This is a genomic window from Shewanella sp. YLB-07, from assembly GCF_009377275.1.
Genome location: NZ_VOQB01000008.1, coordinates 230,686 through 288,356, shown reverse-complemented (window position 1 = coordinate 288,356; position 57,671 = coordinate 230,686). Strand labels below are relative to the sequence as shown.

The window sequence follows — 57,671 nt, the reverse complement described above, 5'->3', positions numbered from 1 at the left end:
TTCACGCTCGGGTAATGGTGCGCATATCGGGGTGTTTTTTGAGTCTTCAGTATCAGCTAAAGATGCCAGGCTGTTAGGTTTTATCTTGCTCGATAAAGCAATGGAGTTTCATGCTGGTTTATCATTCGAGTCTTATGACCGACTGTTTCCTAATCAGGATCTTCTGCCCATAGGAGGGTTTGGAAACTTAATTGCACTTCCTTTGCAATACGCTCCTCGTCAGCAAGCTAATAGTGTATTTATTGACGAAAATTTATACCCTTACTCTGATCAGTGGAGTTACTTATCATCGGTTAAAAAGCTTGCGAAGCAACAATTAGACATTATTCTTAGTTATCAATCACAAGATGTGAAGCAAGATACAGAAAGAAAGCCTTGGGAGCTAAACTACGCCAGAGGCAATGAAGTCATGACAGGCTGCCCTGAAAAGTTAACTCTAGTTCTGGCCAATCGTTTATATCTTAGTATAAGTGCCTTACCGCAGGCGTTGTTGGCAAGGTTAAAGCGAATTGCTCGTTTTTCTAACCCAGTATTCTTTAAAACTCAGGCGTTACGTTTTTCAACCAATGGGATCCCGCGCTTTATTTGCTTGGCGGAGGTTGATAATGGCTACCTAGCTTTACCTCGTGGTTGCTTTGATGAAGTGTCCCGTTTGCTTCAAGACCATTTGATTGAAATCGAGTTGGAGGATAAGCGTAAGCAGGGGACTCGTTTAAAGGGGTTAATGTTCAAAGGTGAGTTGAGGAAAGATCAAAAGAAAGCTGTCGCGGTATTGGCAAAGCATGATACTGGTGTGTTACATGCGCCGACGGCATTTGGCAAAACAGTCGCAGCAATTGGCCTGATCCATCGGCGTAAAGTTAATACTCTGATTTTGGTTCATAGTCGCCAGTTATTGGATCAATGGAAAGAGCGTTTAACTGCATTTCTTGATGGTTGCGATGTGGGGTTAATAGGTGGTGGTAAACGAAAGCCTACAGGGCAAGTAGATATTGCCACTTATCAAAGCCTGATTAATCGAAAAGATAACAGTGTCGCTTCGCTGTTGTATGACTATGGCCAAGTTATCATTGATGAATGCCATCATATTTTTGCACCCAACTACGAAAGGTTGTTGAATGAAGTTCATGCAAAATACATCTTGGGGATCACTGCAACTCCGCATCGTCAGGATGGTCATCAACCGATAATGATTATTTTATCACTCATTGACAGCTTTTCTAATATGACGTAAATTTAAAGCATTAGCATATAATGAGTATAATAACATGCACAAAGCCGGTGTTATCTTTCTTACGTCCCTTGGGGAGTTAGTGCGCGCCCATCGTGCAGACTCTATGGATCAAACCGAACTAGGTTTGCGGGTCGGCTTGAGCCGCTCCACTATCTCAGCCATTGAAAAAGGGGTTGGGGTCAACTCAGCGTCATTAGTGAAGGTGCTCGATCACCTTGGTTTATTAGATCCCCTCCAACAGGCGGCAGATGAACGGTTATATCGTTTGAAGAAAACTAAGAGTCGGAAATCGCGAACAGTGAAACAGGCGTTGCCTAATGACTTCTAAGAGTGTTGGCGCTGAAAGAGTTTTTGTGTTTATTGATGGCTTAGAGGCTAAACCTGTGGTTTGTGGTGTTGCCGATCTTGATGAAACATCGCCTCACCCTATTGGTCGATTCAGATATGGTAAAAGTTATTTGGCTAGGCTAGATGCTTTTCCTTTAGATCCCGTTAACCTGCCTCTGATCGAAAAAGAATTTACCACCTCCAAGAATAAAGGCTTATTTCGCGTGTTGTCTGACGCTGGCGCCGATTCTTGGGGTAAAAAGGTGATTTTGTCTCTGCATAATACCAAACCCAAAAATCGATTTGAGTTTCTGTTGGCGGGTGCAGGGATGGGGGTTGGCTCATTGGTCTTCAGTATATCGAGTTCATCATCAAAGCCTAAAGTCAGCAACAATAATCTAGGCGATATTCCTATTCTGTTGAAGGCTAAAGACGCGATATTAGCTGACGACGATATCCCAGATGAAGCTAAAAAAGCCTTTGAATATGGTTCAAGTATGGGGGGAGCTAGACCTAAAACCATCGTAACGGATAAGGGAGTTTCATACCTTGCCAAGTTTAATCGCGCAGATGATCTGTTTAATGTCGTCAAGGTTGAGCACGCATCAATGAAGATGTTAGCTGAGCTTCCTTGTCGTGTCGCACCGACAAAAGTGATCGCGGGTGCGAGTGGTGATGTGTTACTCGTGGAGCGATTCGATTTAGAGGGTTTACGTCCCACCTGTCATTTTCTCAGTGCTAATTCAGTGTTCAATTTAGATAGGATTGATGAAGCGTCCAAGTCAGGTCAATACACGTATGGATACCTCGCCGAATTTATAATGAAATATGGTGGCGTGCCGCAGGATGCACATGATCTATTCTATCGAATGGTCTTTAATGTGTATCTGTCTAACACCGATGATCACGCTCGAAACCATGCATTACTTTACGCATTTAAGGAGCGGGAATGGCGTTTATCTCCAGCCTATGATGTATTACCGATAAACGACTCACAGCAGCACGGGATCGGTATAGGCAAAGAGGGTAGACAAGGAAGTGTCGATAATCTCTTATCTCAGGCGTCTCGATTCGGTTTGAGTCAGCCAAAGGCAACAAAGATAATCAATGAAGTGAAGGAGCTCACCCACGAATGGCCTAGGTATATGGTTGATAATGGTGTGGGGGATGGTGATATTAAGCGGTTAAAGCATATTATTCATCAGTTTGTGCAGTGACGACGTAGCAGGTGATTCAGTGAGTGGGGCAATGAAGTGAGCTATTGCTCCAGATAACTGGCGATCTTGGCTTTACACAAACGTTCAGTGAGTGCTTGCAGGTATTTAACCCGCTCACCGAGCCATTCGAGTTCCGCTTTGGTAATGCGGTAGCTGGGCCTTGCCTAAGCAGCTTAAAGCGGTTGCGCTCCTCTTCGGTGCCCATCGGGAATACGGTGAGAAATTCCGGTTCGATACTGGCCACGCGGCCACTGAGCTTTTTTAAATCATGAGTGTTAGGTTTATAGCAGGTAAACACCAATAACATGGCGCTGTAAAAATGCTCGGTGGCTTGATGTAACAGGAAGGCAGCTTTATTATTTTTTCCAATGTCTAAAACCATCTGGTGGATCAGGAAAAAATCAACAGCACTTGTCATCCAATACTCATAATCCTCTAGGGCTAAGTGATGCCGCTCCCTGGGCGTCAGCTCTTTTGCTTCATCGAGGGTGACGTTGCCGGTGTCATACAGCATCACGCCTTCACGCTTGATATCGATGTAAAAATACTGACTTTTGCGGATGCGTTTATTGATAAAGCCGAGGTGGTGACGGCACATTAGTGCATGGATGGCCTATTTGGGCAGGAGCGTAAGGGACATTTTCATTAGACTAGGATAATGGATATACGCAGTGTTGAGCAGGACACTATTGATGAAGGTGTTTTAAAAAGAGCCTAGTTCACCGGCTTAATTATCGCGAGCGGTAAGGAGGGGAAGAACATAAACGATCAGAAGTAGTCATACCAATACCCTTGCTGGCGCAGGCATGTGCATAGTCGGCCTTGCTGCGCATTGATTTCCTGAGCAAACAAGGTACCCTGCTTCTCTTCACTCTAGATCAAAGGCCAATGAGTATGAACCCATCACGTGTCGCAATCGCAATCGCGACCTCAGCCCTCGCGGTCTCTTTATACGCTGCTTGGGGGGGTCATAAAGAGCAAAATACTGTGACTGCTACTCATGTCGCGCCCCAGGAAGAAGACATGCTGTTGGCGCTTGAAGAAAAAGTTCGACGCCTTGAATTGCAACTCGGGGCGTTAACGTTAAGCGATAACAACAGCAACAATCAGTCAGCGGCGTCTTTTAAAGCCGCGGTATTAGCGGTTATTGCTCAAAAAGAGCAGCTAGAGCAGGATAAGTACCAGTCACAGGATCCTTTGTTTGCGTACCGAAATAAATTATCTGATGATTTCTATTGGAGAATAAAAACCGACCCTGAGTATGCGCTTCAATTTTTTGAAGAAGCTAAACAAAAAGTCATCAATGACAGCTTGTCAGCAGCAGAGCGCATCGCGGCTTATGAGCAACTGGAGATGACAGCGTTCACGGTAAACAGTCTAGACGATACGAGATATGACTATGAGACCGTCAATGCAATATTGACGATCGCCAACACTGAGTCAGACAGTAAAATCCGTTTAATGGCACTAGAGAAGGCGGCCAATTCATCCATTGTTGACAGCAGACTGAGCGAGCGCTTTTTTGACATGGCCCAAAGTGAACAGAACGATTACATGCGCAGTATAGCCACTTCTGGTTTGGTGTCTCAGTATTATCAGAGTCAATACCAGAGCGAGCCTTCGACGCAGCGTATTGCACAACACATAATGACACTTTATGATCAGACAAACGATCCGAAAATAAAAAGGTTTATTGATAGTGAGTTAGGGGGAGAGGAAGCATTGAACCAGGTACGTGACCAAGCGGAAAATGGGGTCAAAATACATCAGGCCACTCAATAAACATCGCATTGTTTTCAATGAGAGTAGACTCCCCTATAGCGTGACACTGACAAGCTCAACGCCAAGCGCATATCATTTCCGACCTAGATATGCTGAATGCAATTAGCGCGAGTATCCTTGTCTGTCAATGAACCGTCGCGCCTCAGAACCCACGGGCCTTTACACGCGCTTTCACCTAATGACGGTACTGCTCTCACCATGCGTAAAGCGCGTCATTTAACGTGACTTTTTCTCTTAACAACAATGGCACATTGGATGTTACTCTTCCTGGCACCAATCACCCCAGAAAGACGCTGAAATGAGCACAAAATTCTGACCATGCTGGTGGCAAACATCATCAGGTGAGTTAACCATTTGCGGATCCAGTCCAAGCTTTAAGCGGAGTTTACTGTCTGTTAACTCAACCAATTTCAATACATTTCCGTGCGGACTGCTATCTCTCTCTTCTTTGCTGTTAAACCGCTGATGTGCAGGTAAAGTTATCTGATCATAGGGACAACGGCATAGGGTAAGGCTCACATTTCATTTAGATAAAATGAAAGAAATTCAAGTCAATGTTCCTGGTTTTCGCCATGATTTTGCACTGGTAAAAGAAAATCGAGTCAATCAAAATATTGGCCTGGTAGATTGTTATCGTCATTTAGCGCCGATGGTGGATACTGATGTGTATATGAGCTGGTTAATGAAACAGATAACAACCCGTAAAATACCTGTCATTAAAAGGAAAGTAGCAGGACCGTTAGTTGCGCGAGAGTTTAAGTTAAAAAAGGAGTTTAGCGCAGATGTTATCGTCAACTGTACAGGCCTAGGAGCTACAAACTTGGCTAACGACCCGATGTATTCTCTTCGCGGCGCGGTGATAAATTTGGTCGATAATAGCAAAAAAATCCCAAAACTCATGCAGGCTCACTGTGTGTCTCATGATGATATTACAAGTGAAAATGAGATTGTATTTATAATACCTAGAGGAACAGAAAAAATTGTACTTGGCGCTATAGCAGAAAAAGATAGCATTGATACCGATATTCATTTAGAAAATTATGACCCAATAAAAGACATGTATCGGCGTTGTTGTGAGTTTCTCCCTGAGTTAACCAAGCTCAACATTAATGCCATCGACCCTATTAGAGTGGGCTTAAGGCCATTTAGACAAGACAATGTACGTCTTGATAGAGAAAAGGGGTCATCTATCGTCCATAGTGACGGCCACGGAGGTGCAGGGTTTACCTTTTCATGGGGTTGTGCAGAAGAAGTCACCTATATCGTTCTTGCAATGCTCTCATGAACATGACGCTAAGCCCTTATCATTGTAGGCACATGATTCGTGTGTAGCAGACATAGCGATGTTCACGCAACCATCGTTCCCTGACTAATTAATCACGAAGGTTGTTTTGAAGATGAAATTACAAATGATGATAACGATGTCAGACAATTCCAGAGGAAGCATGCTTATGGTGGGTTCCATGGCCGCTTTTGCCCTCGAAGACATGTTGATTAAATCTGCGGCCAGTACCGTGCCGATTGGGTTGATTTTAGCCATATTTGGCGTCGGGGGCACGCTCATTTTTATATTACTCACTTGGCGAAGCGGCGACGCTATTTTTCATCCTTTCATTTTATCTCCTCCAGTCTTAGTGCGTGCGAGCTGTGAAGTCGTCGGGCGACTAACCTTTGCGCTTGCAATCACCTTAACCTCATTATCGAGTGCATCAGCGATCCTTCAAGCCACACCGTTGGTCGTGGTGTTTGCTGCCGCCTTTATCTTTGGGGAGCATGTGTGCCCAAAGCGGTGGGTGGCCATCATCTGTGGTTTTGTTGGGGTATTACTGATCATTCGCCCAGGTTTTGACAGCTTTGAGCCTGCCTCTTTATTTGCGATGATAGCGACATTAGGGTTTGCCGGGCGTGATTTAGCGACCCGAGCGACCTCCCCGTTACTGACAAACATGCAACTGGGTATTTATGGCTTCTTTATATTAATCCCGACAGGGCTCATCATGTGGTGGTATAGCAAAGTGCCGGTGCAACTTAATTTAGCCGCGAGTGCACAAATTCTCGGGGCCATTATTTTTGGTGTGATCGCCTATTATGCCCTTACCGTGGCCATGCGAATAGGCGAAGTGTCTGTTGTCTCGCCGTTTCGTTACACGCGGTTATTGTTTGCAATACTGTTGGGCATGCTGGTTTTTGGTGAAACACTCGACATGATAACCGTAATAGGCAGCCTTATCATTATGTTAAGTGGTGGCTATATTCTGCTTCAACGTCGTGGTAAGCAAATAAAGGTCATCATTTCATAGAAGGGGTCTGATCCTGATATGATCAATCTAACATTGCCAATAGCAATTAAAACCAATATTGTCTGTATGCGGCAATATTCCTAATTTTCCGATCTATTCGACTTTACGATTAAACGAGTCTGTTAGTCAAAACTACTGTGGGCGCCCCGCAGCAGCACCATCGACAAAAGCGCTGGAGTAAATTGGCACACAGGTAAATTACTTTTCTTCCTTGACCCTTTCAATGCGTTCTACAATTATGTGACGCAACACACTTGTGATCCTGATGACACGTGGGAAGGGCAAATTTATCGCGTGTTGGCAGCTCTTTGGAAGGTGCTCAAAGTATTGTTTTCTGGGGGATCAGAACCAGAACACAGGCACTAGATGATGAATGGCAAGGCTTGTATATATCAGGTGACCCTGCCTATGGCTATGCGCAAGATCAAGAGCCTGACTCTCGTGGCCGGATCCGCAATGGCACGATGTTGAGAGTCTATGTACCAGGCACTGCGACAGCATACCTCTATGAAACGTCTCTGACGCTGTCGATGCTGTCGATGCTGTCAGTCACCTGATTGGCCACCCACTTCCCTTACAAATGGAAGCCATCACTGGCCCCGAAGAAGCAGACGGACGCCCGGAAACCATTCTCGGCTGGGAACTGGCTGAACAGGCTGTCGCCATTCCCTCTACGATAGCGACAGATCAGAGTAATATCGGCGGTGATCTCGACACATCGACTATTCCAGATGAGGAAAGTGAGATCAGTGCATTACCCGAGTATGTCACTAAACCCCATTACGACGAACTATAGGAGTCGTCGGATAAGCGATGCCTGAAAACAGGCACCGTTTATCCGATAAAAATCACTAAGACACCCAAAATTTTCGGATGAAGATCCTATTGGTCATCTTCCTTAGAACAAGAATGGGTATCTTGGTTATTGTTCTATTTCATTGTTCACCGCGATAAATGTAACAAGCGCCTTAATCCAACGTATCCCCCCGCTCAATAAACAGTGATGCAGGTAAATACTGCTACTGGAGAAGGTAACATCACATACGTTGATCTCATTAAATATGATTCTACGTTGTTATTTGAAACTGTTTCTCATGAATGATGGTTACTGAGAAATAATCAGGCCTGTAACCTACCGCTTGTCGTTGAACAAAACCAACCGACATCAGGACACGATTAACATTAACAGCGGATTGGTAGTAAGACACCTTACGTCGTGTTCGTGTTCCTATTTATACTCAGACAGCCATCGACAAAAAAGTACTACAAGAATTTCATATTACTGCACAGCAGTAACATTCGTCTTTAATCCCCGGCCGTCAATGTTGGCTAGATAACACCGTAAATATCAACAAAAAATAAGGATTATTATGTTAATTAAACATGTAACGTTTACCTACAGTTTATTGCTGCTGTTACTTAACACCAGCCCCCTTGCCGCTGAAAATTTGGTGCCTTCCACCGTTTATGCGCAAACGGATGCCGCGATTGGTGGCATCACATACACCACAAACCATCGGTTTATATTCAGCTACCACCCTTTCTACAAACCGTCGATAAAAGTAGGTGAGCGATTGGAAAATGGCGATATTTTGCCATTCCCTAACGCACAAATGCAGCGTTCTCACAATAAGGATGGCTCGTTAAAAAATCCAGCAAAGTACTTAAATTGGGTGCTAGGAATACGCGCAGATGGTCAAGGCAATGTATGGATACTAGACTCTGGACAAGCCTATCCACGTATAACACCTAAATTAATATCGTGGAATGCGATAAATAACACGTTAAATAAGATAATTTACTTGCCCGCTACAATAGTAATTTCGGAGTCACAGTTAAACGATTTAGCCATATCCAATAAATACCACAGTATTGTTATTGCCGATGAAGGTATAGCTGATGGGCCAAATGGTAATAAAGCGGCATTAATTGTAGTTAACACTCAAACCGGTGTTAGTCGCCGTGTATTACAAGGCCATGACAGCGTATTACCTGATTATTCAATGCCCATTATTATCGACGAAGGCACAAGCACGGAAAAGAAAATTGAGGTATTTATAGGTGCCGATGGAATTGTGCTTGATAACGCACAAAAGTGGCTTTACTTTGCACCGCTTAATAAGAAGTATGTATACCGAATTATGATGGCCGACATTACTAACGAGCAATTGACGAATGAGCAAATTGGTGAAAAAGTTGAACGTTATGCAACAAAGCCAAATAATGGTGGTTTGAGTATAGATGCGAACAACAATCTATATTTGACCATTGTGGGAGAACGACGAATAGGTGTTATCGATGCGAAAACGCGCCAATATCGTGACTACACCTATCATAAAGAGATGGTATGGCCTGATGGCGTCAGTATTGGGCCTGATGGCTATATGTACACAGGCGCAGCCCAGTTACCGCTTTCGGCCCCGTTTAATGATGGCAAAGCACAAAACACAGCCCCCTACTCTATTTTTAGGTTTAAGCCACTCGCAGAAGGTGTGATCGGTCGATAATGAAAGACCGCACAATAGCTTTAACGTGTGCGTTAGTATTGCAATATAGACATATCTCGATCTTCATCGAATCAATGACGGAATATAGTCAGGCACAATGAGGGTCAATAATGGTGGTGTAGCAATCATAGCGGCATAGCAACTTGCAGTAAGGCGAGCCCACAAGTGACATAAACAGGCTTCGTTGAAGCACAGAAATAACAACACGCTTAAGATAGATTGGCAGCGCAAAGCGGGATGACCAAGGAGAGGGGTCAATCGGGTTGTCAATGACGAAGCCGCGTTCATGACCGCGTCAATCAGCAGCAGAGCATGTGCCGGTGTCTATTCAAAAGAGGGGCTTTACATCCCTGTAAAGCCCCTGCTGTTTGCTCAGCCTTGTCGCACATTTATCGACGCCAACCTTGGCGCCAACGGCGTAAAGTGACAACACTCACGAGGCGTGTTGACCATCCAATCCAACATGGCATGCATGTCCCTTGAATGTTTACAGCTCATCCTTAAGTGGGTTAATGGCTTCCCGGCAATCTTGCTCAGCCATGAAAGTTCGATTGGAATGTTCAAAAAGCGGTTGCCAGTACTGGGCGTCATAGTCTTCGGCCAATTGGCTGTTCACCACAACATAGACGTACTCACTCAACGCCATGGGAACTTGACCATACACGTTATGTGATCCGATCAAAAATGCCTGTTTATCCACCATAATCGTTTTAGAATGGTTGGCAAAAGAGTCCGTCGTACCTGGGTAGGTCTCTTGGGTACCATCAATACGCAGATTGCCAAGTTTGATGTGGCGACAAAACAGCTCGATCCCTGCGGTGCTATTAGCCACTGTATTTTTTCGTACCCCTGCCGCCCATATGGCTCTTAGCATCTCACGATTTGAGGCATTGGATTTGGTATCGTGGGGGGCATTTTCGTTCGAGAGTATGATCTTCACCTCTCGACCCTGAACTGCTTTTAGCGCGATTTCAGCAAGCAGATCCGTATCCACGGCATCAGCAATGAGCGATTGGCTAATGATGGGATGCACCAGAGATTGTTGCGACAAATACACACTATGCTGAGCATGCTTAATCAGATCTAAAATGGCGATTTTGATTTGATTATCATACTGTCGACTGCCAACTTGACCAATGCCGATGACTCGATACGCTGCGTTGGTATCTGCTGATGGAAACACATAGTCAGTCGACATCGCAATATTGGTAGCTTGATGTTCAATATGCTGCTTATACCATTTCACGACATGAGTATTATTCGCCGCACTAAACTTGGTCGCATGATCTTTCCATAATTCATCTACGTAACGATGGGCGGCGACTGCGGAATCGCCGCTAATAGACACCGACGTATCAAACAATGGTTCACTATCAAAGTACTCCTGCCAGAGATTATGCCCGCCAACGATCGCTTTCCTGCCATCGACGGCGATAATTTTTGAGTGATTCCAGTTAAAATCTCGGGTTGTGCGTCCACCACCGACATAAACGGTCAGGTCAGTATCACCCTCCAGTTTTGCCGTCAGTTTACTCAACAGCCCTTCAAAATGCGTGTCCCATTGAGATTCCGCCACCCCTAACTGCCCGCCTGAGGCCTGTATCCTCCTCGACCACACGGTTCGAAGATAGTCGGGCATGCCCGTTAACAGGCCTGGCATCCCTAGATAAATCCGCACAAATGCTTTGGTATCATTATGACGGTTACCCGCATTAATCAACCGCACGTTCGCTTCGACATGACTCAGGGCTGTCGCTAACGTATTGACCCACTCACCGTCTTCAATATTGGCCAATGTAGTAATATCAATAAACGTGGTACCGTTACCCACGGCCGTCTGCACTTCAGTTTTGAACGCAGCGCCCATCTGATTCAATGCCGTTTCATTGTGTGAGGGCGTGGATAAGATGTTAATTTCATTATTGTTATCAACAGACCAGATTTTACCTTTCGCTGTTTGATCCAATGACGCGGTGATCCGATCGATCACGCACTCATCATTACAATCAGCCGGTATTGACGGAGCGGCGGTAGCCGGATCATTAACCGGAGTCACTGACCACTTGTTCAACCCACCGGTACCAAACGTGACGGCCGTTGCCGCTACAATGGCTTCAGGGCAACCGACACCTAACGTCCCGACACACGCAAGACCTGCCGAGCCATAGGATAAAATTCCTGTGGTAATAGTGGGCCAATAATTCTGTAGAAAGGAAAAAAAGCTGCGTCTGACGCGATGTCTGCTCAACGCAGAGTTATCAATCAGGACAATATAAGGTTCAAACAACTGTGTGCCGTAATGCCCAGACCAATGTAGCCGATCTTTGCCGCCGTCTTCCCAACGAATGTAACGCACCCCCGTGGGGTAATCAGTGACATAATCTCTAACCACGTCCCGATACGCTTTATTCAGATTAAAATCACAGGCAAAGTTATGGTGTTTGATCTGAGAATCGAGTGTTTTTAACGCCTGTTTATTTTGATCTAACAGGGTCACTTTGAGATAGTAATCCCCTGGACAGGACACGGCCCCATAACTGCCAGAAAAGAAGATGGGATAATGGCCGGAATCGAGTTGTTCAGGGGTATAACCTTGACTCAACAAATCAATGGTTTGTGCTCGAACGGACCAATCACTAGACGTTTCAAAATAGGTATCTCCATTAGCTTGTTGACTGACCTTGAATCCATCACCCCCATTTTTGACGATTTCCCATGATGCTAATAATTCCGGAGACTGCAGTAAATTTGGGGGGGCAATGCCCAAATAGGCTTGGCTAAGGCTCGCGCGATATTGTCCCTGTGAATCAGCTAAACTGCGATAAGAGTCTTTCCAACGAATGTAGCGTACGTTTTGGCCATAATGATGAAACTCATTGCGCATCTGGTAGTCCTCACCGACCACACTGGCGTCATTATCACCATAGTGACAAGTATCAAACCCACTGTCTTCTTGCTCACTACTCCAGGTCTCTACGACTTGCTTTTGCGCGTTAAGAAACTCAACACTAATCGTGTAACCTTCGCCACAATAAGTACCGTGAAACAATTCCGACATGATCACTGGTGGTTGTTGGTCGAGGGTGTATGCGGTAAAACCATGCTGAAGCAAGTCGACGGTTTGTTCTCGCCGTGTGGTTTGATATCTCTCCGTTAGCGCTGTCCCTCCTATGGGCACCACAGATGTTTCTTCTATCTGTGTCGATACAGACCAGTCACTACTTTCATCCGAAAGGATATTTTTGTAATAATCAGACGACGTAGCCGCATGAGCCAATGATGATAGCCCCATCCCGACGGCAAGTGAAAGGCAATAAATAATCTTGTAATTCCTATTGAACTTCAAATTAATATCCATATTCATTCCATTTTACTGTGTAATAAAAATTAGTATTTAAAACAATAATTACTGCGTTTACTGTTAAATTTAAATTGATGTTACTGTCATGCCATTGCTGATGTATTTCGTAGTGGTATCCCCCAGCGTTTAAATAGCCCATAGACAACCAACGTCATGGAAACGTATAAATATTGTCCCCCTACCCCGGATATTTTAATACCAGTATCCGTCGCGATTTTGTTAAGTATTAATCTATTAATGTAAATCACTTTAATGATTAATAAGGTTTAAATTGCCCTAAAGAACAGTCACAGCAAGGCTTCCGTTATTATTTACTCTGTATATTCTTTCGTTCACATTTAACTGATTATTCTCATTCACATGACGGTGTCTTCTCGGCCTGATGTTAGCGAAGTCATGACGCGCCACCACTTTAGCCACCCCTAATATATAACCTGACAGCTTTTGTGTATTAACCGGGCGCGGTTATCTGCGGCGTTTACCGATATAGTGATCAAACTATAGCCAAGACACCCATTCTTAATCTAAGGAAGATGGCCAGTGCCGACTACAGCCTGATAAGCTTAACCATGTATCAATCCGCCCTCTTACTACGCCAAACAATACTCAAATATTCTGTTATGAGTAAATATCGACTATTCCCTTGAAAATCAGGTATCAAAAATCCCAAACAAGGCTTTGGTTATGCTTGAATATAATAATTTGAAATGGGAATCACTGGGTCTTAATTAAGCGCTATCTAGCCATAGATGACAGTTGGCAGCACCTTACCGGCGCTTGCGCCCAAGATGTCACAATAGTCTATTAACTCTTGGGTGTTGCCCACGGGCCCTTTGAAAATTTTGGTAAATTCTGTGGTCAGTTTTCTAAAATAACCAAGACAAAATAACCAAGACACCCAGGATTGTCAGATGTGTCCCGTCCTGAAATAGGTTGACGGTTTTATCAGACCAGTAGCAAATGCTGCTGGTCTTTTTCATGCACTTGATTTTTTGGGATCATTCCCAAGCATAAATGCGGCCTCATTTCATTGTGATAATTTTAGCTTCGTTCAGCTCGAAAAATCATCAATAATTATGGGTGTCTTAGTTATTGTATATTCATAGAAGCTAATCCAAAATTCAACCTTAATGTATCTTCTGTTAAATGACACTGATTAATTTAAGCTTTACCAGCCGAATAAATTTATACAGTCTCTATTAAATATTCTCAGGTGTACGGTCATGTTTCCTATTAATCTTGTGCATTCATTAATGCTTAATCGGGTTGCACACTTGTTAATCAAGGGTAAATAATTAAGTAAGTATCTCGTTGTACACGAAAGGAATTAAGAGAGGCGTGGATAATAGTAACGTACTCGTTATAAGAATTAATATTCTTTAACTTTAAGATTAAAAGTGTATCATAGTGTTGTTGGTATAGATAAAAACGGATAAAGGAACATGTGATAATGAATTTTTGTGAAATAATACATAACGAATGGGTTTGCTTTTAATTTATCTCAATTAGTATCTTTTGGGATTTAATACAACGAACAACTTTGGTTCTGTAACAAACAGAGAATGAATGACTCTGTTGCAAAGATTGGTCCTAGCCCGAAAGCATTTTGGTGATCTGGCAGGTTATTAATAGTTTACCCGTGTATTGGTAATTAGACCCATCTCTCCTTCTATTCCTGGCGGTAAGGAACTTGAAAGTGCAGCCCTTTGATCGGATAACTAGGTCTTGAACTGTCCTAACTAAGATCTAAAGATATACACAAAATGCTAAATTTAGCTACACACTTCTCTACCGGCTTTCAGTCTGCTTGCTTTAACCACCGTATTTAGACGGTGGTTGTTTAGTTTAAGCCAAAACACGTGAAATTACATTCTAAACATATATGGATATAAAAATGAAAAAAATAAAAGAGCGCCTAAATATCAAGTCTGCACCTATGAGGAAAACATTACTTTCTGTAAGCATTATTGCTGGGGTTACCCTAAGTGGAACTGCACTCGGAGTTCAATTTGACCAATCAATTGGTAATACATTAGGTGATAAATTTGACCAATCAATTGATAGTGGAAAAAGCAGTGTAGATAGGGATACAACACTTTACTTTAATCCATACAATAATGAGTGGAAAGCTTCTTTCTTAAATGGCTATGCTGATTTACTTGATGCAATACCTTCTCCAAGAAGTATTGCAACTAATGTTATTAAAGATGGGTTAGCCAAAAAACACTTGCCGGCAGTAGATCCTACAAAAACTTATTACAATGTTTTCAATGCTGCTTCAAATAATTCCCACTCATTTAATGGTTGGCAGCATAACAGAACGCAATTGAAAAGTTCTTCCACTATGACTGAGGCTGCTCTACTAAATACCTTTAATCAATGGCAAGATGATTACCCTGGTGAAATGGATGCTTATACGGGTCTGTACACTGTTGGTAAGGATGCCGATATATATAATGAATTTAATGATGTTAATATACTGTCAACCTGGTTTTGGGATATTATTTACTATGATGACATTCAAGGTAAGTATGATAAGGCTTTGAATAAATTTTGGTCTGAAAATCATGATACGTTTGTTCATCTAACCCGTGAGGCATACAAGTTTTCTGCATATCAAATGGATCAAGAGGGTGATATAAACCGAGAACAATATGTTCTTATTATGGATGCAATAAATAATCAAGATAAAACAAAGGTTTATTGGTTTGACATATATGGTTATTATTCGAATGATATATTCGTTATCGAGTCTGCCAATGATGATAATAAAAATGTCATCCTTTATATACCTGGAAGTGAGCCCTCTTTCAAAGCATTTTCTAACGAAAATGAACTTAGGTTCTACATTAAAAATTTACTTTCAACGAAAGAACATAGGGATAGCCTTGCTAGACACTTCTCTCTCTACGACAGGCAAGATGGCTCAAGTTACTCCGGCGTAGACTCTGCTTTTAAGGGAATAGCTAACGCTTCTTGGAATGAGAGTTATATCATGTATAAGAAGCATTCTCGTATTGATGGTGATATTTTTGAACATGTAGCGGAGTCTACCAAGAATCGGCTATCCAGTGATGGTGATATCAAGATCAGATCTAACCGTGAAGCTGAAAATGACTATGTACTTAGGGTCGTTAATACTATTTTCAATATTTTTCCTATTATAGACTTCATTGTACCAGAGATTGGTCTTCCTGTAGGAATCGCTTTGAGTGCAACTCAGGCTGGAATTTCTATTGACAAGGCCATTAATGGAGATAGTACTGAAGAGCGAGATCAGGCTATAGTTGGATCTGTACTCGGAAGTGTTGCTCTCGCTGCCAGCACTATTATCCCTATTGCTAGTAAGTTTGCATCCAGTATTAGAGAAGCTGCTGATGAGTTAGTGCCCCCAGAGGGAACAATATTAAACACTCTACCTGATGGATTTAACAGTATTAAGGTAGGGGATAATATTCGAGTCGTTGAAAACCCTCTCACTAGAGAAGAACTTTCCATTGTTCGACTCAAGAATGAAGATAGGGTTGTTGCAATAAAGAAAACACCATTTAATTACTATAGTGAAATTGACTGGAGTACAGGAACAGAGATTTCAGGGACGAAAGTGTACCGTACATTAAATCCCGAGAGTAATGAATGGGAATGGATAACTAAAGGAGGATTGCGAGGCGGAGCTGCAAACCACCTTGTCGAAGAGATAGAAGTCGTTAGCTCTAATAGAATGATTCAAACAAGAACTCCTGGTATTAGTTTAGATGGAAATAAAATAACAGTAACATCTGATCATTCTGAGTACTTTCACGGCAGTAAGTCATCAAGTTTAATTTCTTTATCTGAAAGACGGAAAGTATTACCACTTTCAGATACTAGACTTCCAGAGGAAGCTTCTATAGAAAAAGCATCTGCTACAGACTTGGATAACTCGGGATACGCTTACGATTATTCTTTTGATTCATCCGCCAAAGGTAAGTTCAATTTAGAGTCATCTCAGCATGAAGCTGAGCTAGCAGAGTCACAGCTAAAAAATTACAATGTTGATGAATCTGTGATCCAAAGAATAAAGTCAGGTGATGATATAAGCATTTTTGGTTTAACGGGAGAAACACAGTTATCGGCTCAGAAACTTAGTGCTAACACTAAACTCATTGAACATTGGCAAGGATTATCCTCTACTGAAAAAGATCTTGTTAATCAAGATTTTCCTGTAATGTATGGTTTCTTCGTAAATGATGTAAATGACATTCAGAACATTAAATCAGTTACATCATCAATACCTGGTGAAGTTGAAGTTCAAGGTGGTATTAAAAGTAAGTGGATAAGTGTGATTTATACCACTCCGAGTAAAACCCAACTTGTGAAAGACTATTTATCAGATGCTGGACTATCTTCTATCGAAGTTCATGAATTTGATGATATTCATTATTCACTTAACCAATCATCAGCAGAAGCAGCAGAATACGGAGGATCTCTAGATGATATTAAGAAAATTGTTAACGATGAAAATGTAAGCCAAAGGGTTGACTCTTTACAATATATTGAGAAAGGAGATATCTTAGTAAGAACATCACGAATTAACGACGAATTAAAAATAAAGCTCGGCAGAGACACAAGAAATAAAGACTTAACTGCTCACAGCTCTTTCGTGTTTGTTACTGGTGTAGAAGAAGACTCATTTACTTTCCGTCGCATACAAATGGTTGAAGGAGGACCATATAATCAACTTATTACAGCCAATCCTGATTATAGTAATATGAGTCTTATTATCGACTCATCTGAGAATGAAACAACAGGCACATTTCTTCAGCATTCAGAGAATTATAAGATCAGAATTAAGAGCTCAGGTAAAGAAATTATCAGTGACAAATTGAATACTGCCAAACTTTTTAACCAGGCTATTCTAGATGAAGGGAAGTATTTGAAAAGTACACAGCAAGTATATGGTAGTGCAAGAGATGGAAAGTATAACTGCAATACATTTGTAAGTAATATCCTGCGTCGAATGACTGGAGAGTTATAGCTATTGGCTTTGCTGGGTAAAGATTAGTTGCTAGCATTTTTATATCTATGTTTAGCTAGTTTCGTTGAGAAACTTAAGTTCCAATCAAGAACGTTAGCTATAGAATGGTGGCATTTTTTCAAAAATAGCGGTTTTTAATGAACAGTTGGCACTCGTATTCCTGCCAAGAATTGAAATAGAAATCATTAGATTGTTAAATCGTTTTAAGCGGCTAGCGCTAGCCGCTTAAAACGAGTGAAACCTGGCATCTCCGTATCCGTCCGGCGAACTACACCTAGCTTAGTTTTATATTCCAAGGCAGCCTTTCAGCTTGAGTGACAACAGCTCAAGGCAGTGAATTAGATAATCGAAGCATATAACCAGACACCTATTCTTATTCTAAGGAAGATGGCCAGTGCCGACTACTGCCTGATAAGTTTAACCATGTATCAATCCGCCCTCTTGTTACGCCAAACAATACTCAAACATTCTGTCGTGAGTAAAATATCGACTATTCCCTTGAAAATCAGGTATCAAAAATCCCAAACAAGGGTTTGGTTATGCTTGAATATAATAATTTGAAATGAGTATCTCTGGGTGTTGGTTAAGCGCTATCTAGCCATCTATGACAGTTGGCTGCACCTTGCCGGCGCTCAAGATGTTCACAATAGGCTGTTAACTCTTGGGTGTTGCCCACGGGCCCTTTGAAAATCTTGGTAAACTCTGTGGTCAGTTTTCTTGCGGGATATTAAGTCTATTTAATATCTTGAAAATAATCAAGACACCCAGGATTGTCAGATGTGTCCCGTCCTGAAATAGGTTGACGGTTTTATCAGACCAGTAGCAAATGCGGCTGGTCTTTTTCATGCACTTGATTTGGGGTTTTCATTCCCAAGCTTAAGTGCGGCTTCATTTCATTGTGATAATTTTAGCTTAATTCAGCTCGAAAAACCATCAAGAATTATGGGTGTCTTAGTTATTTTAATCAACACTTTACCTGGCTTATTCAGCTTTGCGACAGAACCCAACTACATGATTAAGAATCTGTTTTTACCGCTTCGATTTCGATGGTCATTGACACTTCGTTGCCATTATCAGGTACCGCGGTAATTCCAAAGTCTTTTCTACTAAGTTGCGTAGTTGCTGAAAATCCCGCTTTAAGTCCAGCAGACTTGGATTGCTTGACCTTATTTAGAGTCGCATCCAGAACTACGATTTTGGTGACGCCCATCAACGTTAAGTCACCTGTAATCGCTAGTTTTCCATTGCCTTTATCTTCGACTTTTGTGCTCCGAAAATTGGCAGTAGGCAACCTACTATTTTCGAAAAATACGGCTAACGTCCTGTTGTTCCACACTTCGTCTCCGGCTATGTCAAGGCTAGTGATGTCAATAGATACATCGACACTTGAGTTTTCTAGGTTATCTGTATCGAGATAAATTTGTCCTTCAAATTTATTGAAAAATCCAATAGAGTGTGAAAAGCCCTGATGGTCAATTTGAAACATCAGCATATTATGAGGATCAGACTTTGTATCAAATGTGAAATTATCAGCAGCATGCGTAGGCACGCTGAGCATCAAAGAACTGCCAAGCGCAACCATGCCAAGACAGAAGTGAAGTTTTTTCATAGTTATTATATGAACGCATCCCCATTTTATAGGACATAATGCTAATTTTAACAACAGGCTAGGCGGTTTTATATTAGGTCCAAGACAGACTTAATCCTGTCGGTCATAATAGTTTCCGCTGCTTTGCACCTCATTTTCTTAGCGGATTAAAAATCCAGATAATTATTCAGGTTTAGCAAAACTCAGTCTGACCGTGTTTCATCACTATGTACCTATGCAAACTTTTTGCGAACATCCTTTTCAGTTTGTTAAAAGTTGAAACGACTCTTGGATTCAACACATAAGTGCATAACTTGAAATAAGTAGAAGAGATCAGCTGGCTATATGCTAATAACTTTTTCTCCAGCAAGAGATACGATGATGAAATCTTACAGCCAACTGACCAATGATGCCAGATCTCTGTCCTAAAATAAACGGGCTTTACACGTCTTTACTTGATATCCTCCTCGCTTCGCGCCCGACAAGTTGGGGAAGGAAGTGTGATTGATTTTTATGCTTACGCTGCCGTTTTCAACATTGCTTCACCGACATAGCGTTCCCTATTTTCTTGCCAGCTATTACTGGATATTGAAGCTCTCACCTGAAGCAGAAAGTGCGCCCTTTACGTGACCACCTCATATGTTGTTGCCGCTTACACCCCCGATTAATGATTTAACATATAATCAAGACACCCATTCTTATTCTAAGGAAGATGGCCAGTGCCGACTACTGCCTGATAAGTTTAACCATGTATCAATCCGCCCTCTTACTACGCCAAACAATACTCAAATACTTTGTCATGAGTAAAATATCGACTATTCCCCTTGAAAATCAGGTATCAAAAATCCCAAACAAGGGTTGGTTATGCTTGAATATAATAATTTGAAATGAGTATCTCTGGGTGTTAGTTAAGCGCTATCTAGCCATCGATGACAGTAAATAAAACCGGTCTTTACACTTGTCCTCGGCATTGGCTCTACGAGCGATAGGCTGGTTGAGTGCCCGCAACTCTTATGAAAGCGTTAGCAAGAGATATCCATCAGCCTTAAGCGGTACTCTTTTACTCGTTTATTGATAATGGTTTGTTGATAGGATTCAAGTGCTTCACCTTTAACAAAGTCGTGATTAAGGCTATTGCCTTTAAACAGCTTTTGCCATTGAGTGACAACTTCTATATCTGACCAATGTTTAGCTAATTCCACATCAATACGTAACACTAGATGTAAATGATTACTCCCATTTTTGTGAATCAAGAGGGCATAAGCACAGATATCAATGGCAAACACAGATGCCAGCTCCAGTAGTCGACTTTCAACCCAATCCCGTCTATCTCATAGGATTGACCAGTATAATGATCGACACCACACAAAAAAGCCTTTCTAACACAATGAGATACGCAGTGATAAAATAGGCTTATTATTAAATAAAAAGTACTAAACTGACTAACGCTTTTCTTGGTGTTGGCATAACAAACCCTCCTCAACAACTCTGACTTAAGCTTAGTCAAGGGATCTTCATCTGACAATCCTGGGTGTCTTCGTTATTTTGTTCCGTTTAAATGCCTTGCTAGCTGATAATCTCTGTAGTCATCTCATCTTAAAGTAAACAATAATTGACGTGAACACCGCTCCTGCGAACATTCCTGTGTATTTCCCACCAACAATACTAATTAGCTTTTCTAAAAATGCAGGCAGAGCAACTGAATCATTTGTTACTGCAATTAAATAATATCCAAAAGCCATTATCAAAGTTAGTGATAATATTGCTAAGATCAAACCAACAACTCCAGTTAAGTCTTCATTCATCATTATCATTGCCGGGACACAAAATAAAATGGGGGATAACAATCCAAAAATTAGATATGAAAAAAACACTAATCCACTGTAAGAATCAACAGCTATAAGGTTGTAAAAGCAATAGATCATTGTAGCTGTACCTGCTATAAACCCAAAAATATAAAGCGCTATAGCGATTTTATCGGATAAGCTATTTACTTTTTCCAATTTGGCCTCCTACTACTTTACTTGAATCACCTAGCAGCTTGCTACACAGACCGTTCAAGCAAGGTAACTTTACAAGGTTGATTCGCCCAGTGCAAAAAAGCGTTGTAAGGTTAGTCTAAATAGTGAGGTCAGCGGCACGTAGCTGCCACAGACCTCAACTGATTAGTACTCTTTACACATTCCAATCTGACGGATTTGCTGTATTGAAACGAGAAATGCGCTTGCTTGAGTCGCCTTTTAATTGATAATAACTGTCTTCGTAAATATTCCATCGACACAAATCAATAGGCGTTACTTCCGATGCATTTATACTATCTACAGCTCCTGACACTTCTAAAGCAGCAGAAACAAGCTCTGAGCAGAAGAATTTACTAAAATCTTCCTTATTATAGGTAGGCCCATGCATTCCGAACGGCAGGCTATCTAACGCATCAATAGCTGACTTTATAGCCTGAGGCATATCATATTCTTTTCTATCTTTAGCTTGGTTAAATAGAAAATTGAAATACTTGATTTTATCAAATCTTGACTCTCTAATGCCCTTTTTTAATGGTAACCACCAAACCTCACCTTCATAACTATTGAGTCTGTCACTAAATCTAGAGACATTGACTCCATTGAAACCATTCAATGAGGCTGATTCAATAATTTGATTAAAAACTCTCCCCGTATCATCATCTGGTATTTTTGTTTGCAGGATAGCTGCAGTATGAGAAATACTAGAAAAAGTGGCAAATTTAATTATTTCTGAAAAATGACCTTTACCACCAAATGCTATTACATCTCCTTGTTGCATTAGACCTCTAGCTTCTTGATAAGTTATTTGATTTACTGACATAATTACCTCTCTTTTTGTGTTTGCTTTAGATGTTCAATTGCCTGCGCCTCTAGAGCTCTTCGCCCCCGTCTTTGCGTGCTAACACCATCAACAGAAACAAACGCGGCAATTAACATCAGGTAAAGCCGATTGGTAGGAGGTACATTGAAAGTATCAACAGCTGTGTTCAGGGAAAGGAACAACCATAAGGCTATTAGGAGCAATGAAATGACAAGGCATACTCGTGTAATTATCTTCGAAATCAATTGAAAGACCTCCTTGTCACACTCGATCGGATACTTTGAAGTAGTCTCCAGAAGAGACATAACATCTATAGTACGAACCATTCAAGCAAGGTAACCTTACGAGTTTGACACGCCCATAAATCCTTCTACTTCAAGTGTGACAAGTTTAGTCTAAAAAACGTACAATCGGTTAAATAATACACAGCCAGGGTTACTATTCAAAAAACAGTACTATCGCGTAAACTAACCAAAATAGACAATTGGGAGATTGTGATGCGAGTAATTTGTCCGGATTGTGGTTCTGTAGCAATTATCGGTAAGACCAACCAACTAAGTCTAGCCCATGCCGATCTGTATTGCTCTTGCAGTAAACCTGAATGTGGCCACACCTTCGTGACCAATCTCAGTTTCAGTCACACGTTAAGCCCTAGCTCTCGAACGTCCAGCGCTATTGTGTCTGAACTGGTACGTGCCCTATCCCCGGTTCAACGTCAGCAGATTCAACAAGAACTGAAGCTTCTTTAAAATGAGAAAATTCAGGCTCCCAGTGCATTGCTAACACATCAACAGCAAAAACTTGAGCTAACTCAAGTATCCTAGACTCAACCCACTCACGCCGATGCTCGTATGACTTGCATGAGTATTTATCGACTCCCGTAAGCCACGCCATGCGAGTACATCTAGACTAGAAATGCAGTGATAGAAAGGGTTTCTCGTTAAATAAAAGGTTCTAAACTCACTAACGTACTTCTTGGTCTAGCCAACTATCTTGAAAGAAATCGGCCTCATTTCATTGTGATAATTTTAGCTTAGTTCAGCTCGAAAAATCATCAAGAATTATGGGTGTCTTAGTTATTAATTACGCTTATGTCTATGTTAAATAATGATGACAAACATTCGCCAGCCACTTTATGATGAACGGCGGCAATATCCTTCTTTTCAGAAAAGTGAAGAAACAGATCCTCGGCCACTCCGACATCAAAGACACCATGCGCTACGCCCACTTCGCACCCGATCACCTAAACGACGCCATCACCAAAAAACCAATAGCCGAGCTATTGGGTAAAAGTGAGATTACGAATTAAGGTGGTTACCAACGCTCAAAGCAGCATGCGGCGAAGCCATTCGACTGCCTTTTCTTGTTAGAAGGCGCTTCAACTCAGCCCCCATTTAATTTCGCCAGGTAATGTTATATATACTTTGTCGCTATACAGTTCGTCGGCTTTCAATTTTCTTAATGTCCACGTCCAAGTATGTAGGCTTTTTGGACGCGGGTTCGAGCCCCGCCGCCTCCACCAAATACTAAGAAAGGCCAACCCTAACGGGTTGGCCTTTTTTTATTGCTTAAATTCAGTCTGTTACGCACTACCCCTCCCCTAATTCAGCGTAAAACTCTTCCAAAATAACCATTTATTCATCGTTTCTCAATGGCGACAAATGACCAAATGGCGGCAAAGTGGCGACAGCCCACAGCTATGGCTTCAAAACGCATGAATCAATGTTACTCCAAATAACTGGCGATCTTGGCTTTACACAGACGTTCTGTCAGTGCTTGCAGATATTCCACTCTCTGACCTAACCATTCGAGTTCTTCGGGGGTGATCACATAGCTGGGTTTATAACGGGCATCGACATAGCCTTTTCGCAACAATTTAAAGCGCCAGCGCTCCTCTTCAGTGCCCATCGGGAATACGGTGAGAAACTCAGGCTCAATACCCGCGACTCAGCCGCCTAATTTTTTTAAATCATGGCTATTGGGTTTATAGCGGGTAAAGACTAGTAAGATGGCACTATAAAGGTGCTCTGTTGCTTGATGTAATAAGAAAGCGGCAATATTAAGAGAATCTCTTTCCAGCATAAGCCCATGGGCAATATAAAAATTATCAGCACTCTTCATCGAGTAATCAAAATCTTTCTGCGCCAAAAGATGTCGTTCCTGTGCCGTCAACTCTTTCGCTTCACCCAGGGTAAAGTTGCACATATCATACAACATAATGCCTTCACGCTTGATATTGATATAGAAGTACTGACTTTTGCTGATACGTCTATGGATGAAGGCAATGTCTTCGGCTATCACGCTAACGGGCGTCCGTGAGCATGTGCCAACAACCGCTGACTGAGGCGGTCATTCTGTTCGACCTGACTAGCTTGTTGACGAGTTTCCATCACCACAAGTAGGTCAAAGTCACTTTGGTAGCGAAACTGCAGCGTATCCTTATCGAGATCTTCGACCCAGTCACCACAAGCATAGCTGCCGAACAGAATGATCATCTGCGGTTCAACAAATTGACGAATGGTAGCCACGGCACATTTCAACTCATGGATTTTCAGCTCAGGCAGATGATCGAGGGAAGTTTTCATATTCATGTGGTTAATCGTAATGGATAGCGGCTGGGGGAAACAGGACACGAAAAATCTGGTAGCTAATTAAAAGTCCCTTGGTGATCACAAGGTAATGTAGGTTCGAGTTAACTAAGAAGTGGACAAAAATATGTTAGATCTAAAGCTCTAGAAATAGCTATTGGCATTATGGAAAGTATTGCAATCGGATATACGGTAACGCCTCATTAAGCGACGAAGGAGCATTTTTTGTTCCGCTTTTATGACTTGTTAGAGCGCACGAAATGACAAAACCTGCATTGGGCAGTAGTCTTCCTTGTCATTCGAATGTACTGTTTTACCATCGGTGACACCTTATTGCATGTATTACGAACGGAGGTCATGTACAGATATCGTCTATTCAAGTATAGTTGTTTTTTTTTGTAATGTGCTACATTTATACATAGTGGTCGAATCTAATGACAAATTTTTCTCATTTCGATCTATATGGAGGTCACATGCCAACTACTCTCACTGGTAAATCACAAACAAGAAAACCTAAATGGAAACTGTCTTCCTCTAAAACTGATCCGACACCTTCTGATCTTGAATTAATTATAAATTTGTCTGATGCCTGTAAGCCAGCACTTCAAGCAGAACTACACTCGGATAATATCGATGATAGAATCAATGATTTAAAGATTATCCTCTGTGCGAATCTAGACAGCTATGGCATTGAAAATGTTATAGAGACTCTAAATAAGGCTGCACTAAATAAATTTCTTGCAAGCAAGGATTTTGTGCGCGAAAACCATCTATCAGAAGCTCAGCTAGCAGTGGCTGCACATCTCAATAGAATCGAAACCAAAGAAAGAAATTACCCGCTAGTCATTCCAGCGAAAGCCACATTATTGCTTGGTCATGGGGAGAATGCTAATCCGTCACGGATAATTACTAGATTAAAAGACGACAGAGAGCTATTTGCTTTCTCTTTTGGACAGGCAAGATCTGTACGCATTCCTATCTTTCAAGTCGATCTAGAAAAAATGAAAGTTTGGCATATAATCCCGACTCTTAGCCGCATCCTTGCTGGTCTAAATGATTGGGGGGTTTACGATTGGTTCACTACCTATTCAGAAGACTTGGATGCTGCACCAGCCGATTGCCTTGATGACAAGGACAAATTTGATGATTTAATCATTTTAGCTGGTTTGTTTAAATCTAATAGTATCCAAGGAAACTTAAGGTTTACTGCGGATGACTAAACCACCAACTTATGAAGTCAAAAGTGGTAAACAACTACAACGAATTATCCGTAAAGAATACTTAGAGAATGGAGACCGAGCTTACGATGCACTCGACCCTAATCCTTTTAGTAACCTAGATTGGACATTTGAACTTTTCCCAAAAAGTCTAAATGGCATAACGGTCGAAGGAAGGTTTTCCCCATTTAGATCCTGTTCAGAGGTTATACCCGCTATATATCTCGCTGAAACAGCAAGAGCGGCATATTTCGAATCAGTTATTCGTCCTTATGGTGCTGATATAACAACACTTCAGTCGAACTCTATAGAAAGAATTGAAGTATCGACAGTTCAATTTTCAAATATGTTAAAATTTGCAGATCTCAGGAGCACTTTCCTCAAAGATGGCTCTAAGCCTTTTTGGAGATACACCTTTGATGAGTTATTTAACTCCACACAACTAAAATCAATCAAAGCATGTCGTAGCCTTGCCAAAGATATACACGGTGAATATCCAAATTTTGACGGTTTAGTTTGGGATTCTGTTCGGTTACCTAATGTATTGGTGTTTGTTTTATTTGGGCATAAACGTGATGGAATAATTGTCAGTTCGGAATCTTCAATGGAAAACACCCAGGATTGGAAGCCTGATCTGATTGAGCAAGTTAAATTTGGTAATGTAATAGTTTCGGATGAGCTGGCCAGTAAATTATAAGATTGGCCGACCCTGTAGCAGATTCTGTGTAACTACCTATTTTATATGTAGTCTGCTATTCGATCTTCAAATTCAATAATAAAACGATTGAGTGCTGGTTTCCAGTTTCTTATCGGCATGGTCCACTTCTTCGAAGCTTGAATGATCGCCAAGTAAACGACTTTCTTCGCTGAGTCATCATTTGGGAAGAGCTTACGATTCTTGATTGCTTTCCTAATCACACTGTTTAATGACTCGATAACATTGGTTGTATAGATGGCTTTCCGGATGTCTTGAGGGTAATTAAATAGCGTATTAAGATTAGTCCAGTGCCTGTGCCAGGATGCTGAGATACTAGGATATTTAGCGTCCCATTGCTCGCCAAAACATTCCAAATTAAGCAACGCTTCCTCTTCGGTCACTGACTGGTAAATCCTCTTTAAATCAGCTGTCACCGCCTTGTAATCTTTGTACGGCACAAACTTCATCGAGTTTCGAACCATATGGACGATGCAGAGCTGGATTTGAGTGTTTGCGAACACGGTATTTATGGCATCAGGAAAACCTTTTAGACCGTCAATGCAGGCGATAAGGATATCTTTGAGTCCACGATTTTGAAGCTCTGTCAGCACATTTAACCAAAACTTAGCGCCCTCGTTCTCAGCTATCCACATGCCAAGTAACTCTTTATGGCCTTCGAGGTTAACGCCAAGCGCGAGGAAAATAGCTTTGTTGATGACCTTACTGTTAACCACAATACAGTCAAGGTAAACGATAGGATACACGGGTTCTAGCGGACGAGATTGCCACTCGACGACACGCTCGAGGACTGAGTTAGTGACGCGAGAAATTAGCGTTGGTGATATCTCTGCGCCATACATCTCATCAAAGGTATCGACAATATCTCGTGTCGTCATTCCTTTCGCATAAAGATGTAAAATTTTGTCATCCATCGAGGTGAAGCGGCTTTGGTTCTTTTTAACAATCTCAGGCTCAAAGCTACCATTTCGGTCACGGGGAGTGTCTAACTCGAAGCATCCATCTTCGGTCTTTATTTGTTTGTGGGAGTAGCCATTGCGGTTATTACCAGCCGCGACCTTCTCGTTTTTTTGATAGCCTAAGTGATAATCGAGTTCAGCATTTAATGCGGCCTCAACAGTGACTTTGGTTAACTGCCTATGGTTCTTCGCCAAAAGATGCGAAAAATGAGCTTTATACGCATCGGTAATTTTATGATATTCGATAAAACCGATATATATCAATCTACTGCGAAATATTAAAAAGTGTTGTATAGATCTCGTAAACGAAGACGCATTCTTTCTCTGGCAGTATTTTTAGAATTATTTACATATTCACGAAAAATATTCGATTTACAACAATGACTTAGCGATGGTACCCTTGGAGTATAAATTGAGCAGCCTGAAACGTTATCGTGCTGCTATTGAGCAAGCTGTTATATTTTTCAGTTATGGGGTATTCTTGAAAGTCAAAAAGAAAAATATGTATAAATTTGAGCGTATGAATGATGATTACCCTCTATATGCAAGACTGCTAGCAAAACACATCTATGAAATTCCAGAATTGCCAGATTTCAATTCAGATAAAGGTATTTTCATAATGTCTGACTTTGGCGGTGAACATAAAGGGGCTGACTACTCAACTTATGCATTTCTAATACTTTCTGCTGACAAGCGTTTTGTGTTTGAGGAAAATGTAAAAGCACTTAGAGAAAAGTATTCCTTAGATAATCCTTTTAAAGAACTCAATTACAAAGATTTAAGATACGGTCCAATAAAACGAGCGTTATCTGAATATTTAGAACTGGTTGATAAATATATACATGGCGTATTAGTTACAGTTTCAATTGATCGAAATATAGAGACAGTCTTTGGTTTAAATAAACACGAATCACACAAACAAATAGTCGAGTACCTTTCGAAACATGGGTTTCATGGATGGAAAGGTAAGGAAGCAGAAAAACTTCTTAGGGTATTACATCCATTATGTATGTTCATAAGTATTCTTGGGCACTCTGGACAAAAAACGCTTTGGCTTTGTGACAACGACACCATTAATGAAAATGGTAAGGTTCGTTCATTTGATGATACCCAAAAAATATATGGTAATGTCTTAAAAATGTACTGTGACTATGAATTTGATATTATCGGTTTTGCAAAACCATTCAAAAATGATCCTTTAACAAGTGATCTTTTGAGTGTGACTGACTTCGCTGCAGGAACAATCCAAGATATTTTACAGTCACACATAAAACAAAAAGATTATCTCGGTACCGATACTAAAATAAAGTTAGTTAAATGGATGGCAAAAAAAAGCGATTTCCTTTCTAAAATTAATTTAGTCATTACCAAGCAAGAAGATGGTGATTGGGGTTGTGGGACTGTTGATCTAAGTACAAAAATATAACTAATAAGGATAGGCCGCGTAGCCGGGTTCTGTCGCATCTTCGAGAAACGAAGTGATCGCAGTTTCCTCCACGCACGGTTAAACCGCTAAAGAATAGAATTGTTCCCATAACGTCATCTTACCTGCACCTTCCATTTGACCTTTGCGAAGCATTTGCCATAACTCGACACCGGCTATTGTGGCTTCTGCCCCAGCCATCGATTTGAATCCAAGGGCGGTACGCATCTTCCACTCGGTGTTTTTCAAGATAGTTGGCACTCTTTACTTAAACTTTAAGCTACATTTCTTTCTTCAGTTTCGGGCTCTTTATCTGGGTTCAGCATCACCTCACCGATAGCATCACAGTTCCTGATACCATTAGGCCAGCGCTTGGGGTTTCTGACCCTAGCATCTTCCAGTACCCGCTTTCGTTTAGATAAAACCTTCTGATCTTGCATCTTATGACGCACGCCAGGAGACACAAAATTAAGCTTACTGTGCTTATGCTCATTGTTGTACCAACTGACAAATGTTTCCACCCACTCCCTTGCTTCTGTGAGGCTTTTAAATCCTGAACGAGGCCACTGTGGTCGATATTTTAACGTTCTAAATAACGATTCCGAGTAGGGATTATCGTTGCTTACACATGGTCTGCTTAGCGAAGCGGTAACACCTAGCTCTTCAAGCTTAGCTTTCATCGTCAGCGATTTCATTGGCGCACCATTATCGGAGTGCAGCACCAGCGGTTGCCTAAAGCACTGTTCGCGTAGCATATTGCGTTGCATTAACTCGGCAGCAAGCTCGCCACACTCTTGCTCGTGAACTTCATAACCAACAACTTTACGGCTATAAATATCTTCAAACATATACAGGTAATAGAACTGGCCTTTGGTGACCGAGGCTAAATAAGTGATGTCCCAAGACCAAACTTTATTCGGTGCATCTGCCACGTATGCCGCTGGTTTACTTCTCTTTGTTATGCTTTGGCTACGTCCACGACGGTTTAGCTGGGCATTAGCTTTTAGAACCCGATAAAAAGTTGATTCTGAAGCGATATAGATACCTTCATCGAGCAGTGTCGGTACTATTTGTGAGGACGGTAAGCTGGCAAATGCTGGCTCGTTGCACTTATCTAATACTTGCTGGCGCTCAACATTGCTAAGTTTATTGGCAGGCTCGGGCCTAGTCACCATTGGTCTTAAATCAGCTTGGACTTTTCCAGCATGATACCAACGGCGGTAGGTACGTTTACTCAGCATGGCTTCTTCACACGCCATATCTAATCGAGCTCCGCTAGTTTGCGCTTCAAGGATTAGGTTCACTAACCTAAGTCGCTCAACGAGTGGTGTTAACTCTCCTCGCTGTCGTCCTCCCACAGCGCGTTGAGCTTTTTTCTCAGCACCAATAATGCTGCAGTTTCTGCCAGCGCCTTCTCTTTATATTTAAGCTCTCGCTTTAACGATTTAATCTCTGCCTTATCAGCTTTAGCCTGTACTTTAACCGCTTTAGCTTGAGACTCAGTTGACTGAAACCCGCCTAAACAATCTAGCTTCCACTGCTGAACTTGCTCTCTAAATAATCCCTTTTCTCGGCAATATTGGCTAACTTCAGTTTCAGACATTGAAGCGGTTTCGATGATGACAGCAAGCTTAGCTTCAGCTGACCAGTCATCAGTTGTTAATGTTTTACCTGGCACGGGGCGACCTTCTTTTCTGGCTTTATCTCGCCAATGATACAGGGTTTGATAGGAAATCCCCTCGCTACGTGCAACTTCAGTGACCGTCATATTTTGTGGTGGCAATAACTTCTTTAAAACCGCTTCTTTACGTTCATATGAATATCGTGCCATTGAGCTCTCATTGACCGCCCCCTCTATTTAATTATTGGATGATTTTAAGGGGTGACAACAATCCTGACACAGGGGGCGTGTTACGTGTTACGTGTACAACTTTTCTTGAAAAAAGATCTCATCGAGTATGTTCATATCATCCGTAGCGGCGTTTTTATAATTCGTCTGACCACACATACTTTTGCTATCAAAAGCTTACTCATAGCTCTAGTCACACCAACATATAAAGCCTCAACAAGTAGTCAGCTTTAGTATCAAGCCCAAAGTGGTTTGATAGCCATGGGTCAACTACATAATATACCTCACGCTCTCTTCCCTTTGCACTGTGTATGGTGCAGATTTTAACTCCTCTCAGTGATGGCCTCAGCTCACCTTAGCTAGGTCACTACAGTTGCTCAGGTTAAACTCTCTAAGAACGTGACCAATATTAGTTGACCACAACAATGGCAGAACTTATAGTTCTGCCATATAACTTTATGGTGTTGTAATTTATATGAAAAATAACAGTTTACAAATAAATAAGAGTAAACCTCATAATAAAGAGCACTTGACTACCGAATTCGGCCGCATTTTATATTCTATACCTTACAAAAAGTTGGCGAAAGTAACAGTTTTAGTTTGGTTAACTTCAGTGCTCTACTTTTTGGTGACCACCCAAATTTCAACAAAACATGGCTTAGATCTTAATACACTTGGATGTAAGTTATCATCCGATGGCAAACCCATTTGTGACAGTATTGATATATTTTTATCTTCGTTATATTTTATGGGCGTAACTATAACTACTCTAGGCTATGGAGATATATTACCACTTGGGTTTGGCCGAATAATTTCTGTTTTAGTCGCTGTTTTTGGCTTGACCGTTATTGCAATTTTAATATCTAAGGTTTCATCTGAACGAGACTCAAGCACACTCCTTCTGCTTCACACTAGTGATGTAGAAAGAAGGATTTCAGGTTTTTCAAGCGATGTTTCAACATATATAAAAGATCTTAAATCTTTTTCATATGGAAAATACCTAAAGGAGTACGAACAATCCCTAAAAAATACTAGAGTAAAGTTAAAGTCAGAAGAATTATCTGTAAAATTAAAAGAATTCAGAACACTACTGCTGATATCATCAAAATATTTGGTTTTTCATATAAATCAGTCTTTATCCTCTGAAATAGGAACAAATACCGCAGTAGCTCAATTTATTAAACAATTATCAGAGGCTCAGGATGCTATCCTAGATCTTAAACCCTTCATCAAGCAGCATGAAAACATTGAAAGAGCCTGTCTAAAAATTTCAAGTGAAATATGTTCTATCGAAGGTATTTTATTACAAAAACCTAAAAATAATACTCCAGCACAACCATCATTAGAAAAGAGTAACCTCATTAAAAAACATGAAGATTTAGAGAAATGGTTAAGACTTACTTATACTGAATCATGGGTTTCTAAAGTAAAAAATGAACTTCCAAATACACCAAGAGCCCACTGGCCAAAACACCCCCATAAGCCAATAGCAACGAAACTTGGAATTTCAAATTCTATTGTAAGTAGCTGCATAAAAGAACTGATCAGAAGAAGAGAATACTAAGGTAATCCCCATTGATTTTTATTGATATTTACACTCTATCGTGAGAATATTCCCCGAGGTCTATAGCTCAGTTGGTAGAGCGTCATTTACTTATGTTAATGAAGGTCGTCGGTTCAAATCCGGCTAGGCAAAATGTATTTACCTCCAGAGTATCTTTTGCCAAGTCTGTTTCCTTTCAATTATTTCTAGATATATTCCCCCATAGAGGGCAAGAGCATGAGAGTGTGGATTACATACCGAGTGCTTAAGATGCACGCTGGACACCTATGCAGGACTGTTTTTTTTAGTAAAAACAGGCCAAACTCTGATTGAACATCACTCTGAATTAGTTCGAAAAACGTTCGCACTCTCACCCTGAAGCACTGCACTGGTAAGTACCTATTTTGTTGGACTGTCCGAGCTTAGGTGACATTTATCCATAAGACTCGAGGCAGTACAGACTGAGAATATTTCTGTCTTACTTACCAGAGGCTGTAACTATCTAAGAACTCTCACTTAAACCGATAAAAGAATGTCAGTAAGTAACTGTTCTAATAAACCTTGAGGCAAAGGTTAGTTACAGCAATGCCATGATAATTGTCGTTACCATTAAGTTACGATAACTTTATGAGAGACAGGCCCTCTAGCTTTAACAATACGTACAGCTAGTTCATGAATTTCTGAGTGGTCATCTTCTGGCTTAAAGAGAAACTCAAATACACGTTGCATTATTTTATATGCATCAAGCGTATCTTTCCGGCTCAAGTCATCTGCACCATGAGTACCTATATTCCCCAGCCATTTGATGGCCAATAACAGCACCTTAACTTCATCATCTTTTTCAGCTAGTTGCTTGATTCGGCTATCTAATGAGACAAATTTTTGTTTCTCATTCAACTTGGGAATTCCGACTTCTTCAAGTAAAACTTCTACACAGGCACGAATTCTATTACCGCAGGAGTCACTATCACAAAAAAATAGTGCGAATGATTTATCAAGCATTGCTGCAATATTTTGGGGGACATACTCGGGGATATTAAAAATTTTCAAATGAGGTTGGAAATATTTAGGCTCGCAATAAGTATGATATTCACCTTGAGTTTGCCCTCTTTCATCGTAGTATTGCTCAAGGTCTACACTACCATTACCAACCATCATAACGTGCTCTAAACATCTCCTATTATTACACTTAAGAGCACCTTGAACGGTGAAGCTAACCCATTCATGACTATATTCAGGATGATCATGCGAGTGTAACGTATCAGCTTGTTCTTCTAGCTTTAATGAACCAGAGACTTCTAATAAACCTTTTTGACATGTGGGACATTCCCATTGAGGTACATGCTTTACATTAAATGCTCTATTTGAAAACTCTTTCATGAGTGCCGTTCCAATTATATTTTAGTTAAGGTTAATAACGATTATCATAAAGTTTGAACTAGAAATTATCGAGCCACCCAGCATAAAAAGGAGGCTATTCACCACATACCGATACTGACATCATGAGCGTTAAATAGCCTATAAGCTATTAATTTATTTTAATTAAAATATCAATCTGGTTAGTTTTATGCAGCCATGTTAACTAGACACCCATAAGATTTTGACACTTGAACTTGGTTGGCACTTATTGCTGAGATCCAGTAATACATTCTCAAATTATTCAAAAACTGTACTAATGGCAAATTCTGTTCGCTAAAAAAGACTGAGTAATTTTACTAACAAGCTTTGGGTCAATAGCTTACTAGACCCTATTTGTATGGTATGCCGCAAAAGAGCCTGCACCTGAACCTCGTCGGCCTCCAGATTATGCGACCATCGGTTCAGATGCGGACATTCATTAACGTTGAATAGCTGTAAGAGTCATAAAATTGTATCAAATGTTCCGCGTCCCCTTGCAGCTCGGATAATGCGAACAGCCCCAGAATCGCCCGTTGCGCCCTGAACGCTTCCGCATTGAGAAACCGCAATGAGGACAGCTCGGAGGGCTAGTTTTGGCACTTGAGTGCAGCGATAGAGGTGCAGGTCTCTGTGGGGACGCCACCTTAAAGACCACCTTTGAAATTGGCACCGATACGCCCAACTCGCGCAAATCTGCCTCAGCTTGTGCACGAGCGGTAAGCGCATCCGTAAGTGTCTCATCCCTTTGTGCTTTAGCTGGCAGCGCATTAAGCTGAGATTTGGCGTTTCGCAGAGTGCCAAGCCCATTACGGATCGCGGACTCGAGTTTTAATTTCTGAACGCCGAACTGCTTCCGTAATGTCATTTCGTCGGCTACGTCCTGAGCGTTCGGCTTCAGATCATACTTAAATCTGGACTCACGCCTACGTTTCCATGACACCAGCTTACCAGTCATCACGTCGCCAAAACCAGGTACTCGCAGAACAGCAGACTGGCTCACATCGGCGGCGGTTTCGATACCGAAGGAAATGAGCGATGCTGTCTTTGCGGGGCCAATGCCAGAAATATTTGCTTGGCGTATAGAGAAACGGTCAAGGTAGGCCTGTCGCTGACGCGACTCCCGGTTAGATTTTATCACCCTCAATTCACGAGTGAGCTCATTATCATGTTTTTTATAGACCTCAATCGCAGCATCCAGATCACCATGTACTTTCAAAACCTCAGTGAGCCCGTTGCGTTGAATAAAGGCGTTCAATTCGCGCTGCACCCGGTCATCAGCATCCTCGAAGACTTTTAGGAAAAAGCGGGACTCAACCCTATTGTCTGAGAAGGTGACCCATCCCCAGATAGCCAAACAGCCCCATACTAGCCACAACTGAACGGCTAAGGTGAACCCTGCAACAGCGCCGCCCATCATCAGCGCCCCTTTGAGCATCTGCCCGCGCTTTCCGCTCCTAGCTTCGCAGAGCGCGCTACTAGCACCATGCTCCTCAGCCGTAGCGGATAGTAAGTCCCGGACCGTGGGGAAACGGAACGCTAGAATCTCGCGGATTGCCTGTTCCGTGCCACGCGTATCAGTTGGGATGTTCGGTTCAACGGCCGTCTGGTCCGGAAACATGTCAAAGCCGTTGCTGCCCATTTGCTTGCACCAGATACAGCTCTTGGCATTGGCTGGGTAAAAGTGAGTTTTTGCCTTGTTACAGCGGTTCAGTGTGCCTTCCAGACTTTGCAGGGCGTGTATCCAGTCGATTGCACCTGGTCGCTTGCTTGGCGTTAGCCCGAATGCGTTCTCGAATGCGACGGAGATTGAGTCCGGGAACATGCCGAGCCTCAATGCTCCAGGCGGCGGAGTAGTCTGTGTTGAGGCTTGGCGAGTGAGAGAAAAGGCAAAGCGGTTCTGGGCAATAGCATCGCCCATAGAAATGTCTGGCCCACTGTAGCGCCCAGCGTAGGGGTGACGGCCCATGAACAGAAGATGGAAGATCGCAACAGCCAACCCGAAGTTATCGTGCTCTATGGTTCGCTGAACGGATGCGAGGTTTTCCCCATGTAATTCGGGGGGCGTGAAATCAGGAACACCTACAACACAAGGGTAAGACTTGCCATTCAGATTGAACTGGAAACTATCAGCGTCAATTAAAGCAACTTTCCCGTCTTGCGCGATCAAAATACCAGAATGGTTCAGATCGCCAATAACACATCCCGCCTGGTGCACCTTCCCTACTGCGCGTGCGACATTCAACGCAGAATGGACAATGAATCGATAATCCGCCTTCGGAAAATGGCGTTGACGGGACTTCGGACTATATAGCTCGTGCAGTGGGCGATAGCCCAACACAAGCCGCATGACAAAGCCAAGGAAGTTGCCATGACGGTCTGTCACTACCTCACCGGGATAGGCAATAAGATTTGTCTGGACTGCAAGACATCCACCTACCACCGCGCGTACCTTCTCTTCACGCTTAGCACGCAACTCTCTGTTGTAGATTTTGACCGCCTGCCCGGAGCGCCCCTTGATGGCGTAAACTTCTCCTTCGCCCCCCTTACCGATCAACTCAGCTACTGAAAACCGATCTTTTCCAATTACTATTTCCTGCACTACTATTCCCCGGAAATAAGGATTATCGTCTTATCATCGTCGGTGCGTTCGCAAACCGATGGACTGGCAAGGAAGGTGGCTAACTTCCCAGAAAGCTCGACAAGGCGCCCCTCACCCGATGCAGCATCAACCGGACGAATCATCGGATCAAAAAATCGGGGATGCGCAGCATGTTCATGCTGTGACAACGCCAGATCACCTACACCGTCAGAGAATAAAGCGAATGCATTGTATATGGGCAAGAACCTAGTGATGTTCAGACGCGGTTGGGGCTCATCGGTGACAAAGTAGGTGCTGGACGCATACTCACCATTCTCAGGCCAGCAAATCACGTCCCATTCACGACCTTTCCTCCCGACAACAGCACTATCGCCAATGTGCAGCGTGACCACTTCATCTGGTGTAACAATAATTGCCGCCAATGTCGCAGCAAACTGCCGAGAAATGGTTTCACGACGCATTGCTATTGCCGAAATCTTGTTCCGAAGCTCATCAATCCAATTCACCAAGTCTTGATCGCTCGGCAACTCGGAATTTTTATGAAACCATTCACGCAATCTAACTGAAAGGAAACGACAGGTTAGCCATGCGCCATACGCGCCAAATCTGGCACTACCAGCACCATCCGACACAATTGCTATAATGCAACCATTGCCCAATTCCAAAATGACGTAGGCATCCTCTAGTCTACCGCCATTTTGAATGTGGGACGTTCCGATTACGGACGCCGACGCCCACCGCCAAGTCATGGTGTCACCCTGCTACCGCCCAACCATCTGGTGCGGTCGGATTTTCGAGAGGAATTGAATCACCTGGATTGGACTGCGATACGGCGCTAAGCGAATTAGATAACCATTGGAACAGCTCCTTAAAAGCCAGCCCTTTCAGTTTGAGTGGTTGACGGGTGGCGATTTGACCAAGCACCGCCATATCTGCTTGCTCCACACCAACGGCGTAAAACATGAATTCCTTTCGTGCCTCGCCTTGGTGAACGCGCAGTTTAGCCTCTTCCCAACGGTCAGTAGGGGCGCCATCGGTAATCAAGAACACCCATGGACGATAATATTTCACGCCATTATCTCGGTAACGGCCCTTCCGCTGACTGAGCAAATCTAGTCCGGCCACAATCGCCTCGCCCATCGGCGTTGCATTGTCAGCCACCAGCGTTTCGGGATAGAAGTGATCCACTGTAGCAAAGTCGGACTTGACTTCCACGGGCCCGAAAGTGACTACCGCGAGTTCCACGCGCTTTGCAGCCATAGGATCATTCATCAGTTCCTGACGCAAAGTCGCCAAACCTTCGTTCAACTCAGAGATCGGCGCACCACTCATTGAATAAGAGGTGTCCAGCAGCAAAATTACTGGGCAACGCTGTTCGGGATTTTCCGCGAATTCTGCATCGCTAAATGGTTGTTGATCTAATTCATCCATGTCTATACCTTAATTCATTAATCATCGGGGATACGCTCTGAGGCTATTACAGCTCCATAGTTTAGGCACATCATTAAGCATAAGAAGCTTCAAGCAACTGGCTGCTATACACATAATTTGCTCGCATACTCGGTACCGTAACTAACTCCCATGACAGGCAAGCTACCGTCCGCTACATCAGGATAATACCTATTATAATAATCAGTTTTTTTACATCATGCTGCACAAAATTTTTAATTTATTGATTTAAAGTGGTTAAATAAAGAAGTAATTTTAAATACCCTTCCTTATCCCCTTAATTGTTGACAGAGGCTTAGATGAAGCCGCCAGCAATGTAGTTAGCTTATTCTATAGCTTTGATGCGGATAGATACGGTATTACTTTCCTTTGCCATACAAGGCCACCTAATCCCTACAGTATCGTCTGTATTAATAATTTCAAACGGAACAACCCACAACCTATGTCTATCCCCCAACTTAAATGGACTCAATAATGGTTCATTAAAGTTATCTTGGCTTGGATAGATCAATACCACATCCTTTCCAGCATTGGTGTCTGCCAGATATTTTTTCGCATAGGCAAACAATTGATAAATATCTGATTGAGAGATATTCGAATTACTTAACTTGGTATCGAGAAGTTTCCATTTGGTATCGAGTACAATTTGATTACTCTTCCCTTGTTTAACTACCAAATCTGGTCGCAAGCTAAACTTATCTCGACCATCATAACTAGCTAGATACTCACCAGTAACTTGTGAACTAATGGTAAGCTCAGGGTGTGTCACCGCTAGCTGCTCTTTTAATACTTTAGCAACGTAGTCTTCAAACACCTTCTCCATAGGAAATAGCAAAGAAACTGCGTGTGAATCACCTTTCATGCTTTGTGGAGATAAGCCCTCTAATATCAGCTTGCACCACGCAAGTGGTACTTGATAGTAGCTCATCCCTCTATCGAGCTTCACTTTGGTAAAATCTGACTTGTAATCACTGCTTTGAGGGACTTCATTGAAGACAAACTCAAGTTCTTGGAGTAGTTTTTGATTGACGGCAGTGCGACTGATGGTTTTTACTTTTAATAGAGCCGAGTGAAGTAAACGATTAGCAGGGCGATCAAGGAGGAACTCATCATATTCACAGTAGAATTTGTGTTTGTTGATGTAATTACGCTTAACCTGCTTACCTACATTGAGCTTCCCCTTCAAGAAAGCTAGGTTATCTTCCCTGCGAACATAATCACTCCTCAAGCCCCGCTTCACTAGTACATTAACCGATTTTAAAAACTGGCTAATAAACACTTCCAACAGTGGCATTTTCTGGCTAGCAATATTCGCGCTTGAGGTTTGAATATGAGAAAAGCCTTTTAAGGCTCTCAACATAACTAATAATGATTTTCGGGCCTTTTCATAAGCACTTTCACTATTGTCTGCCCCCTCCCCTTTAAAACCCTTACCAACTTTAGGTAGTACTTCAATTTGGGTTCTATCCGGTGTAAATATCACCCCTGCGTAGTTTTGGACTTGCAGGACTTCCATATTACGGCGACGACGTAGCTGCAACAGCTTACTTTCACTCTCATCACTTAAACAAAGGGATTTTAGGTACTCATAAGCTTTATTTGAGACCACCTGAATATGCGAATAATCAGATGAGTCATAACCTGATCTGGCTGCATTGTCATCACTGACTAAACAATCAAATTCAAATAGGGTGATTTCTTTCTTAGCCCTCAACGACTTCGCCCTTCACGCTTTTAGCGGAATAAATACCAATATAGGCTTCGACTTTATCCCATATAGAATCTTTACAATCAAACGGCTTCATTTGATAAGTAGTTTTACAGTCCTCATAAAGCTCTAAGCCGTGCTCACCACCAAACAGCTCTGTATATGACTCCTTCTGAACCTCAAGAAGTCGTAGGCTCTCGTTATCACCTATTTTTAAACTATCACCAAGAACCAAGCGTATCTTGTTCCAGTCTTCGTAGAAGTACTCTTCAAGGAGAGGAATTATTTTATTCTTAAAAGCCTGTTTTAGATGGGTAAATGCAAGCTCGTGCTTACCAGCCTTTGCCGCATTGTAGGCTGGAAATAAGAATGCATGCCCGAGAGTGTGTTCACGGTCATATAACACTTCGATTCGTTTGTTTAGTGATTCAAGTAAGGATTGTAAATTGATCTGCTGTTCTTGCCATTTAATATGATACACGCTAAACAAATCTGCTCTGGGCATCATTTCGACGAAATCGAAACGACGGCGTAGTGCAGTATCCATCATCGCTAAAGAACGATCTGCAGTGTTCATCGTGCCGATAAGGTAAAGGTTATCGGGGACAGAAAATTTATCAGGAGCAGAGAGCTTATCGTCTGGACGAGATAATGAAAGCTGAAGCTCCAGCTCCTCATCAGCACCTTTTCGTTTTGATGGTTCAATCAGAGTAATTAATTCACCAAATATCTTAGATATGTTGCCTCGATTTATTTCGTCGATAATTAACACATAGTTTTGACGTTTTGTCGCTGGTTGCTGTTCAGTTGCCACCAGCCCCTTCAAGTAACGAACTAGCGGGTTGTAGTAAACACCAAGTCCGGAGGTGTATTCTCGCGAGCCTTCAAAGATATCCTTCAATGTTTTTATACTGAGGGTATGGTCTTTTTTGCCATTACTTTTCTCAAAGAAAATGCGTTTTGCGTTAAAGTCCACGACATGAAAAGACGTTTGAGACATTGTAATTTCAAGGCTGTCCTGTTCAGCTAACTGTTCTACGAAAGCTTGCCAACATAGCTCAAAGTTATGAACTTTTGATGCTGCCTTTTCAGTCGTGTGCTTAGCAGCTTCATCACATATTTGTCGGAAGATCCCTTTCTCTACATCGTAAGAGATTTCACCATCTTCCGAGTTTGCTTTTAATCCCTCTACAAACTCTTCATAGCCATAACTTTGATGGAAGGTCACAAATCGAATTCGACCTGCATCACTCAACGTTCTGTACATTTCAGTAAGTAATCGACGTTGTTCTTCATTCGCGCCCAACTTAGGTTCAATGCCAAGGTCAGCATACTCATCAGGCTCTGCTGCTTTTACCGCTGCTTCAATGGTATGGTAAGTTTTACCCGTTCCTGGTGGGCCGTAAAGAATTTGATTCAATGGCGACGTGATATTTTGGTGAGACACTAAATTTCCCATTGAATTTCCTTTAATAGAGGGCCCTGAACGAGCGAACAAATCATCTAAGCTCATGCCGTAATAGGGTTGCAATATGTTGCCTTCAAATAAAGCTAGCTCTGTCTTTTCCTGATACAACTCACCAATAGTATTGTTGTAGCTAGGCGACCAGCCTTTCTTCACCCCTGTGTATTTTTTTAACTTAGGCAGTTCATTAATGACTTCATACTTACGTAACTGCCACTCCAGCCCTAATGGGGAGCTATCATCGGGTACTATATGGTTTGTCACCCTTACCAGAGCTTTTACGTACCCACTTCGATAAAGGCTGACTATATCGCCAACCTGAACTTTATCAGAAAATATTTCCCCTTGGCTTTTTGCAGTATCTCGGTGAACTGTAATGTAATGGTTTTCATCAAGCCAACGTGAGTAGTCATCGGAGATTTCTCCTGTGCCATGTGAAACCTTCCAAATAGTAGGTAACCGACTTAGCGGATCTTTGTTCACCAACTTATAGCCCTCTTTTCTAAAATATTTGGCTGCATCTGAAGTGTGGCATTCTTTATGATGCACATTATGTATAAGGCTATAGAGGGTCTTAGCTGGGTACAGCTCCCCTTCAATCTCTACAAAATGTTTAAAATCTTTTTCGTAGTAGCCATCTTTGTTTAATTGAACAATAGCATCGCTAATAGTGCGAACTTCAGACTCCATGCCAACTATTTCCCTAATTATTCTTCTTATAATTCACAGCCTGCTCTAGCACGCCTTTGTACACGTCATCATTTGCGACTGGTGGAAACCCGTATTTGTGCAGCAGCAAAATCAAGTCCACTTTCAACTTGGCTTTAATGTCATCACGCCCTGCCCAGTCTGGGTATTGAGCTACATTGTCTACCGTGGTTTTCATCTCTTTGGCGAGTTCTAACAGCTTGTCATCATCGTAGGTGAAATCGTATTTCTTACGCATGTGCTTCAAGATATCAAGGAATGCCTTTTCTTCTAAGTTGATACCTAAGTCTTCAAATGATCCCATCTCTTTTGCAATATCAAAGATGATGTCAGTCATCTCTTGTGTGAAGGTATCGAACTCTTCGCCGTTCAACACGTCATCTTCACGGCGCTCGTTATATTGCTCCACCAGCGATTGGAAACGCTTTGAAAAGTTAATACCTTGCAGTTGGTTTACTTTTTTAAAATCGCTTATCGCCTTTTCTAGCAACTTTTGCAGTAGCTGAATCTTAGTGTTTGGTAACTTAATCTTATTGATACGTGCCAAGTAATCTTCATCAAAGATATCGATAGCTTCGGCTTGCTCATCACCAATGGTAAAAATCTCTTCTACGCCATCAGCTCGTAGTGCTTCAGCCACCAGCTCACGCACACGCTTATTCATTTGCGCCGTATCAGGGGCATCACCTTTGGTTAATTTGAAGATGATAGAACGAACGGCAATGTAGAAATGGATTTGGTCACGCTCTTGCTGTGATAACAGTTCACTACCACAACAGACATCATAGGCAGCTTTCAGGCGACTCACTAAGCCCATAAAACGGGTTTCGCCTTTCTTAGTTTGAAGAATGTATTCTGCTGACTGATTGAGGCATTCCAGTTGCTTGCACGGCTCTCCAGTGTAGTAACCTGATGTATCAAACTTATGGAACATCTGCCCAAGCAAATCAAGATGGTTCTTCACCTCAACGACTGATAACCGCACATCTTCAAAGTTAGTTTCATCAGTCTTTGAATACATTGCTAGCGCTTGGTTCATGCGTGATTTAATGCCAATGTAATCGACAACTAACCCTTTCGCTTTACCTTCAAACTTACGGTTAACACGAGAGATGGTTTGAATCAGATTGTGTTTTTGCAGTGGTTTATCGATATAGATGGTATCAAGCTCTGGCACATCAAACCCTGTTAACCACATATCCACTACTATGGCGACTTTAAAGTTAGACTTCGAATTCTTAAATTGCTTATCAAGCTCTTTACGATAATCTTTAGTGCCAATCAAATTGTATTGTTCAGCATCATCATCTTTACCACGAGTCATCACCATTTGCATCATAGCAAGTGGCTTTAGCTCTTCCTTTTCTTTTTCAGTCAGCTCAACCCCGTCAATGGCAAGCTTTTCCTCAAACCATTCTGGCTTTAATATTTTGACTTGCTTATAGAAATCAAACGCAATCTCACGACTGGCGCAGACAAACATTGCCTTGCCTTTAATAGTAGCTCCTTCCTTTACGCGCCCTTCGTAATGTTCAACAAAGTCTTTCGCTAAGGCTTCAAGACGGTCCGGGTCACCTAGAATGGCGTTCATATTGGCAGACGCTTTTTTGCTCTCTTCTATTTGATGTTCATTGGTGCCTGCTTCCGCGCAAGCTTGGTAGTATTTTTCTACCTCTTCGAGCTTGCTGCTATCAAGAATGACCTTAGCCGCTCGCCCTTCATATACAATACGAACCGTGATTTCATCATTGACTGATTCAGTCATGGTGTAGCTATCCACTGCGTCACCAAACACATCAAGGGTCGCGTCAATTGGTGTCCCCGTAAAACCGACGTAGGTGGCATTAGGTAGTGAGTCATGCAAGTATTTAGCAAAGCCATAAGTCTCTTTCACGTCAACCGCTACGCCATCTTGGTATTTGATGACCACTTTCTTATCAAGGTTGACCTGTGAGCGGTGGGCTTCGTCTGAGATACAAATAATGTTGGTTCGCTCTGAGAGCAGTTCGATATCTTCGGTGAACTTATGAATAGTTGTTAGGAATACACCACCACTTTTGATGCCTTGCAGCTTGTCTCTTAGGTCTTGGCGACTCGTCACTGGCACCACCATCTCATCACCAATGTAATCAGAGGCATTACAGAATTGCTTGGAAAGCTGGTCATCTAGGTCGTTACGGTCGGTAATAAGCACAATGGTTGGGCTTTCAAAATCGATGCTTTTCATCAAAAGGCGCGATAGGAACTGCATGGTAAAACTCTTACCACAACCTGTAGCCCCGAAATAGGTTCCGCCCTTACCACTACCGTGTGGCTTACGCTCTTTGTCGATGTTGTAGTAAAGCTTACGTGCGGCGTAGTACTGAGGGTAACGGCAACTTATTTTGATCTCTTTCTTAGAGATATCAGGAAAGAAAACAAAGTTCTTCACCACATCAAGCAAACGAGTTTGATTAAACAAGCCTGCGATCATGGTGTAGAGAGAATTGATACCGTCTTTTTCAGTAGACTCGTTGCCTGTGACCTTACGCCATGCGTAGTAGAACTCGTAGGGTGCAAACAGGTTTCCCATTTTGTTGTTCACACCATCACTGATGATGCACATGGTGTTATAGACGAACAGCTTAGGGATATCACGGCGATAACGTTTACAGATTTGCTTCCAAGCGTCAAAGATTGTGGCATCTTTCTCTCGCACTGCGCTTTTGAACTCAAAGATTACCAGCGGCAGACCATTTACGTAGAGGATGCCATCAGGGATTCTGACCTGTTCATCAACACCCTCAATCTCTAATTGATTGACGATTTTGTAGATGTTGTTGTCAGTCTGCTCTAAGTCGCTAACCTTGCTTTCTGCGACTTGGTTATCTACTAGCGATGTTCTGGATTTATTCTCTAGCAGCGGGACAAACATCAAGCGTAATGCTTGTGCCAAATGTCCGGTATCAATCAGCTCGATGTAGAGATCTTTCTTCGAGCGGTCTTCACGCTTAAACAGAAAGCCATTGCTCAACCATTGGCAGAAGGTTTTATTACTGTGGTACAAATCACTGGCAGGCAAGGTTGAAAGCATACGAACAATGGTGTCGATTTCGCTCTCAGTAATATCATCGCCTTGATATTGCTTAGTAAGGTAGCTTCGCAAGTCATCCAAAATCAGCACTTGTTCTTTATCGCTTCGTTCACTTCCTTGTGAAAAAAGGTCACTACCAACAAAATGCGGGTAGCCCTGCTCACCAAGTAGTTCAATGATGGCTTCTTCTAATTTGGCTTCTGTAAACGTTAAACTCATAGTTTGGTATCCGTTCCTAGCACAACAGAAATGGGTTGCCCCCTGTGTGGTTTATTGAGCCACAGCGGAAAGGCTACTATTTGACAAATGGCTCTGTTACTCCACCAATGCTTAGGCTTGTTCTACTTGCAGGCAGTCTAAGTCGATTTGCCTAAAAACAAGTTAGGATTGCCTTTTATTTCTGCGCATTTAAGAGCCAGTTTTTAAGCGACACTCCATTACGACAGCTTGACGAATAGTAAATGAAGTCATGTCGGTCTTTGTAGACAACGCCTTTTATGTGAGGGTTATCTGCAAAGTAATTACAGCTGATTGGTGAACCAGACTTCGAAAGTAAGTTCATTTTGCTCTTAAGCACTGAACCGTTGCTAAATATCTCTACCACTGGCGATTCATCGAATAAAACTGATTCAACACGCCGTCCTACCAATGGAAGGTGACTTGTATCAATTTCATCTGTAGAAATCACGATTACACAATCATCACACGACTTAACAAGCTCAGACTGAAGATAGCCTTTGTATTGTTCTGATTTCTGCGAGAGCGCAGAAGTGAGCCGTCGCTCGAAATCTTCATCTCTTAAAGGTGCAGAGATCATCGTAACGCCACTATCAGCCTTACTCTGACGAACATCAGAATTAGGAACGTCATTGCCACTTTGTGGGCATATCGCTTCTAGCCAGATGACGCCATCACCTTTATGTTTTTTAACACAGAAATCAGGGCCATTATCTTTTGAGCTGATATCCAAACCTAGAGCAATTAGATAGTTGGCAAGCTCTAGCTCCAATAAAGATTGGTAAGGCATACTTTTGCATTGTGATTTAAATTTTGAATCCAAAATACCACCCTCATCAGGTATATATTTTGATACATACTCAAACAGTTCAGCTAGGTACGCCTTTAGTTTCAAATAGTCAGGATGTACATTCATTACTGGCTTACCTCATCAACTGCTAGCTCAATTTCGCCCAAAAGCGAGTTAGAATGCCCATTGCCGATACTAGTTTCAAAGAATTTAGTTCTTACAACTCCATCCCTGTAAAACCCTTCTCTAGTAAGGGAGTCTAAATTAGCATCGCAATGAGCCAGCACGCAAAAAAGCGCAGCTATAGCTTCAATTACATTTGTATAATTGACATGCGATTTCTTAGCCAAATCAAAGTCGTGTTTGACTTTATTGTAAGCAGTCCACCACACTGGAGTTTCATACCCCTTGGGATATCTAGTCCTATCGATGCGATAATCAGGATGACTATGCGGCAGCATTTTTTTTAACGACTTAAATGGATAATAGTTCGTGTGGCTGCCTTGACTTTTTTCCTGAAAATTAGCTGAGTGATAAAAAACGATCTCTTTTTTAGGAAGAGCAAACAACTCAGAATTAACGCATGAAAATTTGGGGAAATTACCAACAAAGCGATTACCATCTTCGTCAACTTTTAAGTCTGGTTTATTACTCTTTTTTTTGTCCCAAATTTTGGATTTGATTTCACACTCCCAAAGCTCGGATTGCTTCATACTGGACGAACTTGTCGCCATTTTCACCAAGTATGACTCGATTACTGGGCAAGCCTGTAGCAATAACAGAACTAATTTATGAGAGTAGATATTCTGGTGCTTGTCTGAGTAATCTATTACAGACAGGAACTTAGTAAGTTCGTCTTCAATACTCAAAAACAATGAAAAATAGTCTTCATATTTCATTCTAAAGCTCTACCTCACCACTTAATAACTTAGGAAGTAAGGTGTCACGTAGTGATTTAAGTGTTTTATTTTTCGCGTGATTCTGAGGAATTAAATCGTAGAATGGATCTACGATAGCAGAGAATGCCTGACGCAGTTCTACAGGTGGTACAGCCATATCCCAATTCATGATTGCGGTTTTATCGCCTCGTGGCATTTTTGCGCCTTTAGAAGTTCTCATCATGTATTCAAAGAACATATCTTGGTAGAGAAAATTCATGAGATACGAATCGGTGTTTGGTGTACAGGATTCAAATCCAAGGACATCATTTGAACGCCCACCGTCCCCCTCTGCTAGCCAAATCTTTTTAAAGTAAGGACGAATATTCGAAACTAGAATATCTCCAGTTTTGTATGCTGAAATCGTCTTAGCTATAGGTAGCTTCGATGCGGCAGTTACCCCTTTTTTGTCTGCGAGCATATTCTCAGTGGAGATATAGTTTTCCAGAGTAACGGTATCGATAGTGGTTCGAGCTGAACAATACTCAGCAACATCACTAAGTGTGCCAACTTTCCAGCCATCAGGAATCAAACCCAACTCAGACTCAACGAGCTTTTCTGGGAAAAGCGAGGCAACTTCTTTTGAAAGAAATGGAGCATTCATCCCTTTCGGCTGCTCGCCATTCATTTTGACTTGCTCTTTATTGCACATATTCTGACGAACGGGGTCGAAATCGACAAACCAAGATTTGAATAGTGTTTGCGCCATCTGTTCTAGAGTTTGATTGATTTGGTTGTTTAGGGTGATTTTTTTTTCAAATTCAGAAAGTAGCTTGGCTATCGCCCGCTGTTCTTCCTTCTCTTCAGTAGCATATACCTCAAATGGGTAAACAGCATTACGGTTTAGCGATTTCTGAGCACTACCTGAATTAAATTGATCAAAGTTAACCTGTTGCAAAAGGTAGTATATATACCTAACATCATTACCTTTAAAATCAGTTACATATAAACATGTGTTTAGTGGCCAAAAGTCACTTTCACTATAACTGACCACTCCCATAGAATTGCCACTTCTGCCAACAACAACACCCGGGCCCGACATCTTAACTTGGTTATGCCATCCAGTAAGTCCAGATGACCCCATAATAGGAACACTGCCTTCGGTTCGGTCCTGTGACGGAAGATCATGCCCCCTTTGAAGAGTAATAAGATTTCCTAAGGGAATATTTTTCCAATTACTCCCCATAACCCAATACCTCCAAATTGTGGCGAATAGTGTTATCTAGCTCTTGAGACTGATTCATTTGGCTGTATAGGGTTTGTGCAAGCTCACGCATCTTGGTTTCAAATGGAATGCCATCGTCTTCTACATCGGCTGCTCCAACATAACGCCCTGGCGTTAATACAAAATCGTGCGCATTAATGTCTGCACTAGTGGCTGATATACTAAAGCCTGCTTTATCCTCGTACTTATCTACTTTACCGTCACCGCGTTCAATACGCGCTTTTAGCTCAGCTTCATCACTACGCCATGCATGGTAGGTATCGGCAATCAGTGCGATATCATCTTTGGTTAGCTCTTTATTGGTGCGGCTAATCATGGTGCCCATTTCACGAGCATCAATGAACAGAGTCTCTTTTTCGCGGTTGCGGTAACCTTTAGTTTTGTTCTCTGTTTTATCTTTGGTGATAAACCAGATACACACAGGAATTTGCGTGGTGTAGAACAACTGACCCGGCAGGGCAATCATGCATTCGACACGATCGTTCTCGATAAGCTGCTGGCGGATCTCACCTTCACCCGAGGTATTTGAGCTCATTGAACCGTTCGCCAAGATAAAACCCGCAGTGCCTGTTTCGCTTAACTTAGATAGCATGTGCAAAATCCATGCGTAGTTTGCATTGCCCGTTGGCGGCGTTCGGTAGCCAGCAAAACGAGGATCATCGGTTAGCTCGGCATCATTACGCCAACCTTTAAGGTTAAACGGCGGGTTCGCCATGATGTAATCGGCTTTTAAGTCTTTGTGCTGATCGGCAAAAAAGGTATCCGCTGCACGTTCACCCAAATTACCTGATAAACCACGAATGGCTAAGTTCATCTTCGCCAGTTTATAGGTGGTAGAGGTAAGCTCCTGTCCATATATAGCAATATCTTTGGTGCGCCCTTCATGCTCTTTAATAAACTTTAAAGATTGAACAAACATACCGCCAGAGCCACAAGCTGGGTCATAAATTTTACCTTGGAAGGGTTCTAGCATTTCAGCTAGTAGCGTTACCAGTGACTTTGGCGTATAGAACTCACCACCGCCTTTGCCTTCGGTTGCTGCAAACTTACCCAAGAAGTATTCGTAAACACGCCCGACTAAGTCTTCTTCACTCATGTCGCATTCATTCGCCAGCGTGTCAATGTTCTCGATGGTGTCGATTAGTGACGCGAGCTTTTTAACTTCTAGACCTTGGCGCGAGAAATAGTTATCTGGCAAAGCATCTTTCAGACTAGGGTTGGTCTTTTCGATGGTCGATAGAGCAGTATCGATAATGATCGCAATATCATCTTGCTTGGCACGCGCTTTAACAAAGGACCAACGCGCCTCTTCTGACAAAAAGAAGATGTTGTCTTGTTGGTAGAACTCTTTCATCTCAACAAAAGCTTCTTGGCCATCATCGATCAGCTTCTGACGGCGCGTTTCAAACTTGTCGCTAATGAACTTTAAGAACACAAGGCTTAAGACTACGTGTTTGTATTCCGAGGACTCAACACTGCCACGCAGTTGGTTAGCGGTATCCCAAAGGGTTTCTTCAAAACCTTTGGTCTTGGCTGGTTTCTTTTTAGCGGGTGCTTTTGCCATGTGCTTTATTACTCTAATAATGTGGGCTACTGCAATTGTATGCAGTTCATGGCAAATGATTATATATGAAATTAAGTGAGTTAAGTTGATAAAGCTCCTATTTTAGGAGCCTTGTTAGGAAGTCTTAGGAAAGGATGTTAACGGTCATAAATCGTCAAATATGAAGCAATCAAAACTAATGGCGCTGACACAGGCAAGCTAGGCAATAGAAGTAGTTTTGTTCCAATGTCTTTTCACGGTAGCAATCCCCAAGCCTAAAGCTTCCGCAGCTTTGGATTGAGATAGCCCCACTGCTTTCTTTGCTTGAACTGAAAGAGTTGTGGCGTGGGCTTCTGGTCTGCCCAGCCTTTTTCCTTGAGCTTTAGCTCGTTCAAGTCCTTCTTTTGTTCGCTCTCTAATTCGGTTTCGCTCGAACTCCGCAAAGGCCGAAAACATTTGCAGCATCAGCTTACCCTCTGCGCTTGAAAGGTCTGCTACGGGGAGATCAAGGCAGGCAACCTTGATGCCTTTATCTGTAAGCATTTTAATTGTATTTTGAACGTCTATGTTATCTCGGCCTAAACGGTCTAGCTTTAAGACAACCAACATATCGCCACTTTCCATCTGGTGATTGATTAGCATCTTGAACTTTTCGCGCTTCATAGCTTCAACCGATCCAGAAATCGTTTCACTGATAGTACGAGCATCATTTACTTGATACCCTTTCTGGCGAATAGCAAGAATTTGATTCTCGGTTGTTTGCTCTGTTGTAGAAACACGACAATAAGAAAAGATACGCATTGGTCACTCTCTGTTGTAGGTGGTATCAACTATGGGGGTATCATATAAATTAAGTATCATAAAGGCTAGCCCTCTATTTTTGATACCACATTTTGACATGGAAAACTGGTATCAATATACGAGTGTTTTTTGATACCAGTTTTAGAGGTAATGAAGTTTACTTGTTTAACATCTTCATCATGGTTTATTGAATCAACGCTTCCATCTCAGGTGTTGAATCAGTTCTAAAAAGTAGTTAGTACCCTTTCATGACCTACTCAATACCGTACGTGATGTTCTTAATTAGTACCTTTGGCAAGCTGGTTAGCGTGTAGTAGCAGTATGTATAGGGATTCGCGTTTTCTATACATATAAATTTTACCTGTATAGATATCAGCACTTTCTATACATGTTGTCGCAATCGACATAACGACTCATAAAATGCACTTCATGTCGATTAAATCAACTTTTATAAACATGTTTTCTTTACATGTCGATTGAATCGACATAAGCTCACAGCAATATCTATTTATGTCGAAAAAAAGGGTTTTTTGAACATGAAATGGCAAGCTGAACAAGCATACAACCATATACCCCTACTACCGCTAGAGAGCGATCTTGGGGAGTTAGCCGAAACCTTACCCGTACTAAAAGCCTGTATTCCTGCACGTGCCGCCCTTGCCGAACTAAAGCAAGCGGGTGAGCTGCTGCCAAACCAAGGGCTACTCATCAACCTACTGCCGCTGCTTGAAGCGCAAGGCAGTAGTGAGATAGAAAACATTGTCACTACCACCGACAAGCTGTTTCAGTACGCTCAGGAAGATAGCCAAGCCGACCCCATGACCAAAGAAGCGCTTCGTTATCGCACTGCCCTATACCAAGGCTTTACAGAACTGACCAGCAGGCCTTTATGTGTTACCACCGCATTAGAGATTTGCAGTACCATTAAATCGGTACAGATGGATGTGCGTAAAGTACCAGGTACTAGCTTAACCAATCAGGCCACTGGTGAAGTTATCTATACTCCACCAGTAGGCGAGAACGTAATTCGTGACTTGCTAAGTAACTGGGAAGCCTTTCTACATAATCAAGATGATGTAGACCCACTAATCAAGATGGCCATGGCTCATTACCAATTTGAAGCTATTCACCCATTTACTGATGGTAATGGCCGTACTGGTCGTGTACTTAATATCCTCTACCTTATCGACCAACAACTGCTGAGTGCTCCTATCCTGTACCTCAGCCGTTATATCGTCGCTAACAAGCAGGATTACTACCGCTTGCTGCTCAACGTGACCAGTAAACAAGAATGGCAGCCGTGGATAATCTTTATCCTTAATGCCGTAGAGCAAACCGCCAAGTGGACTACCCACAAAATCGCTGCAGCCCGTGAGCTCATAGAGCACACCACAGAGCATATACGTCTTCAGCTACCTAAAATCTACAGCTATGAGCTAGTACAGGTGATCTTCGAGCAGCCCTATTGCCGCATTCAAAACCTCGTTGAAAACGGCTTAGCAAAACGCCAAACTGCCTCTGTCTACTTAAAGCAGCTATGTGACATCGGAGTGCTTGAAGAGGTGCAATCGGGCAAAGAGAAGTTATTTGTCCACCCTAAATTTGTCACTCTAATGACCAAAGACAGCAATACGTTCAGCCACTATCAGCCTAAAAAGTAAATTTAGAAAGCGATATGATAGCCTTACACTGCAAGCCAGCCCCCCCTTCATTGGCGGTAGAGTCAATGATGTTTAAATGCCAATAATAGTCTCATTGTCAGCATTAAATGGGGGTTGAGAACCAGATAACCTGGCCAATCACTTCAAAATCCTGAAGTTCATTGCAAGGATAAACTTCATCAGGATATTCTGGATTATAACTTTTGAACGTGATCGACGACGGGGTTTCCGTGAGCAGTTTAATTCTTAAATGTTGACCTTGCCTCACCACAAACATCATCCTATCTCTAATATGGGTTCTGTCGCAAATAGCAGTGATAGTTTATGATTTTGCCCCCCCCTCTTCATGATTTTGGTTTATGAAACTCAATTTCTCTGGTCGGCATTATCCGCAAAATATTATCATGCGGGCGCTTCGTTATTACCTGGCCTACAAACTCAGTTACCGAGAAATTGAGGAGATATTCTCTGAGCGGAATATCCATTTTGACCACTCAACCTTGAATCGTTGGGTTATCAAGTATGCCCCTCAGCTCGAAGCCATGTTTAGGCGAAGAAAGCGTCGAGTATCCGGTTCGTGGCGGATGGATGAGACCTATATTAAGGTGAAAGGGAAATGGGTTTACTATTATCGAGCCGTGGATAAATTCGGCGCTATTATTGATTTTTATTTGAGTGAAACCCGTGATGAGCCAGCGGCACGGGCATTTTTCAATAAAGCCATCAACCAACATGGTTTACCTGAAAAGGTTGTCATTGATAAAAGTGGTGCGAATGCCGCAGCATTAGAGTCCATCAATATTCGTCTTTGGCTGTCTGGACATATGCTGTTTATGATTGAGGTTTTGGCTATCAAATATCTGAATAATATTGTCGAGCAAAGCCATCGAAAAGTGAAAGGCAAAATGCATCAATGTTTGGGCTGGAAGTCTTGGGAAGGGACTGAATCGACCCTGGCGGGTTTTGAGCTTTGGTCCATGATTAAGCAAGGACAAATGAACACTACTGAAATGATGACACCATGGGAACCATTTTATTCTTTGGCAGCCTAATTGTATCTGAGAGATACTGCGCCCTCAAATTATAGCGGCGAGATCTCAGTTTGCGACAGAACCCTGAGAGCACTCATGAACCTTCAAGATGCGACAGAACCAGTTACTTAGGCCTTAAAAAGGCCTAAGTAACTGAAGCGACGACTTTGCGGTGAACTCACACCAGAAAGATCACAGCAAATTTTGTTATTCGCTTTCCCAAGCCAAGCTTGCTAAACCTACGCTGGTATCAGTAAATGCGACTTCTCCAGGTGAAGGACTGTAGATGATATTTGCAGTCATTGAAGATGGGGTCACTTTAGGATTTAGTAATCTGAGTGTTTCACCATTCCCCACAGTAAAGTCAGGGCATATTCCTTGGATCCCGGTTAATTGTTCATCAGTAGGCAGAGTTGATACGTCTAGAACATTCAACTTAGCTTTTGTCACCACTGCTAAACTCCAAATTTGATCTAACATTGAAAGGTTGTGTAATTCTGTCGCCTTCCCTTGTTTCAACGATGCGCTAATTAGGTAAACGGCATCACTGATCTGGCTAACAGCCGCCAGGCAGATATTGGAATCAGTAGAGCCTAAAGTCGGATCTGAAAACCGATTTATAATGCTAAAATAAAAGTCAGCTTGTGCATTACTATCTAGTCCTTCCACAAATGCAACTGGCTCTACACCTTCAATATCCGCTTCTTGGGGAGTAACAATCAAATAGCCAGCGTCCTTGGCGACGTTAATATCTCTTTCTAGCTTCCACGGTTTATTACCATCTCTGTTATTCACTTTCAGTTTTAATTTTTCATTCACTTTACTCATGTGGATTTGAATACTTTGATCATGACCACTACGCCACACTTGTTGAGTCATATTAGAATTAGTTTTATTCAAGTTTGAAGAAGTTAAACCTGAATATCCATTGTTTTTAGGTAATCCAATAGAAAAATTAATGCCCTCATCTCTCACGCTGATAATATTTAGATATAAAGGTAGATAATCTTTTTTTACAATTTTAATACCATTTTCAAAGTAAGCAGGGTTTACTTTTGATTGAGAAGGGACGGTTTTATCCCCCTCATCCGAACTTGAACCACCACATGCGCTAAGTAAAGATAAGCTAATAGCTACTGCTGTGGTTTTTATGGCAATGTGCACTTTATATTCCTTTTATCTCCTTCATTAATCACGGCTCATAGAGAGCCACATTGAATACTGCAGAAGATGAGTTGATTTTTGTAGTTCTTAAATTTTGAAGTGGCATGATAAGCATTGGCTTAACAGTGGCGCAGCTTAGCATTTACAAAAGAGCGAGCGAAACGGCTATTTTTCAAAAAATCGCTTTAATTATACTATTTGCTTAGGGTTAGCATTATTGGTATAGAGCAAAAGCTACATAAATTATGACTAATTTTAAAGTTAACTTTAACTGCCTAATAAGACAGCTATTAATAGATTTAAATTGTGATTTAATTAACTCTTGTAGAGTTTAATAGGTATTCTTATTTAACCTTAAGTGTTTCTGAGCTGTGAAATCGGTTGATATTTTATATCTTGAACCAGCTAAAATGATTAATGGGCTCTGGGTTAAACACCCTAAGGGATTCTACGCACTTCCCAGAAATGGTAAAGACGTATCATTAAGGGTTACTAAAATATCGGACTAAGCACTTAGCTTTCCCACCAATAGGAATATCGAGGATAACCCGTGTTATCAATGGATATATTATTTATTATCAATAACACAAAAGTAAGCAGCGTGAATATGATGTGTTGAACCTGAGGTGTTTATTGGTCGCATGGTGTAACATATTCTGCCTAAAGGATTCCAGAGAATTCGTTGTTATGGGTTACAAGCAACAGCGAACTTTAAGAAATGGTATGGGATAATTGAAAATTCAGCAGGGGATTTAGTTGATGCTATGGAATTAGTTCGGCTATATTATTCTAACAGAGGGGTTTTCTATAATATATTTCCGCCTTGATATCTAAGGCTTAGCATTACTCAATTGAATAATTTATTCAGTGTTATTATATGAACCTTAAATTAAGTTTAAAAAGTGGTTCTCGTGAAATCGAAAAGATATTTATTGAGAAAAATATCCATATTGGTCACTCGATTTTAACTGTGTGCTATCAATGTCCGCCGTAACTCGACTCATGTTCAGAGAGAAAGTACAGAATCTCTGGCTCATAGTAAATGAATGGAATCTACGTGAAAAGGTACATAAATGTTTAGAATTGGAATCTTGAGAATAAATAGAATCGACACTAACGCATACTATTTGGTGGATATTTATTATAAGGCAATGAAAACAATTAAAAAGATAATGGCTTTTAACTTAAGCATTATATTGTTATCGGCTTGTGGCGACGCGGGGGCAGCACCTTTAAAAGAACCTGAAATTGATTATGACTTTACTACAGATAAAGAAAGTATAATTTCACAACGTCAGAATATTTTAAATTCATTTAATTTATCGATAGGTGATGATTCTTTTTCTTTATTATATGGAAAAACAACTCTTTCTAAGGATGAAGTCGAAGCTTTTTATTTACTTAAAATAAAGAGTAATGCAGGAAAAGAAATAGATATGCTTATCCCCATCTTAGATAATATGGAGGGGTCTCAGTCTTGTATATTACATATCCAAACAGAACGCAAGTTATTTAGCTGCTCAGCCGATAAGCGAAGCAAAAATGAGGGTTTAATATTAATTCAATCGACTTTAAATGGTAATGATGTGAGATTAGAGTTTTCAGAATATGTTAATTTTATGGGGTCTACTTCTTTTGAGGTGCTAGAGTCGACTGATAATAGCATTACTTTAAAAACTGTTAATGTTTTCCCGGAGTTTGACGAGAGCTCTGATCTCGGATTTTCAAGCTACCTTAAATTAGAACAGTTGGTTAACAGTTTAGATCCTGCTTTAAAAATGACACTCGTCTTTGACAGTATCATTGATGGTTCCAGTGATGATGATATTAACATGTATACAGGGCTACTGATTAGAGAACGACGAATGAACACTATAGTTAGTACTAATGGTTCTGTATTTTCAGGAGGCACCGATTTATTCTCAGCAGGCATTGAGAGAGTTGTTAACAGTAAAAATAGCGATATTGAGATTAGTTTACATAAACAGGTTGGAGTTCATAGTTGGGCTGGTGACGGAAAAGTTGCGTTAGAGATTCCATTTTCTAATGAAAGTCATCATAAACAAGGGTCTTACTTCAATAAAATGCTAGGTGAAAAAGGTATTCCATTTTATTTGTTTACACTAAACGCTGCTCCGACAGAGGGGGAGCATTGGATGACCAGAGAGGAATTGAGTCAATTTGGTTTAGCGGAAGTAAATTAAAAAAATTGGGCTATATGGCGTAGATTCGTAATGCATGTAATAAGGTATCACTTCACTATTTTCAGAAATAGCGAATTAAGGTACCGTCTCAAAAAAACGAACATTTTAGAGGCTTACAAATATAAGATGAAGACTCCCAGAAATATTGGATTTCTTTATCTCAAAAAACACGTCTTAAAAATCAAATTTTCTACAGCTCATATAACTGTTGATTTTTAAGACATTATCCCCAGCATATTTCAAAGTGACAACTGGTTACATGTATTACGAACGGGGGCCTTTTTACCACTCAACCCTGAACCGCTGGGTTATCAAATATACGCCACAACTCGAAGCTATATTCAGGAAGAGAAAGCGTCGAGTATCTGGCTCGTGGCGAATGGACGAAACCTACATAAAAGTTAAAGGTAGGTGGGTTTACTATTATCGAGCCGTGGACAAATACGGCGCTATTATTGATTTTATTTGAGTGAAACCCGTGATGAGCCAGCGGCACAAGCGTTTTTCAACAAAGCCATCGAAAAGTGAAGGGGAAAATGCATCAATGTCTAAGTTGGAAATCTTGGGAAGGGGCTGAGTCGACACTGGCAGGCGTTGAACTTTGGTCCATGATTAAGCGGGGCAAATGGACACTACTGAAATTATGACACCATGGGAACAATTTTATTCTTTAGCGGCCTAGTTGTGTCTGAGGAAGTCCGCCCCCTCAATTTATAGCGGCCCGATCTCTGTTTGCGACAGCAACCTTATGATTATCCATGCGACGTATTCCTCTGTAAGTTGATTATTTGACACAATCTTCAAACATGATACGTCGCTATCCTCTTAGCCCATACACCAGAAATAAGCATACCTCAAGTTATGAATCACAGCAGCAAGGGAAAAATAAGGTAAAGAGATGACATCAACTAATACAACGAATGAAAACCCTGACAAAGCACTAGGCAAACATATCAAAGCAGGCGCAGATGCAGCTGCTATTGTTACCCGATATGCGCAAGCAACGCTAACCGCCGTGCCGGCACTGCCAGACTCGCCATCATGGGTAGCACCCATTGAGGCTCACTTACAAACGGCCAAAGGCCACGCCACTACTTGGTTGCAAAGTATTTGTCCTGACATGTGCACTAACATCCCCAAAAGTATCATTGAATACAGTAGCCACTTTCAAACTAACAGTGGCGAAATATTAAACCTACTGCAACAAAT

At 41.7% G+C, this 57,671-nt stretch carries 43 protein-coding genes and 7 pseudogenes (2 of these 50 only partly in view); 22 read left to right on the top strand and 28 right to left on the bottom strand.

Going from position 1 to position 57,671, the window contains the following annotated elements; genetic code table 11:
- The 3 genes in view from FS373_RS18810 to FS373_RS18800 are tightly spaced (at most 34 nt apart) and all read left to right on the top strand, a layout consistent with a single transcriptional unit that may run on beyond the window.
- Positions 1-1,234 carry the 3' portion of a TOTE conflict system archaeo-eukaryotic primase domain-containing protein gene (locus FS373_RS18810; protein ID WP_416221771.1) on the top strand. It extends 356 nt beyond the left edge of the window, so the window shows 1,234 of its 1,590 coding nt (coding positions 357-1,590); its start codon lies off the left edge, out of view; its stop codon occupies positions 1,232-1,234.
- Between the two features lie 34 nt (positions 1,235-1,268).
- A complete protein-coding gene (locus tag FS373_RS18805) occupies positions 1,269-1,562 on the top strand; it encodes a helix-turn-helix domain-containing protein (protein WP_152830264.1) in 294 nt (97 codons plus the stop codon).
- A complete protein-coding gene (locus tag FS373_RS18800; RefSeq protein WP_152830262.1) occupies positions 1,552-2,778 on the top strand; it encodes a type II toxin-antitoxin system HipA family toxin in 1,227 nt (408 codons plus the stop codon). Before FS373_RS18805 ends, FS373_RS18800 begins: the two co-directional genes overlap by 11 nt.
- Positions 2,779-2,794: 16 nt before the next feature.
- On the opposite strand, the gene FS373_RS18795 is transcribed toward FS373_RS18800, so the two are convergent.
- Complete coding sequence (locus FS373_RS18795; protein WP_152830260.1) at positions 2,795-3,376, bottom strand: HEPN domain-containing protein; 582 nt, start codon at positions 3,374-3,376, stop codon at positions 2,795-2,797.
- Positions 3,377-3,672: 296 nt separating this feature from the next.
- On the opposite strand from FS373_RS18795, the gene FS373_RS18790 reads away from it, so the two are divergent.
- The 7 genes and pseudogenes from FS373_RS18790 to FS373_RS31605 all read left to right on the top strand — a co-directional run bounded on the left by FS373_RS18790 (position 3,673) and on the right by FS373_RS31605 (position 9,794).
- Positions 3,673-4,560 (top strand): hypothetical protein, encoded by an 888-nt coding sequence (locus FS373_RS18790; protein WP_152830258.1) that lies wholly within the window; start codon positions 3,673-3,675, stop codon positions 4,558-4,560.
- Positions 4,561-5,095: 535 nt separating this feature from the next.
- On the top strand, positions 5,096-5,845 hold the full coding sequence (locus tag FS373_RS18785) for an FAD-dependent oxidoreductase (protein WP_152830256.1): 750 nt from the start codon (positions 5,096-5,098) through the stop codon (positions 5,843-5,845).
- Positions 5,846-5,957: 112 nt separating this feature from the next.
- A complete protein-coding gene (locus FS373_RS18780) occupies positions 5,958-6,860 on the top strand; it encodes a DMT family transporter (RefSeq protein ID WP_227992989.1) in 903 nt (300 codons plus the stop codon).
- Positions 6,861-6,995: 135 nt separating this feature from the next.
- Positions 6,996-7,226 (top strand): exotoxin A binding domain-containing protein, encoded by a 231-nt coding sequence (locus FS373_RS32785; protein ID WP_152830326.1) that lies wholly within the window; start codon positions 6,996-6,998, stop codon positions 7,224-7,226.
- Positions 7,133-7,656 (top strand): annotated as a pseudogene (locus FS373_RS18770) (hypothetical protein). The gene FS373_RS32785 and the pseudogene FS373_RS18770 overlap by 94 nt, the downstream one beginning before the upstream one ends.
- 574 nt (positions 7,657-8,230) lie before the next feature.
- Positions 8,231-9,367 (top strand): L-dopachrome tautomerase-related protein, encoded by a 1,137-nt coding sequence (locus tag FS373_RS18765; RefSeq protein WP_152830254.1) that lies wholly within the window; start codon positions 8,231-8,233, stop codon positions 9,365-9,367.
- 286 nt (positions 9,368-9,653) lie between these two features.
- Positions 9,654-9,794: a hypothetical protein gene (locus tag FS373_RS31605; protein ID WP_194165896.1), complete on the top strand. Its 141-nt coding sequence runs from the start codon at positions 9,654-9,656 to the stop codon at positions 9,792-9,794.
- 60 nt (positions 9,795-9,854) lie between these two features.
- Here FS373_RS31605 and FS373_RS18760 read toward each other — a convergent pair whose 3' ends face one another.
- Entirely contained in the window at positions 9,855-12,725 is a 2,871-nt protein-coding gene (locus tag FS373_RS18760) for a phospholipase D-like domain-containing protein (protein WP_194165895.1), read from the bottom strand.
- Positions 12,726-14,622: 1,897 nt separating this feature from the next.
- Here FS373_RS18760 and FS373_RS18755 point away from each other — a divergent pair.
- Positions 14,623-17,745, top strand: a complete 3,123-nt coding sequence (locus FS373_RS18755; protein WP_152830250.1) for a dermonecrotic toxin domain-containing protein — start codon at positions 14,623-14,625, stop codon at positions 17,743-17,745.
- Between the two features lie 583 nt (positions 17,746-18,328).
- On the opposite strand, the pseudogene FS373_RS32170 reads toward FS373_RS18755, so the two are convergent.
- The 5 genes and pseudogenes from FS373_RS32170 to FS373_RS18730 form a co-directional block, all read right to left on the bottom strand.
- Positions 18,329-18,492: pseudogene (locus tag FS373_RS32170) on the bottom strand (transposase); the annotation flags it as partial.
- A gap of 268 nt (positions 18,493-18,760) precedes the next feature.
- On the bottom strand, positions 18,761-19,354 hold the full coding sequence (locus tag FS373_RS18745; RefSeq protein ID WP_152830248.1) for a YceI family protein: 594 nt from the start codon (positions 19,352-19,354) through the stop codon (positions 18,761-18,763).
- 1,001 nt (positions 19,355-20,355) lie between these two features.
- Positions 20,356-20,619 carry a hypothetical protein gene (locus FS373_RS32165; RefSeq protein WP_227992987.1) on the bottom strand — a complete coding sequence of 88 codons (264 nt, stop codon included), beginning with the start codon at positions 20,617-20,619 and terminating at the stop codon, positions 20,356-20,358.
- 300 nt (positions 20,620-20,919) lie between these two features.
- Positions 20,920-21,336: a hypothetical protein gene (locus FS373_RS18735; protein ID WP_152830246.1), complete on the bottom strand. Its 417-nt coding sequence runs from the start codon at positions 21,334-21,336 to the stop codon at positions 20,920-20,922.
- Between the two features lie 172 nt (positions 21,337-21,508).
- Positions 21,509-22,174 (bottom strand): hypothetical protein, encoded by a 666-nt coding sequence (locus FS373_RS18730; protein WP_152830245.1) that lies wholly within the window; start codon positions 22,172-22,174, stop codon positions 21,509-21,511.
- Between the two features lie 497 nt (positions 22,175-22,671).
- Between FS373_RS18730 and FS373_RS18725 the strand changes: the two genes are divergently transcribed.
- Positions 22,672-22,923 carry an ogr/Delta-like zinc finger family protein gene (locus FS373_RS18725; protein ID WP_152830243.1) on the top strand — a complete coding sequence of 84 codons (252 nt, stop codon included), beginning with the start codon at positions 22,672-22,674 and terminating at the stop codon, positions 22,921-22,923.
- Between the two features lie 28 nt (positions 22,924-22,951).
- Here FS373_RS18725 and FS373_RS32160 read toward each other — a convergent pair.
- Positions 22,952-23,162 (bottom strand): annotated as a pseudogene (locus FS373_RS32160) (transposase); the annotation flags it as partial.
- A gap of 129 nt (positions 23,163-23,291) precedes the next feature.
- Here FS373_RS32160 and FS373_RS32605 point away from each other — a divergent pair.
- Positions 23,292-23,483: pseudogene (locus FS373_RS32605) on the top strand (hypothetical protein); the annotation flags it as partial.
- Between the two features lie 416 nt (positions 23,484-23,899).
- On the opposite strand, the gene FS373_RS18710 reads toward FS373_RS32605, so the two are convergent.
- The 3 genes from FS373_RS18710 to FS373_RS18700 are packed head-to-tail and all read right to left on the bottom strand — an operon-like array spanning position 23,900 to position 24,765.
- The gene (locus FS373_RS18710) at positions 23,900-24,082 is read right to left on the bottom strand and encodes a hypothetical protein (RefSeq protein ID WP_152830240.1); all 183 of its coding nucleotides are present in this window, start codon (positions 24,080-24,082) and stop codon (positions 23,900-23,902) included.
- Positions 24,083-24,121: 39 nt separating this feature from the next.
- Complete coding sequence (locus FS373_RS32600) at positions 24,122-24,475, bottom strand: HEPN domain-containing protein (RefSeq protein WP_152830238.1); 354 nt, start codon at positions 24,473-24,475, stop codon at positions 24,122-24,124.
- Positions 24,472-24,765: a nucleotidyltransferase domain-containing protein gene (locus tag FS373_RS18700; protein WP_152830236.1), complete on the bottom strand. Its 294-nt coding sequence runs from the start codon at positions 24,763-24,765 to the stop codon at positions 24,472-24,474. Before FS373_RS18700 ends, FS373_RS32600 begins: the two co-directional genes overlap by 4 nt.
- A 470-nt stretch (positions 24,766-25,235) precedes the next feature.
- Between FS373_RS18700 and FS373_RS18695 the strand changes: the two genes are divergently transcribed.
- Positions 25,236-25,982: a hypothetical protein gene (locus FS373_RS18695; RefSeq protein ID WP_152830234.1), complete on the top strand. Its 747-nt coding sequence runs from the start codon at positions 25,236-25,238 to the stop codon at positions 25,980-25,982.
- Positions 25,975-26,676, top strand: coding sequence for an RES family NAD+ phosphorylase (locus tag FS373_RS18690; protein ID WP_152830232.1), 702 nt, complete (start codon positions 25,975-25,977; stop codon positions 26,674-26,676). The genes FS373_RS18695 and FS373_RS18690 overlap by 8 nt, the downstream gene beginning before the upstream one ends.
- 41 nt (positions 26,677-26,717) lie before the next feature.
- Here FS373_RS18690 and FS373_RS18685 read toward each other — a convergent pair.
- Positions 26,718-27,833 (bottom strand): annotated as a pseudogene (locus tag FS373_RS18685) (IS256 family transposase); the annotation flags it as partial.
- A gap of 232 nt (positions 27,834-28,065) precedes the next feature.
- On the opposite strand from FS373_RS18685, the gene FS373_RS18680 reads away from it, so the two are divergent.
- The gene (locus FS373_RS18680; RefSeq protein ID WP_227992986.1) at positions 28,066-29,079 is read left to right on the top strand and encodes a hypothetical protein; all 1,014 of its coding nucleotides are present in this window, start codon (positions 28,066-28,068) and stop codon (positions 29,077-29,079) included.
- A gap of 78 nt (positions 29,080-29,157) precedes the next feature.
- On the opposite strand, the pseudogene FS373_RS18675 reads toward FS373_RS18680, so the two are convergent.
- Together FS373_RS18675 and FS373_RS18670 are read right to left on the bottom strand one after the other, a co-directional pair.
- Positions 29,158-29,307, bottom strand: a pseudogene (locus tag FS373_RS18675) (IS6 family transposase); the annotation flags it as partial.
- Positions 29,308-29,351: 44 nt separating this feature from the next.
- Positions 29,352-30,907, bottom strand: a protein-coding gene (locus FS373_RS18670; RefSeq protein ID WP_416221768.1) for an IS3 family transposase whose coding sequence is annotated in 2 segments (ribosomal slippage) — positions 29,352-30,454 and positions 30,454-30,907 — 1,557 coding nt in all. Because the reading frame shifts where the segments join, the coding sequence is not laid out codon by codon here.
- Positions 30,908-31,400: 493 nt separating this feature from the next.
- Between FS373_RS18670 and FS373_RS18665 the strand changes: the two genes are divergently transcribed.
- A complete protein-coding gene (locus FS373_RS18665) occupies positions 31,401-32,489 on the top strand; it encodes a potassium channel family protein (RefSeq protein WP_152830229.1) in 1,089 nt (362 codons plus the stop codon).
- A gap of 588 nt (positions 32,490-33,077) precedes the next feature.
- Here FS373_RS18665 and FS373_RS18660 read toward each other — a convergent pair.
- From FS373_RS18660 to FS373_RS18605, 12 genes are all read right to left on the bottom strand, one after another.
- Entirely contained in the window at positions 33,078-33,848 is a 771-nt protein-coding gene (locus tag FS373_RS18660; protein WP_152830226.1) for a DUF4145 domain-containing protein, read from the bottom strand.
- Positions 33,849-34,341: 493 nt separating this feature from the next.
- Positions 34,342-36,465 carry a helix-hairpin-helix domain-containing protein gene (locus tag FS373_RS18655; RefSeq protein WP_152830224.1) on the bottom strand — a complete coding sequence of 708 codons (2,124 nt, stop codon included), beginning with the start codon at positions 36,463-36,465 and terminating at the stop codon, positions 34,342-34,344.
- 2 nt (positions 36,466-36,467) lie between these two features.
- Positions 36,468-37,214, bottom strand: coding sequence for a PP2C family serine/threonine-protein phosphatase (locus tag FS373_RS18650; RefSeq protein WP_152830223.1), 747 nt, complete (start codon positions 37,212-37,214; stop codon positions 36,468-36,470).
- A gap of 4 nt (positions 37,215-37,218) precedes the next feature.
- Positions 37,219-37,896, bottom strand: coding sequence for a vWA domain-containing protein (locus FS373_RS18645; RefSeq protein WP_152830221.1), 678 nt, complete (start codon positions 37,894-37,896; stop codon positions 37,219-37,221).
- 343 nt (positions 37,897-38,239) lie between these two features.
- Complete coding sequence (locus FS373_RS18640; RefSeq protein ID WP_152830219.1) at positions 38,240-39,628, bottom strand: McrC family protein; 1,389 nt, start codon at positions 39,626-39,628, stop codon at positions 38,240-38,242.
- A complete protein-coding gene (locus FS373_RS18635) occupies positions 39,618-41,777 on the bottom strand; it encodes an McrB family protein (RefSeq protein WP_227992984.1) in 2,160 nt (719 codons plus the stop codon). The genes FS373_RS18640 and FS373_RS18635 overlap by 11 nt, the downstream gene beginning before the upstream one ends.
- Positions 41,778-41,790: 13 nt before the next feature.
- Positions 41,791-45,087: a type I restriction endonuclease subunit R gene (locus FS373_RS18630; protein WP_152830218.1), complete on the bottom strand. Its 3,297-nt coding sequence runs from the start codon at positions 45,085-45,087 to the stop codon at positions 41,791-41,793.
- 175 nt (positions 45,088-45,262) lie between these two features.
- The gene (locus FS373_RS18625; RefSeq protein WP_152830216.1) at positions 45,263-46,021 is read right to left on the bottom strand and encodes a hypothetical protein; all 759 of its coding nucleotides are present in this window, start codon (positions 46,019-46,021) and stop codon (positions 45,263-45,265) included.
- Positions 46,021-46,794 (bottom strand): hypothetical protein, encoded by a 774-nt coding sequence (locus FS373_RS18620; RefSeq protein ID WP_152830214.1) that lies wholly within the window; start codon positions 46,792-46,794, stop codon positions 46,021-46,023. The genes FS373_RS18625 and FS373_RS18620 overlap by 1 nt, the downstream gene beginning before the upstream one ends.
- 1 nt (position 46,795) lies before the next feature.
- Positions 46,796-48,019 carry a restriction endonuclease subunit S gene (locus FS373_RS18615; RefSeq protein ID WP_152830212.1) on the bottom strand — a complete coding sequence of 408 codons (1,224 nt, stop codon included), beginning with the start codon at positions 48,017-48,019 and terminating at the stop codon, positions 46,796-46,798.
- Positions 48,009-49,622: a type I restriction-modification system subunit M gene (locus tag FS373_RS18610; protein ID WP_152830210.1), complete on the bottom strand. Its 1,614-nt coding sequence runs from the start codon at positions 49,620-49,622 to the stop codon at positions 48,009-48,011. The genes FS373_RS18615 and FS373_RS18610 overlap by 11 nt, the downstream gene beginning before the upstream one ends.
- Before the next feature lie 198 nt (positions 49,623-49,820).
- Positions 49,821-50,402: a recombinase family protein gene (locus tag FS373_RS18605; RefSeq protein WP_152830208.1), complete on the bottom strand. Its 582-nt coding sequence runs from the start codon at positions 50,400-50,402 to the stop codon at positions 49,821-49,823.
- A 536-nt stretch (positions 50,403-50,938) separates the two neighbouring features.
- Here FS373_RS18605 and fic point away from each other — a divergent pair.
- A complete protein-coding gene (fic, locus tag FS373_RS18600) occupies positions 50,939-52,063 on the top strand; it encodes a protein adenylyltransferase Fic (protein WP_152830206.1) in 1,125 nt (374 codons plus the stop codon).
- Positions 52,064-52,166: 103 nt separating this feature from the next.
- Here fic and FS373_RS32780 read toward each other — a convergent pair whose 3' ends face one another.
- Positions 52,167-52,355 carry a S24 family peptidase gene (locus FS373_RS32780; protein WP_407695650.1) on the bottom strand — a complete coding sequence of 63 codons (189 nt, stop codon included), beginning with the start codon at positions 52,353-52,355 and terminating at the stop codon, positions 52,167-52,169.
- A 67-nt stretch (positions 52,356-52,422) separates the two neighbouring features.
- Here FS373_RS32780 and FS373_RS18595 point away from each other — a divergent pair, with 67 nt between their 5' ends.
- On the top strand, positions 52,423-53,115 hold the full coding sequence (locus tag FS373_RS18595) for an IS6 family transposase (RefSeq protein ID WP_152830204.1): 693 nt from the start codon (positions 52,423-52,425) through the stop codon (positions 53,113-53,115).
- Between the two features lie 186 nt (positions 53,116-53,301).
- On the opposite strand, the gene FS373_RS18590 is transcribed toward FS373_RS18595, so the two are convergent.
- Positions 53,302-54,258, bottom strand: a complete 957-nt coding sequence (locus FS373_RS18590) for a hypothetical protein (RefSeq protein WP_152830202.1) — start codon at positions 54,256-54,258, stop codon at positions 53,302-53,304.
- A 1,073-nt stretch (positions 54,259-55,331) separates the two neighbouring features.
- Between FS373_RS18590 and FS373_RS18585 the strand changes: the two genes are divergently transcribed.
- The 3 genes and pseudogenes from FS373_RS18585 to FS373_RS18575 form a co-directional block, all read left to right on the top strand.
- A complete protein-coding gene (locus FS373_RS18585; protein ID WP_152830200.1) occupies positions 55,332-56,462 on the top strand; it encodes a hypothetical protein in 1,131 nt (376 codons plus the stop codon).
- A gap of 268 nt (positions 56,463-56,730) precedes the next feature.
- A pseudogene (locus tag FS373_RS18580) lies at positions 56,731-56,987 on the top strand (DDE-type integrase/transposase/recombinase); the annotation flags it as partial.
- Between the two features lie 373 nt (positions 56,988-57,360).
- On the top strand, positions 57,361-57,671 hold the 5' end (the start) of the coding sequence (locus FS373_RS18575) for an HBL/NHE enterotoxin family protein (RefSeq protein WP_152830198.1). 592 nt of this gene lie beyond the right edge of the window; only the first 311 of its 903 coding nucleotides appear in the window; it begins with the start codon at positions 57,361-57,363; the stop codon falls past the right edge of the window.

Excerpts from the sequence above, each read along its gene's own strand:
- FS373_RS18805 (WP_152830264.1), top strand. The coding sequence starts at position 1,269 with ATGCACAAAGCCGGTGTTATCTTTCTTACGTCCCTTGGGGAGTTAGTG.
- FS373_RS18800 (WP_152830262.1), top strand. The coding sequence starts at position 1,552 with ATGACTTCTAAGAGTGTTGGCGCTGAAAGAGTTTTTGTGTTTATTGAT.
- FS373_RS18795 (WP_152830260.1), bottom strand. The coding sequence starts at position 3,376 with ATGTGCCGTCACCACCTCGGCTTTATCAATAAACGCATCCGCAAAAGT.
- FS373_RS18790 (WP_152830258.1), top strand. The coding sequence starts at position 3,673 with ATGAACCCATCACGTGTCGCAATCGCAATCGCGACCTCAGCCCTCGCG.
- FS373_RS18785 (WP_152830256.1), top strand. The coding sequence starts at position 5,096 with ATGAAAGAAATTCAAGTCAATGTTCCTGGTTTTCGCCATGATTTTGCA.
- FS373_RS18780 (WP_227992989.1), top strand. The coding sequence starts at position 5,958 with ATGAAATTACAAATGATGATAACGATGTCAGACAATTCCAGAGGAAGC.
- FS373_RS18765 (WP_152830254.1), top strand. The coding sequence starts at position 8,231 with ATGTTAATTAAACATGTAACGTTTACCTACAGTTTATTGCTGCTGTTA.
- FS373_RS31605 (WP_194165896.1), top strand. The coding sequence starts at position 9,654 with ATGACCGCGTCAATCAGCAGCAGAGCATGTGCCGGTGTCTATTCAAAA.
- FS373_RS18760 (WP_194165895.1), bottom strand. The coding sequence starts at position 12,725 with ATGGATATTAATTTGAAGTTCAATAGGAATTACAAGATTATTTATTGC.
- FS373_RS18755 (WP_152830250.1), top strand. The coding sequence starts at position 14,623 with ATGAAAAAAATAAAAGAGCGCCTAAATATCAAGTCTGCACCTATGAGG.
- FS373_RS18745 (WP_152830248.1), bottom strand. The coding sequence starts at position 19,354 with ATGAAAAAACTTCACTTCTGTCTTGGCATGGTTGCGCTTGGCAGTTCT.
- FS373_RS18730 (WP_152830245.1), bottom strand. The coding sequence starts at position 22,174 with ATGTCAGTAAATCAAATAACTTATCAAGAAGCTAGAGGTCTAATGCAA.
- FS373_RS18725 (WP_152830243.1), top strand. The coding sequence starts at position 22,672 with ATGCGAGTAATTTGTCCGGATTGTGGTTCTGTAGCAATTATCGGTAAG.
- FS373_RS18710 (WP_152830240.1), bottom strand. The coding sequence starts at position 24,082 with ATGGGCACTGAAGAGGAGCGCTGGCGCTTTAAATTGTTGCGAAAAGGC.
- FS373_RS18700 (WP_152830236.1), bottom strand. The coding sequence starts at position 24,765 with ATGAATATGAAAACTTCCCTCGATCATCTGCCTGAGCTGAAAATCCAT.
- FS373_RS18695 (WP_152830234.1), top strand. The coding sequence starts at position 25,236 with ATGCCAACTACTCTCACTGGTAAATCACAAACAAGAAAACCTAAATGG.
- FS373_RS18690 (WP_152830232.1), top strand. The coding sequence starts at position 25,975 with ATGACTAAACCACCAACTTATGAAGTCAAAAGTGGTAAACAACTACAA.
- FS373_RS18665 (WP_152830229.1), top strand. The coding sequence starts at position 31,401 with ATGAAAAATAACAGTTTACAAATAAATAAGAGTAAACCTCATAATAAA.
- FS373_RS18660 (WP_152830226.1), bottom strand. The coding sequence starts at position 33,848 with ATGAAAGAGTTTTCAAATAGAGCATTTAATGTAAAGCATGTACCTCAA.
- FS373_RS18650 (WP_152830223.1), bottom strand. The coding sequence starts at position 37,214 with ATGACTTGGCGGTGGGCGTCGGCGTCCGTAATCGGAACGTCCCACATT.
- FS373_RS18645 (WP_152830221.1), bottom strand. The coding sequence starts at position 37,896 with ATGGATGAATTAGATCAACAACCATTTAGCGATGCAGAATTCGCGGAA.
- FS373_RS18635 (WP_227992984.1), bottom strand. The coding sequence starts at position 41,777 with ATGGAGTCTGAAGTTCGCACTATTAGCGATGCTATTGTTCAATTAAAC.
- FS373_RS18630 (WP_152830218.1), bottom strand. The coding sequence starts at position 45,087 with ATGAGTTTAACGTTTACAGAAGCCAAATTAGAAGAAGCCATCATTGAA.
- FS373_RS18625 (WP_152830216.1), bottom strand. The coding sequence starts at position 46,021 with ATGAATGTACATCCTGACTATTTGAAACTAAAGGCGTACCTAGCTGAA.
- FS373_RS18620 (WP_152830214.1), bottom strand. The coding sequence starts at position 46,794 with ATGAAATATGAAGACTATTTTTCATTGTTTTTGAGTATTGAAGACGAA.
- FS373_RS18615 (WP_152830212.1), bottom strand. The coding sequence starts at position 48,019 with ATGGGGAGTAATTGGAAAAATATTCCCTTAGGAAATCTTATTACTCTT.
- FS373_RS18610 (WP_152830210.1), bottom strand. The coding sequence starts at position 49,622 with ATGGCAAAAGCACCCGCTAAAAAGAAACCAGCCAAGACCAAAGGTTTT.
- FS373_RS18605 (WP_152830208.1), bottom strand. The coding sequence starts at position 50,402 with ATGCGTATCTTTTCTTATTGTCGTGTTTCTACAACAGAGCAAACAACC.
- fic (WP_152830206.1), top strand. The coding sequence starts at position 50,939 with ATGAAATGGCAAGCTGAACAAGCATACAACCATATACCCCTACTACCG.
- FS373_RS18595 (WP_152830204.1), top strand. The coding sequence starts at position 52,423 with ATGAAACTCAATTTCTCTGGTCGGCATTATCCGCAAAATATTATCATG.
- FS373_RS18585 (WP_152830200.1), top strand. The coding sequence starts at position 55,332 with ATGTTTAGAATTGGAATCTTGAGAATAAATAGAATCGACACTAACGCA.